Source organism: Candidatus Saganbacteria bacterium (genome assembly GCA_016223245.1).
Lineage (GTDB): Bacteria > Margulisbacteria > WOR-1 > XYC2-FULL-46-14 > XYC2-FULL-37-10 > JACRPL01.
In genome coordinates this window covers 115343-171973 of sequence record JACRPL010000006.1, presented here as the reverse complement: position 1 = coordinate 171973, position 56631 = coordinate 115343, and the positions used below count along the sequence as shown (strand labels likewise).

At 42.3% G+C, this 56631-nt stretch carries 65 protein-coding genes and 1 tRNA gene (2 of these 66 only partly in view); 51 read left to right on the top strand and 15 right to left on the bottom strand.

Translation table 11 applies throughout. The features are described from left to right. Nucleotides 1–100, top strand: the 3' portion of a protein-coding gene (locus HZC34_02675; protein MBI5700738.1) for a hypothetical protein. The gene continues 89 nt to the left of window position 1, outside the view; the window shows 100 of its 189 coding nt (coding positions 90–189); its start codon lies beyond the left edge, outside the window; its stop codon occupies nt 98–100. 137 nt (nt 101–237) lie between these two features. Here HZC34_02675 and HZC34_02670 read toward each other — a convergent pair whose 3' ends face one another. Further along, complete coding sequence (locus tag HZC34_02670; GenBank protein MBI5700737.1) at nt 238–2085, bottom strand: HEAT repeat domain-containing protein; 1848 nt, start codon at nt 2083–2085, stop codon at nt 238–240. 303 nt (nt 2086–2388) lie between these two features. Then, entirely contained in the window at nt 2389–2619 is a 231-nt protein-coding gene (locus HZC34_02665) for a hypothetical protein (protein ID MBI5700736.1), read from the bottom strand. 167 nt (nt 2620–2786) lie between these two features. Here HZC34_02665 and folE point away from each other — a divergent pair, with 167 nt between their 5' ends. From folE to HZC34_02640, 5 genes are all read left to right on the top strand, one after another. Further along, nucleotides 2787–3371: a GTP cyclohydrolase I FolE gene (folE, locus tag HZC34_02660; protein MBI5700735.1), complete on the top strand. Its 585-nt coding sequence runs from the start codon at nt 2787–2789 to the stop codon at nt 3369–3371. 79 nt (nt 3372–3450) lie between these two features. Beyond that, nucleotides 3451–3960 (top strand): four helix bundle protein, encoded by a 510-nt coding sequence (locus HZC34_02655; GenBank protein ID MBI5700734.1) that lies wholly within the window; start codon nt 3451–3453, stop codon nt 3958–3960. Then, nucleotides 3953–4837, top strand: a complete 885-nt coding sequence (dprA, locus tag HZC34_02650; GenBank protein ID MBI5700733.1) for a DNA-protecting protein DprA — start codon at nt 3953–3955, stop codon at nt 4835–4837. The genes HZC34_02655 and dprA overlap by 8 nt, the downstream gene beginning before the upstream one ends. A 27-nt stretch (nt 4838–4864) precedes the next feature. Next, complete coding sequence (locus HZC34_02645) at nt 4865–6127, top strand: magnesium transporter (protein ID MBI5700732.1); 1263 nt, start codon at nt 4865–4867, stop codon at nt 6125–6127. Between the two features lie 5 nt (nt 6128–6132). After that, the gene (locus tag HZC34_02640) at nt 6133–7386 is read left to right on the top strand and encodes an Nramp family divalent metal transporter (protein MBI5700731.1); all 1254 of its coding nucleotides are present in this window, start codon (nt 6133–6135) and stop codon (nt 7384–7386) included. A 79-nt stretch (nt 7387–7465) separates the two neighbouring features. On the opposite strand, the gene HZC34_02635 is transcribed toward HZC34_02640, so the two are convergent. After that, the gene (locus HZC34_02635; protein MBI5700730.1) at nt 7466–7618 is read right to left on the bottom strand and encodes a hypothetical protein; all 153 of its coding nucleotides are present in this window, start codon (nt 7616–7618) and stop codon (nt 7466–7468) included. A 127-nt stretch (nt 7619–7745) separates the two neighbouring features. Here HZC34_02635 and accC point away from each other — a divergent pair, with 127 nt between their 5' ends. The 11 genes from accC to amrS all read left to right on the top strand — a co-directional run bounded on the left by accC (nt 7746) and on the right by amrS (nt 19712). Next, nucleotides 7746–9092 (top strand): acetyl-CoA carboxylase biotin carboxylase subunit, encoded by a 1347-nt coding sequence (gene accC / locus HZC34_02630; GenBank protein ID MBI5700729.1) that lies wholly within the window; start codon nt 7746–7748, stop codon nt 9090–9092. 32 nt (nt 9093–9124) lie between these two features. Further along, the gene (gene nusB, locus HZC34_02625) at nt 9125–9502 is read left to right on the top strand and encodes a transcription antitermination factor NusB (GenBank protein ID MBI5700728.1); all 378 of its coding nucleotides are present in this window, start codon (nt 9125–9127) and stop codon (nt 9500–9502) included. After that, nucleotides 9483–9842 (top strand): hypothetical protein, encoded by a 360-nt coding sequence (locus tag HZC34_02620; GenBank protein MBI5700727.1) that lies wholly within the window; start codon nt 9483–9485, stop codon nt 9840–9842. The genes nusB and HZC34_02620 overlap by 20 nt, the downstream gene beginning before the upstream one ends. Nucleotides 9843–9874: 32 nt before the next feature. Then, nucleotides 9875–10531, top strand: a complete 657-nt coding sequence (locus HZC34_02615; GenBank protein MBI5700726.1) for a riboflavin synthase — start codon at nt 9875–9877, stop codon at nt 10529–10531. After that, complete coding sequence (locus HZC34_02610; protein ID MBI5700725.1) at nt 10531–11757, top strand: bifunctional 3,4-dihydroxy-2-butanone-4-phosphate synthase/GTP cyclohydrolase II; 1227 nt, start codon at nt 10531–10533, stop codon at nt 11755–11757. Before HZC34_02615 ends, HZC34_02610 begins: the two co-directional genes overlap by 1 nt. Beyond that, the gene (locus HZC34_02605; protein MBI5700724.1) at nt 11745–12209 is read left to right on the top strand and encodes a 6,7-dimethyl-8-ribityllumazine synthase; all 465 of its coding nucleotides are present in this window, start codon (nt 11745–11747) and stop codon (nt 12207–12209) included. The genes HZC34_02610 and HZC34_02605 overlap by 13 nt, the downstream gene beginning before the upstream one ends. A gap of 15 nt (nt 12210–12224) precedes the next feature. Further along, nucleotides 12225–13331, top strand: a complete 1107-nt coding sequence (locus tag HZC34_02600; GenBank protein MBI5700723.1) for an ABC transporter ATP-binding protein — start codon at nt 12225–12227, stop codon at nt 13329–13331. A gap of 135 nt (nt 13332–13466) precedes the next feature. Further along, a complete protein-coding gene (gcvPB, locus tag HZC34_02595; protein ID MBI5700722.1) occupies nt 13467–14918 on the top strand; it encodes an aminomethyl-transferring glycine dehydrogenase subunit GcvPB in 1452 nt (483 codons plus the stop codon). Between the two features lie 209 nt (nt 14919–15127). After that, nucleotides 15128–15886 carry a lipoate--protein ligase family protein gene (locus tag HZC34_02590; protein MBI5700721.1) on the top strand — a complete coding sequence of 253 codons (759 nt, stop codon included), beginning with the start codon at nt 15128–15130 and terminating at the stop codon, nt 15884–15886. Next, the gene (locus HZC34_02585) at nt 15879–18824 is read left to right on the top strand and encodes a PD40 domain-containing protein (GenBank protein ID MBI5700720.1); all 2946 of its coding nucleotides are present in this window, start codon (nt 15879–15881) and stop codon (nt 18822–18824) included. Before HZC34_02590 ends, HZC34_02585 begins: the two co-directional genes overlap by 8 nt. A gap of 9 nt (nt 18825–18833) precedes the next feature. After that, the gene (amrS, locus tag HZC34_02580; GenBank protein ID MBI5700719.1) at nt 18834–19712 is read left to right on the top strand and encodes an AmmeMemoRadiSam system radical SAM enzyme; all 879 of its coding nucleotides are present in this window, start codon (nt 18834–18836) and stop codon (nt 19710–19712) included. Here the strand turns inward: amrS and HZC34_02575 are convergent, their stop codons facing one another. Further along, nucleotides 19713–20336, bottom strand: a complete 624-nt coding sequence (locus HZC34_02575; protein MBI5700718.1) for a DUF502 domain-containing protein — start codon at nt 20334–20336, stop codon at nt 19713–19715. A gap of 24 nt (nt 20337–20360) precedes the next feature. Between HZC34_02575 and HZC34_02570 the strand changes: the two genes are divergently transcribed. After that, nucleotides 20361–20648: an Lrp/AsnC ligand binding domain-containing protein gene (locus tag HZC34_02570; protein ID MBI5700717.1), complete on the top strand. Its 288-nt coding sequence runs from the start codon at nt 20361–20363 to the stop codon at nt 20646–20648. On the opposite strand, the gene HZC34_02565 is transcribed toward HZC34_02570, so the two are convergent. From HZC34_02565 to HZC34_02535, 7 genes are all read right to left on the bottom strand, one after another. Then, complete coding sequence (locus HZC34_02565; GenBank protein MBI5700716.1) at nt 20649–22190, bottom strand: 2-isopropylmalate synthase; 1542 nt, start codon at nt 22188–22190, stop codon at nt 20649–20651. It lies immediately after the preceding gene. Nucleotides 22191–22209: 19 nt separating this feature from the next. After that, a complete protein-coding gene (locus HZC34_02560) occupies nt 22210–23529 on the bottom strand; it encodes a TldD/PmbA family protein (GenBank protein ID MBI5700715.1) in 1320 nt (439 codons plus the stop codon). Nucleotides 23530–23533: 4 nt separating this feature from the next. Beyond that, nucleotides 23534–24529 carry a phosphate acetyltransferase gene (gene pta, locus HZC34_02555; protein ID MBI5700714.1) on the bottom strand — a complete coding sequence of 332 codons (996 nt, stop codon included), beginning with the start codon at nt 24527–24529 and terminating at the stop codon, nt 23534–23536. A 113-nt stretch (nt 24530–24642) separates the two neighbouring features. Beyond that, a complete protein-coding gene (locus HZC34_02550; protein ID MBI5700713.1) occupies nt 24643–25275 on the bottom strand; it encodes a 3'-5' exonuclease in 633 nt (210 codons plus the stop codon). 224 nt (nt 25276–25499) lie between these two features. Next, a complete protein-coding gene (locus tag HZC34_02545) occupies nt 25500–26111 on the bottom strand; it encodes a uracil-DNA glycosylase (protein MBI5700712.1) in 612 nt (203 codons plus the stop codon). Between the two features lie 13 nt (nt 26112–26124). Next, the gene (locus tag HZC34_02540) at nt 26125–27015 is read right to left on the bottom strand and encodes a PorV/PorQ family protein (protein ID MBI5700711.1); all 891 of its coding nucleotides are present in this window, start codon (nt 27013–27015) and stop codon (nt 26125–26127) included. After that, a complete protein-coding gene (locus HZC34_02535; GenBank protein ID MBI5700710.1) occupies nt 27012–28772 on the bottom strand; it encodes a S8 family peptidase in 1761 nt (586 codons plus the stop codon). The genes HZC34_02540 and HZC34_02535 overlap by 4 nt, the downstream gene beginning before the upstream one ends. 167 nt (nt 28773–28939) lie before the next feature. On the opposite strand from HZC34_02535, the gene HZC34_02530 reads away from it, so the two are divergent. The 12 genes from HZC34_02530 to HZC34_02475 all read left to right on the top strand — a co-directional run bounded on the left by HZC34_02530 (nt 28940) and on the right by HZC34_02475 (nt 37715). Beyond that, entirely contained in the window at nt 28940–30505 is a 1566-nt protein-coding gene (locus HZC34_02530) for a citramalate synthase (protein ID MBI5700709.1), read from the top strand. Then, the gene (gene lysA / locus HZC34_02525; protein MBI5700708.1) at nt 30502–31800 is read left to right on the top strand and encodes a diaminopimelate decarboxylase; all 1299 of its coding nucleotides are present in this window, start codon (nt 30502–30504) and stop codon (nt 31798–31800) included. Before HZC34_02530 ends, lysA begins: the two co-directional genes overlap by 4 nt. A 17-nt stretch (nt 31801–31817) precedes the next feature. Beyond that, nucleotides 31818–32615, top strand: a complete 798-nt coding sequence (locus tag HZC34_02520) for a TIGR00159 family protein (GenBank protein MBI5700707.1) — start codon at nt 31818–31820, stop codon at nt 32613–32615. Beyond that, the gene (gene panB / locus HZC34_02515) at nt 32594–33358 is read left to right on the top strand and encodes a 3-methyl-2-oxobutanoate hydroxymethyltransferase (protein ID MBI5700706.1); all 765 of its coding nucleotides are present in this window, start codon (nt 32594–32596) and stop codon (nt 33356–33358) included. Before HZC34_02520 ends, panB begins: the two co-directional genes overlap by 22 nt. Before the next feature lie 8 nt (nt 33359–33366). Then, nucleotides 33367–33440 (top strand) — tRNA-Arg (locus tag HZC34_02510). Nucleotides 33441–33547: 107 nt separating this feature from the next. Further along, on the top strand, nt 33548–33724 hold the full coding sequence (locus HZC34_02505) for a hypothetical protein (GenBank protein ID MBI5700705.1): 177 nt from the start codon (nt 33548–33550) through the stop codon (nt 33722–33724). Then, the gene (locus HZC34_02500; GenBank protein ID MBI5700704.1) at nt 33711–34250 is read left to right on the top strand and encodes a GNAT family N-acetyltransferase; all 540 of its coding nucleotides are present in this window, start codon (nt 33711–33713) and stop codon (nt 34248–34250) included. The genes HZC34_02505 and HZC34_02500 overlap by 14 nt, the downstream gene beginning before the upstream one ends. Continuing rightward, entirely contained in the window at nt 34247–34756 is a 510-nt protein-coding gene (locus tag HZC34_02495; protein MBI5700703.1) for a shikimate kinase, read from the top strand. The genes HZC34_02500 and HZC34_02495 overlap by 4 nt, the downstream gene beginning before the upstream one ends. After that, entirely contained in the window at nt 34737–35804 is a 1068-nt protein-coding gene (aroB, locus tag HZC34_02490; GenBank protein MBI5700702.1) for a 3-dehydroquinate synthase, read from the top strand. Before HZC34_02495 ends, aroB begins: the two co-directional genes overlap by 20 nt. Then, complete coding sequence (locus tag HZC34_02485; protein MBI5700701.1) at nt 35804–36970, top strand: tyrosine--tRNA ligase; 1167 nt, start codon at nt 35804–35806, stop codon at nt 36968–36970. Before aroB ends, HZC34_02485 begins: the two co-directional genes overlap by 1 nt. Further along, nucleotides 36961–37437 (top strand): 2-C-methyl-D-erythritol 2,4-cyclodiphosphate synthase, encoded by a 477-nt coding sequence (locus HZC34_02480; GenBank protein ID MBI5700700.1) that lies wholly within the window; start codon nt 36961–36963, stop codon nt 37435–37437. Before HZC34_02485 ends, HZC34_02480 begins: the two co-directional genes overlap by 10 nt. Before the next feature lie 44 nt (nt 37438–37481). Then, on the top strand, nt 37482–37715 hold the full coding sequence (locus tag HZC34_02475) for a type II toxin-antitoxin system HicB family antitoxin (protein MBI5700699.1): 234 nt from the start codon (nt 37482–37484) through the stop codon (nt 37713–37715). Between the two features lie 32 nt (nt 37716–37747). Here the strand turns inward: HZC34_02475 and HZC34_02470 are convergent, their stop codons facing one another. Together HZC34_02470 and HZC34_02465 are read right to left on the bottom strand one after the other, a co-directional pair. Beyond that, nucleotides 37748–38158 carry a peptide chain release factor-like protein gene (locus tag HZC34_02470; GenBank protein ID MBI5700698.1) on the bottom strand — a complete coding sequence of 137 codons (411 nt, stop codon included), beginning with the start codon at nt 38156–38158 and terminating at the stop codon, nt 37748–37750. Then, the gene (locus HZC34_02465; GenBank protein ID MBI5700697.1) at nt 38142–38987 is read right to left on the bottom strand and encodes a serine hydrolase; all 846 of its coding nucleotides are present in this window, start codon (nt 38985–38987) and stop codon (nt 38142–38144) included. The genes HZC34_02470 and HZC34_02465 overlap by 17 nt, the downstream gene beginning before the upstream one ends. A 37-nt stretch (nt 38988–39024) precedes the next feature. Here HZC34_02465 and HZC34_02460 point away from each other — a divergent pair, with 37 nt between their 5' ends. The 8 genes from HZC34_02460 (at nt 39025) to HZC34_02425 (ending at nt 45696) form a co-directional block, all read left to right on the top strand. Further along, nucleotides 39025–39759 (top strand): pyridoxine 5'-phosphate synthase, encoded by a 735-nt coding sequence (locus HZC34_02460; GenBank protein MBI5700696.1) that lies wholly within the window; start codon nt 39025–39027, stop codon nt 39757–39759. After that, entirely contained in the window at nt 39756–40187 is a 432-nt protein-coding gene (rpiB, locus tag HZC34_02455) for a ribose 5-phosphate isomerase B (GenBank protein ID MBI5700695.1), read from the top strand. Before HZC34_02460 ends, rpiB begins: the two co-directional genes overlap by 4 nt. Continuing rightward, entirely contained in the window at nt 40187–41290 is a 1104-nt protein-coding gene (locus HZC34_02450) for an NDP-sugar synthase (GenBank protein MBI5700694.1), read from the top strand. Before rpiB ends, HZC34_02450 begins: the two co-directional genes overlap by 1 nt. Nucleotides 41291–41302: 12 nt before the next feature. Continuing rightward, nucleotides 41303–41653 (top strand): aspartate 1-decarboxylase, encoded by a 351-nt coding sequence (locus tag HZC34_02445; protein MBI5700693.1) that lies wholly within the window; start codon nt 41303–41305, stop codon nt 41651–41653. Beyond that, nucleotides 41653–42591: a M23 family metallopeptidase gene (locus tag HZC34_02440; GenBank protein MBI5700692.1), complete on the top strand. Its 939-nt coding sequence runs from the start codon at nt 41653–41655 to the stop codon at nt 42589–42591. Before HZC34_02445 ends, HZC34_02440 begins: the two co-directional genes overlap by 1 nt. A 19-nt stretch (nt 42592–42610) precedes the next feature. Further along, nucleotides 42611–43027, top strand: a complete 417-nt coding sequence (locus tag HZC34_02435) for a thiamine-phosphate pyrophosphorylase (GenBank protein MBI5700691.1) — start codon at nt 42611–42613, stop codon at nt 43025–43027. Nucleotides 43028–43303: 276 nt separating this feature from the next. Next, entirely contained in the window at nt 43304–44461 is a 1158-nt protein-coding gene (locus HZC34_02430) for a hypothetical protein (GenBank protein ID MBI5700690.1), read from the top strand. 134 nt (nt 44462–44595) lie between these two features. Then, a complete protein-coding gene (locus HZC34_02425; protein MBI5700689.1) occupies nt 44596–45696 on the top strand; it encodes a deoxyhypusine synthase family protein in 1101 nt (366 codons plus the stop codon). Nucleotides 45697–45743: 47 nt separating this feature from the next. Here HZC34_02425 and leuD read toward each other — a convergent pair whose 3' ends face one another. Together leuD and leuC are read right to left on the bottom strand one after the other, a co-directional pair. After that, on the bottom strand, nt 45744–46232 hold the full coding sequence (gene leuD, locus HZC34_02420) for a 3-isopropylmalate dehydratase small subunit (protein MBI5700688.1): 489 nt from the start codon (nt 46230–46232) through the stop codon (nt 45744–45746). Between the two features lies 1 nt (nt 46233). Next, nucleotides 46234–47517 carry a 3-isopropylmalate dehydratase large subunit gene (gene leuC / locus HZC34_02415; protein ID MBI5700687.1) on the bottom strand — a complete coding sequence of 428 codons (1284 nt, stop codon included), beginning with the start codon at nt 47515–47517 and terminating at the stop codon, nt 46234–46236. A gap of 43 nt (nt 47518–47560) precedes the next feature. On the opposite strand from leuC, the gene HZC34_02410 reads away from it, so the two are divergent. The 13 genes from HZC34_02410 to HZC34_02350 form a co-directional block, all read left to right on the top strand. Next, nucleotides 47561–47866, top strand: coding sequence for a nucleotidyltransferase domain-containing protein (locus HZC34_02410; protein MBI5700686.1), 306 nt, complete (start codon nt 47561–47563; stop codon nt 47864–47866). Beyond that, entirely contained in the window at nt 47856–48233 is a 378-nt protein-coding gene (locus HZC34_02405) for a nucleotidyltransferase substrate binding protein (GenBank protein MBI5700685.1), read from the top strand. Before HZC34_02410 ends, HZC34_02405 begins: the two co-directional genes overlap by 11 nt. 9 nt (nt 48234–48242) lie before the next feature. Beyond that, the gene (locus tag HZC34_02400; GenBank protein MBI5700684.1) at nt 48243–48764 is read left to right on the top strand and encodes a TIGR00725 family protein; all 522 of its coding nucleotides are present in this window, start codon (nt 48243–48245) and stop codon (nt 48762–48764) included. After that, on the top strand, nt 48765–50054 hold the full coding sequence (thiC, locus tag HZC34_02395; protein ID MBI5700683.1) for a phosphomethylpyrimidine synthase ThiC: 1290 nt from the start codon (nt 48765–48767) through the stop codon (nt 50052–50054). It begins immediately after the preceding gene. A gap of 212 nt (nt 50055–50266) precedes the next feature. Next, the gene (gene thiL / locus HZC34_02390; GenBank protein MBI5700682.1) at nt 50267–51295 is read left to right on the top strand and encodes a thiamine-phosphate kinase; all 1029 of its coding nucleotides are present in this window, start codon (nt 50267–50269) and stop codon (nt 51293–51295) included. Nucleotides 51296–51584: 289 nt separating this feature from the next. Beyond that, nucleotides 51585–52163: an NUDIX hydrolase gene (locus HZC34_02385; GenBank protein MBI5700681.1), complete on the top strand. Its 579-nt coding sequence runs from the start codon at nt 51585–51587 to the stop codon at nt 52161–52163. Nucleotides 52164–52167: 4 nt separating this feature from the next. Beyond that, on the top strand, nt 52168–53025 hold the full coding sequence (xerD, locus tag HZC34_02380; GenBank protein MBI5700680.1) for a site-specific tyrosine recombinase XerD: 858 nt from the start codon (nt 52168–52170) through the stop codon (nt 53023–53025). Between the two features lie 42 nt (nt 53026–53067). Beyond that, the gene (locus tag HZC34_02375) at nt 53068–53469 is read left to right on the top strand and encodes a nucleotidyltransferase domain-containing protein (protein ID MBI5700679.1); all 402 of its coding nucleotides are present in this window, start codon (nt 53068–53070) and stop codon (nt 53467–53469) included. Then, nucleotides 53470–53901 carry a DUF86 domain-containing protein gene (locus tag HZC34_02370; GenBank protein MBI5700678.1) on the top strand — a complete coding sequence of 144 codons (432 nt, stop codon included), beginning with the start codon at nt 53470–53472 and terminating at the stop codon, nt 53899–53901. 97 nt (nt 53902–53998) lie between these two features. Next, nucleotides 53999–54517, top strand: coding sequence for a hypothetical protein (locus tag HZC34_02365; protein MBI5700677.1), 519 nt, complete (start codon nt 53999–54001; stop codon nt 54515–54517). A 15-nt stretch (nt 54518–54532) separates the two neighbouring features. Further along, nucleotides 54533–55699, top strand: a complete 1167-nt coding sequence (locus HZC34_02360; protein MBI5700676.1) for a bifunctional folylpolyglutamate synthase/dihydrofolate synthase — start codon at nt 54533–54535, stop codon at nt 55697–55699. Nucleotides 55700–55716: 17 nt separating this feature from the next. Then, nucleotides 55717–56259: an SPOR domain-containing protein gene (locus tag HZC34_02355; GenBank protein MBI5700675.1), complete on the top strand. Its 543-nt coding sequence runs from the start codon at nt 55717–55719 to the stop codon at nt 56257–56259. 20 nt (nt 56260–56279) lie between these two features. Beyond that, nucleotides 56280–56631 carry the beginning of a rod shape-determining protein gene (locus HZC34_02350; GenBank protein ID MBI5700674.1) on the top strand. Its footprint extends 677 nt past the window's final position, so the window shows 352 of its 1029 coding nt (coding positions 1–352); the start codon lies at nt 56280–56282; its stop codon lies beyond the right edge, outside the window.

The window sequence follows — 56631 nt, the reverse complement described above, 5'->3', positions numbered from 1 at the left end:
CACTTTAAAATGGTTGGAAGAAGCCAGGCAGTTCTTTTCAAAAATTACACCTAAAAAGACAAAGAAACTTAGAGAAATATTGGCTGGAGAAGGTTGGTAGTTTCAAAATCGGGAAATATGGATATTACAGACGACGGTAAGATTACGGGGTTGTTTTAGCGCTTTTTATGTTGTCCTTCTCCAATACCTATTATAGTTTCTCTTGGAACGCCAAAGGATAATAAGCTGGCGCTGTATTTATTTCATGGCATCTGCAATTTTCGCGATACAGTTCTCTGCGAGATATGTAAACGGTTTATCATTTAAGCTGCTTTCAGATCGAATTATTGCGCAAAAAAATTCTAAACTCTCTTGGATAAAATATTTAGCTAATTTTTTAGTTGTTTTGGGGAATGTGGGGAAGGCCACGATTAAGTGCAAACAAATATCTCCAATGTTGCTAACGGTCAATTTCTTTTGAGTGGCGTCCATTGGAGGGATGGTATCCAGTTTTACTGGTTCTGATTCGCTTCCATTTGCAGTTAGAAGCCTTAGACTTATCCTCAATCCTTCCAGGAGGCGATGGATTGCTCCGGATTGGGAGTTAAACAACTGCTCTAGGCCTTCTAAAAATGAGTGTTCAAAAATAAAATAAATTGCCTCCGAACGCAATTCAGGTTCTTTCATTTCAATAGCCGAGACGAGTGCCAAAGCCGCTTCCGGGATGGAACTGGCCTCGGAAAAATAGCAAAGACAATCTTTGCGAAGCGCTAAAGGGATGGAAGAATCGTTCAGAATTTTTTGCAGGATGGGGACAAAAGCTTCGCGATGACTTAATTCCCTTCTTATCAGCCGATGGAACAAAATGGTATAATACTCTGCTTCTCTGTCAAATGTGTAGATAATTGATCTTAGCATAGAAGCCAAGACTTCGTGGTCTGCTCCCCGGCCCAAAATCTTTGCGATATCAATCCAAACCTCCTCGGAAAGACCATTTTTGGCTTGCTGGGCAAGAGCGGAAGAAATAAGCATCGGAACAACACTCGCGCTTTTTGCTCTGACTCTTCCAATAACTTCCTCTCGTCCAGTATTTTTCTCTAAAAAAATGTCAATTATTTGTTGTGTTGCTTCTTTGCCTGGCAGCCAGCTAAGCGCCTCTATGGCGTGGTCTTGCAAAATAGGATCAGGACCTCTCATTGCCGCGATAATGGCTGGAAGAGCTTTTGGGCTTCTTGTGCGTCCCAATGCCACACAAAAATAATCGCGGAATTCTTTGAGTCCCGGATCAAGAATTGCCGCTTTCAGCGGCTCCACTATCTCTTCTGTATATATATGTCTTGGTTTATTTAGCCAAAAACATTCCTGGGTAAGCGAGCAACGGGTGCCTACGGGAATTTCTGGGTCCGAAACGATTTTAAGGGCCATGGCAGGCCCGCCATATCTAATGAGAACTTCTTCTGCATAACACTTGAATTCGCAAGCAAGACTTATTACTATCATGCAATCGGAAGGATCATGCTGGTTTTTCATATCTTGAATGGAAGCTCTTTTATAAATCGCATAAACCAGATCGAGAATATCTGCTGGGGGTTGATGGTCTTCAAAAAATTTAAGCGCCCGCATTACAATTGGAAAAGAAAGACGCAATGCTGGGGCAACAAAGGAGCGTTCTTCATCCGGGCGAATTGCATCTATATTAAAATTTCTAATCTCTTGAGCTATCTTTTCACTTGCCTGGGGAAGACGCTCTAGGATTTCTTTGCCCCCCTTATACCACAGGGGGACAAGCAATTCCGGGATAAATTTTAATACTGGCTCGCCTCCTATCTTTGTTAGAGCGGCAATTAGTCTGTCCCTAACAGTCTCATCTACATCATCAACAAGATAAAGCTTATCTTTTAACATCGAAACTACCGCATCCCCCGCTTGAACGAAGAAATTCACAGCTATTCGCGCTTTTTTTTCATCAGTTGTTTCCATTAATAACTTGAGCATAATTTTGACTTGACTTTCATGAGGCAAAGAAAATGGCTTGCCTATTTGCATAGGTACTCGCAAGTCTCTTGATACGCTTAATCCTCTTCCGCTTATTCCACCTGGCTTCATTTTGTTTCCCTCCTGATCTTGCTTTACTTAGGGGATTAAAACCCCTACAATGAGACCCCTGAAAAATCAACCCATTTTCCCATAGATTATCTTTTTCTCTTTGGCCTCACATATATATCGACAGCCCCACCGAAGATTTCACTATGGAGTAAACTATTTTTTATGCCCGCAATCCTTTGATGCACAAGGAATACAGAGAGATCCGCTTTTGACATATTCTCTTGAAGTAGTAAACTATTGACACAGGAGGGATATAATGCTTAAAACGCCTGCTAAAGAAAAAACATTCTTTGACGATTTCATTCAGGCAAAAGCATTTTGAGGAGCTGATTGCGGCTGCAGGCATTGTGAATCATTGCATTGGAGTATTTTAGCCCAAAGCGAACTTTCCAGGTCATGCATTTTACCTAAATATCTTTTTAGTTCTGGAAGCGCTAAAACATCTTTTCTTTCTCCATCATTTAAACCAATATTATATCTAAATCTTGGCAGCGGCCTTGATGCATTTGGTAATAATCTTATAATGCCTGCCATGATTGATTATCTAAAAGAATTCCCAGTTAGCAACTCGGAAACCAGCGACTAAATCCCGATGTGGGAATCGGGACAAGCGTCGCGGTTTCCTCGTAGATTTTAGGAACCGCGAGCCGTGCCTGCCGGCAGGCAGGGTTCACTCGCAGGTTCCTAACTAGTCTCAATATATGAACGATAAACACAAAAATATTTTAATCAACAAGAAAAAGATCGAAAAAGCAGTAAAAGACATACTTTTAGCAATTGGCGAGGACGTAAACCGTTCAGGAATAAAAGATACCCCGAAACGGGTCGCTGAAATGTATGAAGAGGTTTTTTCAGGATTAAACGATGATCCATCCAAGAATTTGACCATTTTCAAACAAGAACAGCACGAAGAGATGATAATCGTTAAGGATATTCCGTTCTATTCGATCTGCGAGCATCATCTAATCCCATTCTTCGGAAAAGCACATGTTGTTTACATCCCAAAAAAGGGAAGGGTGACGGGACTTTCAAAGTTAGTTAAAGTTGTTGATGGGTTCGCCAAGCGTCCTCAAGTGCAAGAGAATTTGGTTTCTCAAATTGCAGATACTATGATGAAGAAGCTTGATCCTCATGGCGTATTAGTCGTTATCGAAGCCGAGCACTTATGCCTGTCAATGCGCGGAGTAAAAAAACCTGGATCAATGACCGTCACATCTGCCGTTCGCGGTGTTTTTAAGAGTAATGCAACTACAAGAGCGGAAGCTCTATCTTTGATTAAATCTTAGTCTTCTTCTGACGAATCTTCATCTAATTTAATGATATTTCTTGGTATGAGAATTGCTATATCTCTTTTGAGGTGATCCAATGGAAAAAGATGAAATCGGTTGCGGTTGCGCGACTGGAAACGTTGATAGGAATTCGTCGAAAAGATTTATCAGAGGGTATCAAGATTTAAATGTTTACAACGATTCATATAGGGCGATGCTCCAGATCTATAAAATTATTTTGCCAAAGCTTCCTCGTTCAGAATATGATCTAATCGACCAAATAAAACGTTCATGTAAAGCTGTCCCAAGATTAATTGCGGAAGGCCATTCAAAAAGGCATCAGCTCAAAGGTTTCCAGAAATATATTGATGATGCAATGGCCGAATCAAATGAAACAACAGTGTCATTGTGCCAAGTTAGAGACTTATGCGGACAATATGTTGATCTATTGATTTGCGAAGAGTTGATCGATCTGTACGACAAAATTAGCAGACAATTATATAAATTATCTATTTCATGGCAAAGGTTCACACTTAAAAAGATCTCCGCAACCGAACAACCCCAGACGATTCTAGCCGCGCAACCGAAAAACGAGAGTTATGAATGAATTTTCGTTAATAGGATTAGATGACGATAATTTTCCAAAACTCTTGAAAGAGATCCACGATCCTCCCAAGAAATTATATCTAAAAGGCAATCTATTACCGCAAGACGAAAGATCGATCGCGATCGTTGGTACAAGAAAGCCTAGCCATTACGGTTTATCAATTGCAAAAAGATTCGCGTATGAACTTTCAAATTTGGGAATCACGATCGTCTCGGGCCTGGCTGTTGGAATTGATACTACTGCGCACAATGGAGCTCTCGAGGCAAAAGGCCGCACAATAGCCGTTCTTGGTACCGGTATTAGTGTTATTTATCCATATGAAAACAAAGAACTCTATCAAAAGATTATCGAGTCGGGAGCAGTGGTTTCCGAACTTCAAGTCGATCAAAAACCTGCCAACTGGACATTCCCGAGAAGGAACAGAATTATTTCGGGACTTTCTCTTGGAACGATCGTCATCGAGGGCGGATATAAAAGTGGCGCAATGATAACCGCAAAATTAGCGCTCGACCAAGGCCGTGAAGTTTTTGCAGTACCAGGTAATATTGAATCGGAGTTGTCAAAAGGCCCTCATTGGCTAATAAAACAAGGTGCAAAACTTGTTGAGAATATTGATGATATATTAGATGAGCTTTCTCATATTATAGGAATTGAAAGGCAAAAAGAAAATGATGGACCGATCATACAAATCGACCATTCACAGCTTTCATTTGAAGAAAATCTGATATTAAAAGAAGTTTCCAAAATACCCGTACAAATAGATTCAATTGTTCATAATTCCAACCTAAATACTTCACAAGTATTAGTCCTGCTTTCACAATTGGAGATAAAGGGCATTATAAGGCAATTACCCGGCAAATTATTTGTTGTCATATAAATCATATCGGGTTAGAATAACATTATCATGATCTCATTCACCGAAATGTTCGCATCAGAACTATTTAATGGCCCTGTTGTGGACAGGAACCAGGAAAATATAGGTCGCGTTAAAGATATTATTGTCGACCTGAACCAGACTTTTCCTCAGGTCGTAGGATTACTGGTCAAGCGATCAGGAGATAAAAACCAAGTAAAAGTCCTTCTTATCGCCGAAATTGACCTTGTTGGCACCCAATTTATAGCAACAAAGACCGAAAAAGATAGGATAGCATGGGCGAACCTTCGTGAAGGCGACATTATGCTGATGCGAGACATTATAGACCAGCAGATAGTCGATCTTGACGGCGCGCGCGTAATAAGGGTGAACGATCTAAAGCTTGCAAAGGTTGAGCAAGACATACGATTGATCGCTGTCGATATCGGTTTTAAGGGAATGCTTCGCAGGTTGGGCATCGAAAGATCCGTATCCTGGTTCCTCTCTATTTTCAAGATCAAAATGCGCGATAATCTGATCGGCTGGGACCATGTGCAAAGCCTTTCTAAAGGTGAAGTAAAAGTGCCTACAAAAAATATCACCAATTTGCATCCATCCGATGTCGCACAAATAATATCGCAGATACGAACTGAAGACCGCGCGGCAGTATTTTCTACATTATCAGAAAAAGCGGCGTCTGAAGCTTTGCACGAACTGGAACCAATGCTTGCCGCGGTCCTTATAGCTAATCTGGATACAAAAAAAGCTCTTGGGATATTGGAAAAGATGCCGATAGACGAGACCGCTGATGTTTTGGGCGACCTTTCACTAGAAAAGTCGCAAGAGCTTCTCCGATTGATGCGCGTAAAAAAAGCGGAACAGATCAAAGCTCTCCTTAAGCATAAAGATGAAACGGCCGGCGGGCTCATGACGACCGAATTTTTATCCCTTTCCCAAAATTTGACTGTCGAAGAGGTCATAGAAAAATTGAGGGGAACAGCTCCAGGCGCCGAAACGATCTATTACTTGTATATAATAGATAATACTGATCGTCTCGCAGGTGTTTTGACGTTAAGGAACCTTCTTGTTTCCAGCCCGAAAACGGTAATATCCGAAATAATGATCAAAGATCCGATAACAGTTTCGCCTGAAATGAACCAGCGCGAAGTCGCGGGTTTGATATCTAAATATAATCTTCTTGCCGTTCCCGTAATTGACCACGATAAAAAGATGCTCGGGATCGTGACGGTTGACGACGTTATTGATTTTATCCTTCCTCCATTTTCCAGAAGAAAAAGGCAAATGCTGGGCTAAATAACATGATCAAATTCTTGACCGGAAAAAATTGGAATTATTGGAGATTGCGGCTGATGATCTTTTTATCGGTCGTAGGCCCGGGAATTATTACCGGGACAGCCGACAATGATGCGGGTGGTGTTGCAACTTATTCGATAGCCGGAGCGCATTACGGCTACAAAATGCTTTGGATCCTTATTTTGATCACATTTATGCTCTATGTTACCCAAGAAATGGGAATGAGGCTCGGTGTTGTGACAGGGAAGGGATTGGGAGACCTTATACGCGAAAAATTCGGGCTTAAATCCGCTTTGTTCATCATATCGCTTGTTTTCATCGCTAATTTTTCGAATATACTTGCCGATGTTGCAGGGATCGCGTCTGTAGCCGATATTTACCATATTCCCCGAGTCGTTTTCGTTACGGTCTTTGTCATCCTGATCTGGTATATAATCTTAAAAGGAAGTTTTAATTTTGTCCAAAATATCTTCCTGACGTCATGCATCTTGTTCTTCTGCTATATAGTTAACGGGTTTATCGCAAAGCCCGACCTTGTTGCTATGGCAAGAGGAAGTTTTGTCCCGTATTTGCCTTTGAACCGCGATTATATTTTTACTGCCACCGCTTTGATCGGTACTACTTTGACGGTATGGGGGCAATTTTTTATTCAGTCTTATTTTGTCGACAAAGGCGTAACAAAAAAGCAGATCAAAAGCGCTCGGCTTGATGTTTTTTTGGGGTCATTTTGGACGGACTTTGTAGCGTATTTCATAATTATTTCCGCTGCGGCGACATTATATATGAAGGGGATAAGGATCCAGAACGCTGTCGATGCGGCCATGGCTCTAGGCCCATTGCTCGGCGACCTGTCAAAACATCTTTTTGCATGGGGGCTATTGAACGCTTCTCTTCTTGGCACCTGCATAATATCTATGGGTACGGCTTATGCCTTAACCGAAGTTTTGGGCACAGAGAGGAAAGTCAACGCTATTTTTAGGGAAGCCCCCGTGTTCTATTCGATAATCGGGTTTTGTTTGTTTTTCAGCGCGATCCTTGTTCTGATCCCGAATTTGCCGATCATATTCATCTTGGTCGCTTCACAAGCGCTGAATACACTGATCTTGCCGTTCATTCTCTACATTATGTTAAGGCTTATAAACGATAAGAAATTGATGGGCAACCATACTAACGGAAAATTCTATAACCTGCTGGCGTGGATAACTATCGCGTGCTTTACGATCATTTCTTTTGTTATGCTTTACCTGATGTTCTTCTAGCGGGAAATAACTAAAACAAAAGTCCCGCGATGGTTCGATACGCTCACCATTCGAGGGACTTTTATAAGGGACAAAAAAATTATTTTTTCAACAATCTGTGCTTTTTGATCACATCCCATATCTTTTTTGTCATTTGGGTGACCGGGATTGGCTTTGCGCCGAAAACTTTTTCCAAAGTTTCTAAGCGGCCCTTGAAATTCACAGTCATGTTCTTTAATCCACCTTTTGCCATTGCTTATTTCACCTCGCTTTTTGTAAAAATTGTCTTTTGATTATTATTATAGTATACTTATTTCTTATTGCAAGGCCCCGATGTTTTTATTCTATATTAAATAGAGAATCGGGGCAAGGAGTATTTTATTTTTAAAAAAGTATTGATAGCCAACCGCGGGGAGATAGCAGTCAGGATCATCAGGACTCTCCGGGAGCTTGGCATCAGATCAGTCGCGGTCTATTCGGAAGCCGATCAAGATTCGCTTCACGTAAAATTGGCCGACGAGTCATTTTGCATAGGCCCTGCACAGCCGCAAAAGAGCTACTTGAATATTGCAAGTATCATTGCAGCTGCTGAAATATCCGGGGCAGAAGCTATCCATCCCGGGTACGGCTTTTTGGCAGAAAACGGAAAGTTTACTGAAATTTGTTCCGAGCATAAGATAAAATTCATCGGACCTACAAAAGAAGCCATGGAAAAAATGGGCGACAAGAGCACCGCCAAAAAGACCGTTCAAAGAGCGGGGGTTCCTGTTGTGCCGGGATCCGACGGCAACCTTAAGGATGAAAACGAGGCCATAAAAGTTGCTAACAGCATCGGATATCCGGTTCTTATCAAAGCTACAGCCGGCGGCGGCGGGAAGGGCATGAGGATCGTAAGGCAAGAGAGCGAATTGGCCCATGCTTTCAAAATGGCGAGCACCGAAGCTGAAGCCGCTTTTGGCAACAAAGAGGTATACCTTGAAAAGTATATCGACGAGCCGCGCCATATCGAAGTCCAGATATTAGGTGACGAGCACGGCAATATTATCCATTTGGGAGAGCGGGATTGTTCGATCCAGAGGCGCCACCAAAAATTGGTGGAAGAAGCATTGTCGCCCGTCGTCGATCAAAGGCTTAGGGAAAAGCTTGGCTCTGCTGCAGTCAAAGCCGCACGCGCGGTAAAATATTCGAGCGCAGGCACCATAGAATTCATTTTCGACGGGAAAGGCCGTTTTTATTTTATGGAAATGAATACCAGGGTGCAGGTTGAGCATCCGGTTACGGAGCTTGTATCAAATGTCGACATTATTAAAGAGCAGATCATGGCCGCGGCTGGCGAGAAGCTGACTATAAGCCAAAGGGACGTCCGCCTGAACGGCCATGCAATAGAATGCAGGATCAATGCGGAAAACCCCGACAAGAATTTTATGCCTAGCCCGGGAGAAATTAATATTTATTTGCCGCCGGGAGGCATTGGCGTCAGGGTGGACAGCCATGCATATTCGGGATATAAGATACTTCCCCACTATGACTCGCTTATCGCCAAACTTCTTGTTTGGGGGAAGACGAGAGCTGAAGCTATCGAGCGCATGAAAAGGGCGCTGGACGAATTTGTGATAGACGGGATACACACTACGATACCCTTTCACCAGAAAGTTATGGACAACGCGGCCTTCAGGTCGGGGAAATTCTCAACCCACTTCATCGAAAAAGAATTCCCGAAAGCGTAATGGGCAAGCGAACGACTGCCCGGCGGCTCTCGATGCAGGCATTATACGAAGCAGAACACGGGAATACCGCTATTTTAGATGCCATTGAACATGTGCTCGAAGAGAAGAACATAAGTACGGATTCCAGGGAATTTATAAAATATTTAGCCGAAGGCTCCTGGGACAACAAGGAAATAGCCGATTCGGTCATAAAAAAGTATTCAAAAGGCTGGAGAGTCGAAAGGATCGGCGGCGTCGACCGCAATATTTTAAGGCTTGCGATCTTTGAGATAAATGAAAAGGAAACTCCGTTCCAAATAGTCATAAATGAGGCGCTTGAACTTGCCAAGGAATTCTCAACTATCGAAGCTTCAAAATTTATTAACGGGATCTTGGGGGCGTATATTAAAGATGCTGAGCTTAAGAAATAAGCGCATTCTCATTCTTTTGTTGGTCGTTTTATTGCTGATATCTTTTTGCTCCCAATCTTTCGCTAAAAAGAAATATAAGAAGACTTACAGGAAAAAAGGCCTATATTACTACAAGCCAAAAACCTTAAAACTTTATCAGGAATTGGCGCTATCCCCAAAAATTTCCCAAGCTGATATGCCGAAAATCGAATCCATATTAAAAGAAAAGGGTGCAAATTCGATAAAATTCGACGTCATCCAAAATTCGATACAGGTCCAATACAGCTCAAAAGTTATGACGGCTGTAGACATCATGCAAATTCTTAAGGAACTTGGTTATTTTGTGGTAACTATTAATTGATTCTAATCTAAACCTATGCTAAAATAACACCAATGTTTACAGGCATTATCGAAGAGATCGGGACAGTTTACCTGTTCGTGCGCAAAGGGAATAATGCAAGCCTTTCGATTTCGCAGAAAAGGCCTTTTAGCGATATTGAGATCGGGAACAGTATTGCCGTAAATGGCGTTTGCCTCACTGTTGCTTCGATAAACCGTAATGCTTTGACTTTTGATGTTTCAGAGGAAAGCCTTCGAATATCGAACATATATTCTCTTAAAATCGGTTCAAAAGTTAATCTTGAGCGCGCATTGACTTTATCCACGCGTATTGGCGGCCACATAATGACAGGCCATATTGACGGTATCGTTGAAATGAAAGGCAAGATCGCAAAAGATGACGGATATGAAATATTGTTCAAGACTCCTGATAATTTAAGAAAATATATCATTGAAAAGGGATCTGTCGGCTTGGATGGGGTTAGCCTTACTGTCGCAAAACTAACCCAGGATGGGTTTATGGCAACGATCATCCCGCATACAACAAAGACAACGACGCTCGGACAAAAACAGATCGGCGATAAATTAAATTTTGAAGCCGATGTGCTTGCCAAATATTTGGAAGGCCTTCTTCATAATGATGCGCCAAACCAGACCGAGAAGGTTTTTTTAAATGCCGGCTTCCTGCCGATAGGGATTATCGATAACTGATGAAATTCAACTCAATTCAAGAAGCGCTAAAAGATATTGAAAATGGCCGCATGGTAATTGTTATCGATGACCATGACCGCGAGAACGAAGGCGACCTTGCCATGGCGGCGGAAAAGGTAACTCCTGACGCGATAAATTTTATGATAACTTTCGGGAGGGGTCTCGTTTGTGTTCCACTTGCAGAGGAGCGGATCGATGAATTAAAACTTTACCCTATGGCCGGCAATAATACCGACAAGCTTAAGACCGCATTTACCGTGTCTGTCGATGCTTCCTCAAAACACGGCGTAACAACCGGCATATCGCCGCGGGACAGGGCTAAAACAATCGAGGTCTTGATCAACCCGAAAACGAAATGTGAAGACATTTCATTCCCGGGCCATATATTCCCATTGCGCGCTGCCGCGGGCGGAGTCTTAAAACGGGCCGGCCATACCGAAGCCGCTGTCGACCTTTCCAAGCTTTCTTCCCTGTATCCCGCCGGGGTTATCTGCGAGATCATTAAAGATGACGGCGCAATGGCAAGGGTTGGCGACCTGTTCAAATTCGCCAAAAAGCACGGCCTTAAAATAATAACGATTGCCGACCTGATCAAATACAGGGTTAACCGTGAAAATTTTGTACAGAAGGTTTCAACCGCTAAACTCCCGACAAATTTCGGGATATTTAATGTTACAACATATGAGGACATGGTCTCCGGCGAACACCATTTGGCTATTATAAAAGGAAAAGTTTCCGGCGAAAAAGATGTTCTCGTAAGGGTCCATTCCGAATGTTTGACCGGCGATGTATTCGGGTCCAAGAGGTGCGATTGCGGCGAACAGCTCGAAGAAGCCCTGAAAAAAATTGAATTTTGCGGCCGCGGGGTTGTATTATATATGAGGCAGGAAGGCCGTGGGATCGGGCTTTTAAACAAGTTGAGGGCATACGAGCTCCAAGATAAGGGGTTTGATACTGTCGAAGCAAATAAAAAGCTTGGGTTTGCCCCTGACCTTAGGGATTACGGGGCAGGCGCCCAAATATTACGCGATCTTGGGCTGACATCTATCAGGCTGTTGACCAATAACCCTAGAAAGATCGTGGGCCTTGAAGGCTATGGCTTAAAAGTTGTTGAGCGCGTGCCGTTAGAGATATTGCCTAACGAGCATAATATTAGATATCTTAAGACCAAATCTAAGAAATTAGGTCATATTTTTACGGGAGGTAAGCAAAAATGGCGAAAATAATTGAGGGAAATTTGGACGCTTCAGGTTTGAAGGTTGCGATCATAGTTTCAAGATTCAATGATCTAGTGTCAAAAGGACTGCTTGACGGCGCAACGGACTGCTTAAAAAGGCACGGGGCAAAAGAAAATGCCGTTGATGTCGTATGGGTGCCTGGATCTTTTGAGGCTCCTCTGATCGCAAAAAAACTTGCGGCAGCAAAAAAATATGATGCTATAATTTGTTTGGGAGCCGTAATACGCGGTGCGACATCACATTTTGAATATGTGGCGGCGGAAGCATCAAAAGGGATCGCAAAAGTTTCGCTCGACAGCGGGGTTCCGGTAATATTCGGGATATTGACCTGCGATACGCTTGAGCAAGCATTGGAGAGGGCTGGAGCAAAACCTGGCAATAAGGGGTTTTCAGCCGCATTGTCCGCTATAGAACTTGCCAACATAGATAAGCAGATCTAGGGAAAGGGGTAAAACATGGCTCGTGTTTCCATCCAGAATGTTACCAAAAAGTTCAATGAAGTTGTTGCGGTAAAAAATATCAGCCTCGAGATCGCCGATAAGGAATTCATTGTTTTTGTCGGACCATCAGGATGCGGAAAGACTACAACCCTCCGGATGGTAGCAGGTCTCGAAGAAATAACCAATGGGAAGATATACATCGGCGACAAGCTTATAAACGATGTCCCTCCGAAAGACCGCAATATTGCCATGGTTTTCCAATCATATGCACTGTATCCTCACATGACAGTTTATGACAATATGGCTTTTGGATTGAAGCTTCGCGGCATCCCAAGGAAAGAAATAGATACAAGGGTCGCCGAAGCTGCTGAAGTTCTTGATATCACAAACCTATTGGACAGGCTTCCAAAACAGCTTTCGGGCGGACAAAGGCAAAGGGTAGCTCTTGGGCGGGCGATAGTAAGGAACCCTCAAGTGTTTTTGATGGATGAGCCGCTTTCAAACCTTGACGCGAAGCTCCGCGTTCAGATGCGGGCGGAATTGCAAAAGCTCCATAATAGGCTTCAAACTACGATGATATATGTTACCCATGACCAGGTTGAAGCGATGACTTTGGGCCAGAGGATCGCAGTAATATTAAATGGCGAGCTCCAACAAGTCGATTCTCCGCTTGTAGTTTACGGAAAGCCCGTTAATAGGTTTGTCGCGGGATTTATAGGATCTCCTCCTATGAACTTTGTTAAGGGAGAACTAAAGAAGCATGACGTGAATTTCAGTTTTGAAGCGCATAGCTTTAAGATAGATATTCCAAATGATCTGGGGCTTTCCGAATACCTCGAAGGGAATCAAGGCAGGAGCGTATTGTTCGGCATTCGTCCGGAAAATATTTGGGATGTGCCGTCGTCGGCCTGGATCGACAAAAAATACACGATAGATGCAAAAGTCGAGTTCCGTGAATTAATGGGCTCAGAAACTTATGTATACTTAAAGATCGGGGATACTCCGCTTGTCGCGAGGGTCGGAGCAATGAATGATGCGCAGTCGGGAAGCAAATTTACCGTGGTCATTAATTTAAGAAAGATGCATCTTTTTGATATGGAATCGCAGAAAGCGATCATCTAAAATGAGGAAACTCTTGAACCTGCGGCTAAATCCCGATGTGGGAATCGGGACAAGCGTCGCGGTTTCCTCGTAGATTTTAGGAACCGCGAGCCGTGCCTGCCGGCAGGCAGGGTTTACTAGCTGGTTAGTTTGTTTATGCAAGAAAAATTAATTTTTGAATATAATAGTTTAGTTAATAATGGCATAAATATCGGCGTACCGGATGTTCCGCAAGAACCGCTCGAGGCTCTTATACCAAAAGACTTATTAAGAAAAGATCTGCCCTTGCCGCAATTATCGGAACTTGAAGTTGTCAGGCATTTTACAAGGCTCTCGCAAAAAAATTTCTCTGTAGATACCCACTTCTATCCGCTGGGATCGTGCACTATGAAATTTAACCCCAAGGTTAACGAGGAGATATCTTCATTTCCTGGGTTTACTTCCCTTCATCCGTTAACTGACGAGATCAATGCGCAAGGAACTCTTGAGCTCTTATTCAACCTGGAACAATATTTGTGTTCTATATTCGGGTATAAAGCGTTCACGTTCCAGCCCGCTGCAGGCGCCCATGGCGAACTTACTGCGCTTCTTATGATCAAAGCTTATCATGAAGACAAAGGGCAAGGGACAAGGGGCAAGGTGATCATACCTGATTCTTCTCACGGTACAAATCCGGCATCTGTCACCATGGTTGGTTATGCGCCAATTGTTATCAAATCGGATAAACACGGGAATGTGGATCTTGATTCACTAAGGGCGGTAGTTTCTGATGATACCGCAGGGCTTATGCTTACAAATCCAAATACGCTTGGGCTCTTTGACGAGCATATTTTGGACGTTGCCCAAATCATACATAAAGCTGGAGGGCTTCTTTACTATGATGGTGCGAATGCAAATGCGATCTTAGGCGTTTGCAGGCCGGCGGATTTTGGGTTCGATGTCGCACATTTTAATTTACATAAAACATTTTCGACGCCTCATGGGGGAGGCGGACCTGGAGCCGGGCCAGTTGGCGTCAACGAGAAACTCGTTCCTTTTTTGCCTGCACCAAGGGTTATTAGGGCTGCAAACGGCTTTGAGCTAACAGCTGACGGCTATCCAAAATCGATCGGCCGCGTTCATTCATTCAACGGGAACGTTGCAATACTTCTTCGAGCATATTCTTATATTCTATCGTTAGGGCCTAAGGGATTAAAAGAAGCATCCGAGAAAGCGGTAAGCAATGCGAATTATATGGTGAATAAATTAAAAGAGTATTATTATCTGCCTTATGACAGAAAGTGCCAGCATGAGTTCGTATTATCGGCCAAATGGCAAAAAGAAAAATATGGCGTGAAAGCTTTGGATATCGCAAAACGATTGATCGATTATGGCTTCCATCCTCCTACGATATATTTTCCATTGATCGTTGAAGAGGCGATGATGATAGAGCCTACGGAATCGGAATCCATTGAAACACTTGATGCATTCTGTGATGCAATGATCAAGATCGCGAGGGAATGCGAAGAAAACCCTGATCTTGTAAAACATGCTCCGTATACGACCGAGATATCAAGGCCTGACGAAACATTAGCCGCAAGACATCCTGATCTTAGATATAAGATCTAACAGCCCTCACTCATTCCTTTCTTTTTGGTTTCATATCCTTATCACTCTCTCCCAGAGGGAGAGAGATTCTTGCTATTGAAAAATATTAGGTGACAATAACTATTCAAGTCCTTCTCCCTCTGGGAGAAGGTGGTGAGGTTAAGGGTATTGTTTAGAAGAATATGGATGAGGGCAATGATGCATTTATAGAAAAGATGTATAATTATCTTATGCAAAATTGGATGCTATTAAATGAAAAAGCCAATGGCCTAAAGAACATGAAAAGGGATATCGAGCTTTTTAATAATACTGAAGCCACATCGGGTTCCTCAATTCTTCGAATTTACTCCTGGTCTAAACCTTGTATATCTCTTGGTTATTCACAAAAAATAGATGAGGAGATCGACGAGAAGAAAGCAAAAGAAATAGAGTGGGATGTTGTTATGCGTCCAACAGGAGGAGGGATCGTATTCCATAATGAGGCAGAGGTCACTTATTCGATCGTTACCTCGATCGATAATCCAATACTTCCTAAAGGACTTGTGCCGTCGTATATGAAAATATCCGAGGCTGTTGTGATTGCTTTAGCGAAAATTGGCATTCAATCACAAATCCTAAGCGCTAAATCCGAAATCCTAAATAAGAAATCAACTACCCCCTCTCATTCTCCCCCTTATCAAGGGGGAGATGTCCCGAAGGGGCAGAGGGGGTCATTATGTTTCTCTTATCCAGCAGAATATGAGATAGTCGTCGATGGCAAAAAGATTGTTGGATCGGCGCAAAAGCGCGGGAAAAAGGCATTGCTGCAGCAAGGATCGATCTTTATGAGCCCGATCGATGAAAAGATATTTTCAGTATTAAAGAAGCCTTATCACGGGCATAATGCCGTGAGTGTTGAAGAAGTACTTGGAAGAAAAGTAGTGTTTGATGAGATGGCTGAACCGTTAGAGAGTGGATTTCAGAAGATTTTGGGGATTCAATATGGATAAGCTAACTGCCCTCACCCATATTTTCCATTTATGTAAACTTAAAGGTTTTTCCCCTCCCTGCCTGCCGGCAGGCAAGGTCCCACTGGGAGAGGGGTTAATTGAAAAAAGTACTCAAATAAGAAGCCGATGGGTGAGGGCAGTTATTTTCTTACTGGTTATTTGCTCTATATTTATCATTCCAGCTCACGCCGCCACTTATTTTGACCCCAGCCTCAAATGGAAGACGCTCGAGACCTTGCATTTCAAGATAAACTATTATCCGCAGATCGAGGATAAAGCTATAAAAATGGCATCTATTGCAGAAGAGGTGCATTCAAGGCTCTCTCCATTATTCAAACATATTCCCGATCTTAAAACTGATATTGTGCTTATGGATACGACAGATTATTCGAACGGCTTCACTAGCGTAATCCCGAACCCTGTTATCACATTGTATATGGCAGATATCGGCTCAAACCAAAGGCCGACTTCATATGATGATTGGTTAAGATATGTTTTTACGCATGAATATACCCATCTCCTCCATCTTGATACTGTTGAAGGAAGCTTTAAGCTTTTCAAGTTCCTATTTGGAAGGGATATATTCCCCAATGCTCTAAGCCCAAAATTCATCATCGAAGGGCTCGCAACATATATGGAAACTAATTATTCAAAAGGCGGGCGAGGGCAGGATATGCGATTCCTCTCAATGCTGCGCATGGACGCCCTTGACGACAATTTTAAAAGCATCGACCAGGCATCTGTTGATACCGCCAGGTGGCCTATGGGGAATATCTCTTATTTGTACGGAGTTTCTTTCTTGGAATATTTATCCCAAATATACGGCGAAGACAAACTGTTCAAGTTAAGCCAAGAATACGGGGATTATTTCTACGCTTATGGGATTGATGGCGCTTTCCAGCAAGTATACGGCAAAAGCCTTTGGGTCTTATGGCGAGATTGGCAGGAAGAGGTGGTTGATAAGTCAAAAGCCCAAAAAGAAAAGATCATCAAAAGTAAATTGACCAAACCTCAAATAATAACTTATAAAGGTTATTCTTTATTAAAGCCTAAATGGGGACAAGATCCCGAATCTATTTATTATATACAAAGCAATCAAGATGATGCGTCGCAAATAAGGAGGATCAATATTAAAACAAAAGACGATGTTAAAATATGCGATGGCATCATGATCGACGATAATTTGAATATTGTTAACGATACTTTATATTTTTCCAAGGGCGATATATATAATAATTTTTATTATTTTAAGGATATATATTCGCTTGAAACTAAGACAAAAAATATAAAAAGGCTGACAACGGGATTTAGGGCCTCTGACCCGGCAGTATCAAAAGACGGGTCGAAGATCGTTTATACAAGAAATAAGAACGGGAACCGAACGTTATGGTTTTCAAATATCGATGGGACAGGACTTTTGCGTCTTGGGGCAACGTTTGAGGGGGTCCAATATTTCTCTCCGCAATTTTCACCAGATTCTACAAAGCTTGCTGTTGCCAAATGGTCGCCTGGCGGACAAAAGATAAATATTATCGATATTAAAACAGGAGCAGAAAGTCCCATGACAACGCAAGACCTTTCGCTTGAAGCCAACCCCTGCTTTACGCCAAACGGTAAATATATATTATTTGATTCAGAACTCTCCGGCGTGCCTAATATCTATGCTTTTGAGTATGCTTCAAATAAGATATTCAAAGTTACAAATGTCTTGGGGATGGCTTTGATGCCCGATGTTTCAAAAGACGGTAAAAAGATTGCATATTCTAATTATACGTCCCGTGGTTTCGATATCGCCGTGATCGATCTTGATCCAAGATCTTGGACCGAGGTCAGCGCAAAAATTAAAAATAAACCTGTTAGCCTTGTTAGCTCTCAAGGATCCATGGATGCATCGGATGTGATCGTCAATAAATACGATTACAACCCGATACCAACCCTTATACCTAAGTTTTGGTACCCATATTCCTATTATAATGAGAACGGAAGCCATCTTCTTGGATCAACGGTCGGCCTTGATGCTCTAAGCCAGCAATATTTTACACTTCAAGGCGGATACGATTGGAGGGCCAAACGTTCTTTTTATTTCTTTAATTACTATAATGACCAATTCCTGCCACAAATCAGGCTTATTCTTGGAGATACGGCGTACGCATATTCTTGGGATTTTGCATCCAAGCTATATTGGGAAAGAGAAAAATATGGAGCGCTATCGATGACTTTTTACGACAATAGCGTATTTTCATACTATGACAGGCAGAATTTTACATTGGGATACCAAGCCATCAATCTTTCAAACATCACAAGCCTTGAAATACTGACGACTAAACCAAGCCTCGGGAACCTTTCAGGCTTATTTGTCGGATATTCATATTCCAATTTAAGGGCGTACGGATATTCGATTTCTCCCGAAGAAGGATTTTCTCTGGCGGTATTTTTTAAGAGTTTTTCAAGGACTACCGGATCTGATTTTAATTTGATAAATTACCTTGTTTCGGGAACACAGTATTTTAAAACCGCAATTCCGCATAATATATTGGGTGTTTCTGCAACCGGAAGCCTAAGCTATGGCGATAGCTTTGTCCAAAGCGGATTTAATTATAAATTCCTATCTCTAAGAGGGTATCCTTATAATTTGATATCTGGAACAAAATCAGCGCTTGGGTCCGTAAAATACTTATTTCCTGTATCTTATCCCGAAAGCGGTTTCGGGTACGGATACTTGTTCTTTGACAGGCTTTGGATGGAAATGTTTTTTGATTCCGGGGGCGCTTCATTAGGGGCTCTAAAAGATATATTATGGAAGCGAAGCTGCGGCGCCGAATTAAATCTTCAGACAATTAATGGGTGGGGAATGTTCCCGGTTGTTCTAAAGCTCGGATACGCCAAGGGGATCGATGCAGGCGGTGAAGAGCAGATATATTTCAATATTAGCCTTTAGGAGCAATCTATGAAAGAAGCATTGTTCTATAGGCAAATCGAAAATAATATGGTCCATTGTTCCTTGTGTCCATGGGAATGCAAGATAGCTCCGGACCAAGTCGGGTTTTGCGGTGTCAGGCAAAATTTGGGCGACAAGCTTTTTTCCCTGATCTACAATGTCGTTTCATCTATAGCGCTAGATCCGATAGAAAAAAAACCTCTTTATCACTTCCACCCCGGGACGAAGGTATTGTCTGTTGGTACTTTTGGCTGCAACATGCGGTGCGGGCATTGCCAAAACTGGCAGATATCGCATGTCAACTTAAAAAAAGACAAAGTTACAATTGAGGAAATAACACCCGAAAAACTAATAAGCTTGGCGAAAGAATATAATTCTCAGGGCATTGCTTGGACATATAATGAGCCGACGATTTGGTTTGAATATTGCCTTGAAGGGGCCAAATTGGCAAAGAAAAATAACCTTTATACCGTTTGGGTCACAAATGGATATATAAACATCGAGCCCTTGGATATGATAGGACCGTATTTGGACGCATACCGCGTAGATATAAAAGGTTTTAATAACAACTTCTACGGTAAACTTGCAAAAATCCGCGATTTTGAGCCTATCTTAAAGGCGACAATCCATGCCAAGAAAGTATTAAAAATGCACGTTGAGATCATTACGAATATTATTCCAACTATGAATGATGGCGACAAACAGCTAAACGGGATAGCTAATTGGATAAAAACCGAATTAGGAGAAGATATCCCGTGGCATGTGACGAGATTTTTCCCATACCTCGAATATGCACATCTTTATCCGACACCAATTGAAACCCTTGAGAGGGCTAAACAAATAGGGATAGATGCGGGACTAAAATTTGTCCATATAGGGAACGTTTAATTACGAAGGCTCGTCATCGTTTGCTGCGATCTCCGCGCGTTCCGGCTTCAAAACGCCGCCGGAAATCACATATTTGAATGCCGCGTCTATATGCATATCAAGTAATATCACTTCTTGAGCCGGGACCATGATCAAGAATCCTGTGGCGGGAGTAGGTGTATTGGCGATAAATACGTTAATAAGCTTACTCTTGACTTTAGCTTCAATTTCGGAAGCCGCATCCGATGTAATAAAACCAACTGAATAGATCCCCTTTCTTGGATATTCAACGATACATGCTCTCCTGAACTCATCGTTGCCTTTATGTATAAAAAGCACATCATTCATCTGTTTTGCCGAAGTATAAATGCTTTTTACTATCGGGACATGGTATAATAACTCTTCGCCGACCTGGAATATTTTCGCGCTAAAGACATGGGTTGCAAAATATCCGGTTACTAGGATCAAGCCGACAGTTATTATGAATCCAAGCCCGGGGAGCGGGTGGCCTGTAAATAAGGCGATGATATTCCCCAAGATACCGTCTAAAAACGAGAACATGAACCATAATAGCCATAATGTGACCAAAAGAGGCAATAGGGTGATGAGCCCTCTTAAAAAGTAATTACTCAATCTATTCCACATCTTGTTTTCATTATACTACTTGACATGGCTTACTTCAACCGATTAGACTATCTTGTAAGAGGTGGAATTATGGCGGCAACGACAGCATATATATTGATTGAGGCGCTTCCAGGAAAAGCGATAGACCTGATAAATATCATAAAAGACATCAAAGGCGTTAAAACTCTCCACCTTGTAACGGGACCGTACGATATAATCGTTTTTGTTGAGGCGTCAGATCTAAAATCTATGGGTGAATTAATAGTAAAAAAGATCCAATCTTCGGGTCTTGTAGCCCGGACTTTAACCTGCGTTACCGTTGAACAGGCCTAATTATTCAAGCCCGCGGCCCAAGTTCTCGCTTTTGGCAAAAATCAGCCTATTTATCGCGCTAAGATATGCTTTTGCTGACGCGATTATGATGTCAGTTGAAGCCCCATGGCCTACATATATAATATTATTATCTTTAATTCTTACCGTAACTTCACCTTGCGCGTCTGTTCCGCCTGTTATCGCCTGGATCGAATAATCGACAAGTTGTGATCTGATCTTTGTGATCTTATCTATGGCAAGATAAACCGCATCGACGGGGCCTGCGCCTTTTTCGGTTATGGCGTGGGTTTTGCCTTTGAAATTCAAAGAAACTGTTGCGGTTGGCTGCTTATGTGTTCCGGATGAAATATCTATCTTTTCTATACTATAGACTTCCGGCACGACATAAACTTCTTCCGCGACGATCGCTTCAAGATCCCTTTCCGAAACATCTTTTTTCTTATCTGCCAATTCTTTGAACTTGGCAAAAGCTTTTTCAAGATTTTCTTCGGATAGGGCGTATCCCATATCTTTAAGCTTGTCGGCAAAAGCATGGCGCCCAGAATGCTTTCCAAGCACAAGACGGGTTTCAGTAAGGCCAATATCTTCAGGCGCCATAATTTCGTAAGTTTCGCGGGCTTTAAGCATTCCCGCTTGATGGATGCCTGCTTCATGCGCGAAGGCATTGCCGCCCACAATTGCCTTATTTGGCTGGACCATGAGTCCTGTAAGATTTGATACCAATCTGCTGGATCGATATATTTCTTTCGTGTTGATGTTTGTTTCGCAATCAAAATAATCTTTTCTGGTCTTAATTGTCATAACGACTTCTTCAAGAGATGCGTTGCCGGCACGCTCGCCTATACCATTTATTGTGCATTCAACTTGGTTTGCGCCTGCGCGCACGGCCGCAAGCGAGTTTATTGTTGCGAGCCCAAGGTCATTGTGGCAATGGACGCTTATTGTGATATTTTTTTCTTTGATTTGCGGGACGTTCTTTATTATGCCCTCTATCAATGCGCCAAATTCCCATGGGGTCGTATATCCCACAGTATCGGGTACATTGATCGTTGCAGCTCCGGCTTCAATTACTCCTGCGATTATCCTGTACAGAAAGAGAGGGTCGGATCGTCCCGCGTCTTCAGGTGAAAATTCGATATCGGGGCAAAGTGTTCGCGCGAACTTTACCATTTCAACGGCGCGTTCATATACTTTATCCGGGGACATTTCCAGTTTCTTTTCCATATGGATTGGGGATGTTGCAATAAAAGTATGTATCCTTGGCTTATCGGAGAATTTTACCGCGTCAAAAGCCGCTTGGATATCTTTTTTTACAGCCCGCGCCAAACTGCAAATAATAGGCCCTTTTATCTGCTGGGCTATAGCTTTTACAGATTCAAAATCACCAGGAGATGCGATCGCGAAACCCGCTTCTATCACATCAACATTGAGGCGGGCAAGCTGGCGGGCGATCTCTAATTTTTCTTCGGGGTTAAGCGATGCGCCGGGGCATTGTTCGCCGTCGCGAAGGGTGGTATCGAATATTTTAATTTTTCTTGCCATGATATTAATTTTATCACTATTATCCGCTGACGGCAATATTTGATACAAGCAAAGTAGGGCTTCCCAGATTGGCAGACATCGGAAAAAATCTTAGGTCTGACCCGACTTCATCGATTGCTTGCAAAAAGTCGATCAAATTCCCGGAAATTGTTATTCCGCGAACAGGATATGCAATATTTCCGTTTTCGACCATGATCCCCGCGGCGCCAATTGAAAAATCGCCGGAAATTGGGTTTACTGTGTGCATTCCCATTACTCTTTTAACATATAATCCACTTTTAACTTTTGAGATCAGGTTATCTTTTGAATTGATCCCCGGTTCAAAAAAAAGATTGCTCGGAGACACTTCAGGGAGAGATTTATAAGAAGCCCTTCTTCCGCTGCCAGTTGATGGCTTTCCTTCTTTTTTTGCAGTGTATGTATTATAGAGATAATTCATGAGCTTTCCCTTTTCAATAAGCGTCGTTTTTTTTGTTGGAACGCCTTCATCGTCGACAGGCGAGCTCGATACCCCATTCTTTAGCCTGCCATCGTCAATAATATTAATACAGCTCGAAGCGACCGTTTGTCCTATTTTATGCGCAAAAAGGGATTTATTTTTTTGGACGGCATCCGAAGAAAAAAGATTTGATATCGCGCCTAGCAATTGGGCCCCAACGTATGGGTCCAAAATTAATGGCATGATTTTTGGCGATATTGGTTTTGATAGCAGCAATTCGCTCGCGCGCTGCGCGGATTCGATGCCGACATTATTGCTGTTGAAATCCCAAAGCCTCGTCACAAAGCTCATTCCAAATCCGCTTTCCTGCTCTGATCCGGCTTCGGCAATCACTTCGCATATCCCCCCGCAATGGTTTGCATGATATGTGATGTCGATACCATTGGAATTTAGGATAGTGATCTTTGTTTCTGAAGTTGAGAAAGATATCTTCTCTGTCTTTTTAACTCTATTATCCGCCGAGTATGCCGCCGATTCCATTTGTTTTGCATAATCTATTTTTTTCTCGATCGAAAGATCAAGAATTTCCCTGTCAAAAGTTGCGAGTGGTTCGTATTTTTCGGAGGTAGGAATAGAATAATTTGGGTCTTCTATTGTATATTTTGAACTATCCAGTGCTTTTTGAAAAGATAATTCCAATGCTTCATCTTCAAAATCGGTTGTATACGCAAAACCGAGCTTGTGGTCTTTGATGACCTTAATAGATAGGCCGCCTTCTTGGACTGCGTCGATCGATTCTACTTCTTTGTTTCTAACATCGACCGTTGTGGAATTAGAAATAATCTTGTAGATCTCTATTTCAGCGTTATTTTGTTTTGCAATATCTAGCAGTTTTTTCATGTCTCTACGATGCTTGTATCGCGGTTATGGCTGAAACGTTTACTATGTCATCGACCGAACATCCGCGAGAGAGGTCATTTATCGGTTTTTTCGCGCCTTGGAGGATCGGACCCAAGGCAAGTGCGCCACCTAATCTTTCGGTCAATTTATATCCGATATTTCCGGCATCAAGGGTAGGGAAGATCAATATATTTGCGTAGCCCGCGACCTCGCTCCCTGGCGCTTTCCTGTTCCCGATAATTGGGATAATAGCCGCGTCCAATTGCATTTCACCGTCCACGACAAGATTTGGCCTCATTTTTTTTGCGATCTCAACCGCATTCGTAACTTTTGCAACATCAGGGTGCGAAGCCGATCCTTTTGTAGAGAACGAAAGCATTGCGACCCTGGGCGACTTTGATGTTAGGCGAGAGAAAGAATCAGAAGTTTGAATAGCGATCTGTGCTAGCTGTTCCGATGTCGGATTCGGGTTTACCGCACAATCGGCGAAAAATATCAGCCCTTCTTCGCCAAATTCTTTTTTAGGGCTTATCATAGCAAAGAAGCTTGAAACAATAGATGCGCCGTCCGCGACTCCAACACACTGCAAAAGAGCTCTCATAGTGCCGGCTGTGGTATGTACAGCACCTGATACCATTCCGTCTGCATTTCCCGAGTCAACAAGCATAGCGCCGAAGAAAAGATAATTTGTGGTCAATATTTCGAGTGCTTTTTCGTAGACCATTCCTTTTTTTTCGCGTTTAACCTTAAAGCTTTGAGCGAATTCCGGCAACTGCGGCGATTTCTTTGGATCGATTATAGCTGAGCCGGTTAGATTAATGCTGTGCATTTGAGCAAGCCTTGCAATATCGTTTTCGTTCCCAATAAGGATAACTTGCGCTAGTTTGCTTTTTATTATGAACTCTGTGGCTTTTAGTACGCGGATATCGTTAGTTTCTGGCAGAACGATCCGTTTGTTCAGTTTTTTTGCTTTGTTCCAAATATCGGAGATAAAGTCCATATATATAAAATCCCAAATCCCAATGACCAAATCCCAACAATGTATTTATTATAATTATCGCGAAGCGATACAATGTTGGTCATTGGAAATTGGTCATTGGTCATTATCATATCTCAACCCGGTATTTTCTGCAAATCTTCTTTTTTGTAAATTCCCTTTGACTGAAGCAGAGGGATCATTTTTAAAAACATTCCAAGCGTTGTTTCAACATCGCCAAGAGCTCTATGCCTGTTTTGAGCATCGATATTGAAATATTTGGCGACTGTGTGGAGCTTATGATTTGCAAGATTCGGGAGCAAATATCTTGAAGCCTTTAAAGTGCATAATATTTGATTGGTAAATTTATTTTGAAGATGATGTTTCAAGAATGGGATGTCAAAATCGCTGTTATGGGCAACGAGGATCGTGTTCTCGATAAAAAACAAGAATTTTGGGGCGACATCAGAAATTACAGGGCTTCCTAATACTAGATCATTATTAATTCCGGTCAAGCGTTCAATATTGGGCGTGATTTCGGCAGCAGGTTTTATCAAGGTATTATAAATATCCTTTACATCGCCGTTCTGGACTTTTATCGCCGCAATTTCTATAATTTCGGATTTCGTATAATCGAGGCCTGTTGTTTCAATGTCTACGATTGAAAAAGTCTCTTTTTCCATACCGCAGACTTCTTCGCGCGCGCGGGAAAGAAAAGGGTATATCTTTTCGAGGCGCTGGAATTCTTTATCTTCCAAAAGATCGATCATGAAGAAATTATACAACGGCTGTCAAGGGCCAATGTAAAATTTAAAACACCGAAGCCAATCCTTCATGCGCAATTCTTCCATTTTCAATATTGATCCCCGATCTTATGGCTGAATTCTGTTCCGCAGCCTTCTTAATTCGAAGGCGATTCCGGGAGTCAATACAACGCGGCTCTCTACTTCTCTTTCTTTATCGTCTAATTTTGATTCTTTAAGGATGGAAACTTTCATTTTTTCCCTTCGAGCTCTTTAACTTTCTTTATAAAATCAAGTGCGTTCCTTACTTCCAGCATATCCTGCCAGGTAAGCCACTTAGGGGAGCCTTTTTCTTTGCTTGCATAGCGGAGAAGATAAGATGGGTGGAATATCGGCATTACGGATATTTCGGTATTTGGTAGGTTGAACCATTTTCCCCTGATCTTTGAAATTGGTTCATCGGTTTTTAATATATCTTTTACAGCAGGGGCCCCGACCAGCAATAATATCTTAGGTTTAACAAATTGGAATATTTGCGCATGAAGATACGGGTAGCAGGCTTCTTGTTCGGAGGCTAATGGCGCACGATTCTCGGGAGGCCTGCATTTAACTGTATTCGAGATATAAATATCATCAGGACGATTGATCCCGACCGAAGCCAATATTTGAGTTAGTAATTTTCCCGACTTTCCCACGAAAGGCAAGCCTTGCGCATCTTCATCAGCTCCTGGGGCTTCACCGATAAGCATAATATCGGATGGGACAGGGCCATTGCCGAAAACTACTTTTGTGCGGGTTTTTGCGAGCGGACATCTTGTGCAGGTTGACGCTGAAAACTCTAGTTCTTTTAAGGAAGGATCCATTGGAAATATTTTATCAAAGCGTGTAGTTTAAAGCAACACGATAAGTATTTCCCAGGTCTTCATAAGGCGCGTAGGCAAGATCAAATATGAAATTATTCAGCATCAGTCCCAATCCCAGCGTGTAATTCCTGGAATTTAATCCCGCCCTTAACGCGAGCGTCTTGTTGAAAATATATTCTGCTCCGGAATTTACCGCCAGATTGTTCCCGGAAGTCGAGTTGAGATCAAGGCTTAATGCGCTGCTGCTTATGGGATATTCCGGGTTATCAATTATTGTCCTATATGCAACTCCCGCCCTTAAGCTTGTTGGCAGCCTATCAGCCAAGCTATAATTCTTGAAAGCCAAGCCGAAAGATAAACCTTCGATATTATTATATTTGTACAGGAGCCCGGCATCTATGGAATTAAATGAAGCCGATGAATAACCCAGGTTTTGCGAGCCAAAATTAAGATTTATCCCTGCGAATGCCGTGTCATGGAAGCTTCTGGCATATGTAAAAGAAAGCAAATTCTCAAAAGGATTAACAGCTTTTCCCGTGCCTTGCGGCGAAGCGTAAGTTGTTTCATTTATTACGCCATAATCCAAATTATAGAATGAAACGCCGAAAGTATGGGGATATCGGATTAAGTTCGAAGCCCAGTATGAAATGCCCGTATTTTGCAGCCAACTTGAAAAAGACGAATATATCCTGCTTTCCGTTAACTGCGCGAGGCCTGCAGGATTCCAATATATTGCTGACGGGTCATCGGCTATAGCCGTAAACGATCCGCCCATTGAAACGGCTTTCACGCCTTGAGGTATTTTCGTAAACGCAAAACCCTCGCTTCCTGCCGCAAAACAAGGAATATGCAAAATCCAAAATCCAATTATTAGTAACGCGTAACGGGTAACGTGGTTTGTCATTTTAATATTATAAGCTTTCCTGTCTTTTTACTTGTGGATGAAGATATGACATAGAAATAGATGCCCGGCGAACAGTATGAGCCATCGCTGTTTTTTTGGTCCCAAACGATCTGCGGGTCGGAGGCATTATAAATTGTCCTTACAGTATCTCCGTTTGCATCGAAGATCCTTAAGGTGTCTCCGCCGGAGGCTCCGAGGAAATAGATGCTTTCATGATTTCTTGCGGGGATAGGGTATGGATATATTCCTGCTGCAAGATTAAGGATCGTAAAAGATTTAGATTCCGCGGTCGCGATATTGCCGCTAAGGTCGGCCACAGAAATTTTTATCTTTGCTTCAGCTGTAGGAGTTTGTGGAAGTGTAAAACTATAAGTTCCGCTGTTTGAACTTGCGGCCGCTATAGTTGAATATGATGCGCCGTTATCCAAAGAATAATATAATGCAATAGGCGTTGCCGATAATCCGATGCCCGTATCCGATGCGCTCCACCTAATATTCAATGCCCCACCCATTGTCATCCTTTCCCCGCCGGCTGGCGAAATAACTTCTACCGTGGGGGCAATAATATCTCCAAGTGTTTCTACAATATTTATTATCCCATAGCCGTAAAAATTGTCTTTTCCGGCAGTCCCAAGGTCTTCAGCTTCGGACGTTATCCTGTAATAAACCTGGTCGCGGGTGATGCTTGGGAATTTTGAAAATAAAAGCGCGGCCAATCCTGAAACAAGCGGTGCGGCCATTGAAGTGCCATATTTATATCCGTACGTACTGCTTGGTATCGTGCTGTAAATTGCACTATCGGATGTTCCCCCCGGCGCGCAAACCGAAATTTCCGGCCCGCTGTTTGAATATGGCGTGATATTTTTATTTTTATCGACTGCGCTTACTGCAATTACACCTGCTAATTTTGCGGGATAATCAACAGTTAAAGAAGATTCGTTGCCGCTCGATGAAAACATTGCGCAATTTTTGCCGTACGCATATGCTACCGCATCCGCCATACTTTGGGAAAAATTCAAAGTCCCCAAACTCATGTTGATGACTTTAGCCCCTTTGTCTGCCGCATAGACCACAGCATTATTAAAATCGAAAACTTCACCGGTCCCCGCGGCATCAAGCATTCTCAATACCATGATCTTGCAATTCCAAGCGACGCCAGCGACCCCAACACTATTATTTGTAACTGCGGCCAATATTCCCGCGGTATGGGTCCCATGGCTGTTAAGATCTGTTATCGAGCTTCCGGCTCCTTGAAAATTTTTGCTATTGCTTGTGATCTTGTCCGACAGGTCCGGATGGGTCGTATCGCACCCTGAATCGATATCTGCGATTACAACTGTCGCATCTCCGGTTGATATGTCCCAACCTTCCGGAGCTTTGATCAACGGGAGATTCCATTGTAAGTCGTAAGAAGTATCATTCGGCGTCGTTGCATGGGCGCGGATAATATAGTTTGGTTCAGCATAAATTATATTCTTATCGTTTGATAGCTCCGTCAAATATTCCGATATGGTTCTTCCCGGTGGGACCGCAAGTTTATAAACTTGAGTGCTTAGCGAAACTTCCAATACATTCAAGCTTAAAGCTGAAATTGATTTTGTGGAAATTGCAGGTTTGAATTTGACAAGGACTTCGCCTTGGACAGCATCGGCTGACCTTAAAGTTACAGGGTCTTGGACCTGTTCGATCTTTATAAGGCCAGAAGCAAATGCTGGAACTGACAGTATTATTAAATATATAATAACTTTTTTTATCATTGTGAATAGCCCTCACCCAGTTTCATTATAATTGAAAACGTATTTCTTGCAACCCCTCTCCCTGTGGGAGAGGGTGGATTTTCAATTTGTTTATATAAAACAAATAGTTGGGTGAGGGCTATTTTCTTCATTGAAGACGATTGCAATAGCTGATATAATTTCAAAATATGCCAAAAATATCAATATACGATACTACCCTCCGCGATGGCGCACAAACAGAGGGCATATCGTTTTCCGTGGAAGACAAGCTAAAAATCACCTATCTGCTTGATGGATTTGGGATCGACTATATCGAAGGCGGCTGGCCGGGGAGCAATCCCAAGGATATCGAATTTTTCAAGAAAGCAAAAGACCTAAAACTTAAGCACGCCAAACTATCCGCATTCTCCTCGACAAGGCGCGGAAATATCAAGGTCGAAGACGACAAAAACATTGCAACACTTATCGAAGCTGGGACTCCTGTTGTCGCGATCTTCGGTAAAACATGGGACTTTCACGTTGCCGAAGCTCTAAAAGTGTCGCTTGATGAAAATCTTTTGATGATAAAAGATACTATCGCTTATATAAAATCTAAAGGCAAAGAAGTTGTTTTTGATGCCGAACATTTCTTTGATGGCTATAAGAAGAATCCGTCATACGCCTTAAAGTGTTTAAAAACGGCAGAAGAGGCCGGAGCGGATGTTTTATGCCTTTGCGATACGAACGGCGGGACGCTTGCATTTGAGGCCCAAAAGATAATCAATGAAATAAAAACGAAATTAATAGCGCCTATTGGCATACATGCGCATAATGATTCGGAATGTGCTGTTTCTGTTTCGGGAATGGCGGTATATTGCGGAGCAAATCAGGTACAGGGAACTATTAATGGCTATGGGGAAAGGTGCGGGAATGCAAACCTTTGCTCGATAATCCCGATCATCAATCTCAAGATGAAGTTCGACTGTTCCGCAGGGAAAAACTTAAACAGTTTGACCGAACTCTCAAGACATGTTTCAGAAATAGCAAACCTTCCCCAATCGGCACATCAGCCATTTGTCGGCAGGTCCGCGTTCGCCCACAAAGGCGGGATACATGTTTCTGCGGTGCTAAAAAATCCCGGGACATACGAACATATTGCTCCGGAATCGGTTGGAAATGAGCGCAGAGCAACAGTGTCCGAGCTTTCCGGCATTTCAAATCTTCTTTTTAAAGCAAAAGAATACGGAGTCGATATTGATAGAGATTCCGCAAGCGCTAAAGATATCATTAAGAAATTAAAACAATTGGAGCATGAAGGTTATCAATTTGAAGAGGGTGAAGCAAGTTTCGAATTGCTTCTCAAGCGATCTTTCGGCTTGCATAGGCCTTCTTTTGAACTGCAAAAGTATTCGATTGAAATTGTCCAGAATACGGAAGAAAATTTTATCGTGAATGCTAATATTAAGATTATTGTTAAAGGCAAAACTTACGAATCAAAAGCGATAGGCGACGGCCCGATCAACGCTTTGGATGGCGCATTGAGAAAGGTTCTTGAAGATATTTATCCGGCTATTAAAACAATCAAACTGGCCGATTATAAAGTCCGCGTGCTTGATTCAAAGGCGGGGACTGCCGCCAGAGTTAGGGTTATAATCGAATCATGCGATGACAGCAAATGCTGGGGAACGGTCGGCGTTTCGACCAATGTCGTTGAGGCTTCATATTTGGCTTTGGTTGATTCGCTCGAGTATAAATTATTGAGAGAAAAAAAATGAACCAGCCGATAACATCTAAAATAAATGCAAAGGGCCATTTCGAGGTCGGAGGGTGCGATTGCGTCGATCTGGCATCGGAATTCGGCACCCCATTGTATGTGATCGATGAAGTGACTTTAAGAGGAAAATGCAGAGAGTACCGGACTGCATTTAAAGACAGATATCAAAATACTTTGATCATTTATGCCAGCAAAGCTCTTTGCACGACAGCTTTGTTGAGGATAATAAATGATGAAGGTTTAGGCGTTGATGTTTCATCGGGAGGGGAATTCTTTACGGCGCGGAATGCCGGCTGCAATTTATCGAATATTTACTTCCATGGCAACAATAAGCCCGAAAAAGAACTTGAAGAAGCGATCGAAGCCGGTATTGGAAGGATCGTTGTTGATAACCTGCAAGAACTGGTAAACCTAGATAAAATAACTGAAAAATTAAAAAAGAAGACCAAGATATTGTTCAGGGTGAATCCCGGAATTGACGCCCACACCCATGAATTTATTCAAACGGGACAGATCGATTCGAAGTTCGGCATGGCAAAAGAAAATATCGTCGATGCGGTTAAACTGACCCAAAAAATGAATTTTGTCGATTTTGTCGGGCTTCACGCGCATATTGGATCGCAAATATTCGATGTTAAGCCTTTCCTTGCAGAGATCGATGTTTTGACTGATATTGCTTCGCAGATATTTAAGGCTGTGCAGATAAGGGTTGAAGAAATAAATATCGGCGGCGGCCTCGGCATCGATTATTCGGGAGCCGATGATGTAACTTCTGTTGATTCTTTCGCAAAAGAGATCGTTGATAGATTAAAAACAAATCTGGCTAAAGAAGATCTTTTAGAGCCAAAACTTGTTCTAGAACCTGGAAGATCTATTGTCGGTAATGCGGGAGTTACACTTTATAAGATCGGTTCTGTTAAAGAAATTACAGGTATAAGGAAATATGTTGCTGTTGATGGCGGAATGTCCGATAATCCGAGGCCGATCCTTTATCAGGCAAAATACGAAGCAACGATCGCCAATAAAGCAAACGATAAAAAAACAGAGAAAGTGACCGTAGCCGGAAGATTTTGCGAATCTGGAGACAAACTCATTATCGATTATGATCTCCAAAGATCGGAAGCAAACGATATTTTGGCGGTCTTTTGTACCGGAGCGTACTGCTATTCCATGGCAAGCAATTATAATCGCGTCCCGCGGCCGGCCATGGTTTTGGTTAATAATGGTTCCGGGACTTTGATTGTTAAAAGGGAATCATATGATGAATTGGTCCAAAATGATATTCTGCCGGCTTAGGCGGGAGAAGGATTACAATGGCGTACATTAGGTTTGCTCTCGATGTTTTTGATATCATTGCTGTCGCGGTATTTTTGTATTATATCTTGATTTGGCTTCGCGGGACCAAGGCCGTCAACCTCCTGCGCGGGATAATCGTCCTCTTGATGGTTTATATCAGCGCAAAACTACTGGGACTTTATACGATAAATTGGCTGTTTGAAAAATTCGCCGCGGCGATCCTTGTTGTACTGATCATTGTTTTCCAGCCGGAACTGCGCAGAGCCCTAGAACAGCTTGGCCGCGGACGCATTTTTTCCAGATTTGGTTTTGTCCAGAAGCCATCTTCATGGTTCATCCGCACATTGGTGCGCGGAATAGAGCAGCTTGCGGACGAAAAAACCGGCGCCTTGATCGTCCTTGAAAGGAACACCGGCCTCAATGAATATTTGGAATCAGGCACAAAGCTTGATGCGGTTCTTTCTTCAGAATTGTTGGTTTCTGTTTTCAACCACGCTTCGCCATTGCACGATGGCGCCGTGATCATTATGGGCGACAGGATACTTTCGGCGGGTTGCCTGCTGCCTCTGTCGGAATCAAAACTCCTCGATAAAAGGCTTGGGACCAGGCACAGGGCGGCCGTAGGTTTGACCGAGCTTACCGATGCGATAGTTATCGTCATATCCGAAAGCACGGGAACTTTGTCGATCGCGGAAGAAGGATATTTGACGCGCTTCTTGACCCGCGAAATGCTTGAAGAAAAACTTTTCTCTTTATATCGCGAACAATTCTCAAAGATCGAAATAGGACTCCCATGGCCCAAAAAGAAAAAATAACCAGTAATTCACTTATCTCCTCAAAAAAACTTGGCAAAAAAATAGCAATGCTAACGGCTTATGATTCGGCGATAGCTAAGATCTTGGACGGATCAAATATCGATATTATTCTGGTCGGGGATTCGCTTGGCAATGTCATGCTCGGCTATAAAAACACTCTTCCTGTGACCTTGATCGAAATGATAATCCACACACAGGCGGTTTCCCGCGCGGTTAATCGGGCAATGGTTGTATCCGATATGCCGTTCGGGACTTTTCAAAAAAATGATGAAGAAGCAGTTTCAAATGCGGTAGATCTTATTAAATCCGGAGCGAACGCGGTAAAGGTTGAAGGGGTCAATTATAAAAGCGCGATCAAGAAGATCATTAAAGCGGGCATCCCTGTTATGGGACATTTAGGTTTTACTCCGCAATCTGTCAATATTTTGGGATACAAGGTCCAGGGTAAAGATCATAAATCAAAACTAAAAATCATTAAAGATGCAAAGGCATTGGAGAAAACCGGATGTTTTGCGCTCATCCTTGAGATGGTGCCGGAAGATCTCGCTGCAAAGATCGCAAAGTCGCTTAAGATACCGGTCATTGGTATCGGTGCCGGCAGTAAATGCGACGGTCAAGTATTGGTTTCGTACGACATGCTTGGGATATACAAGAACGCTCCATCTTTTGTGAAAAAATACGCAGACATTGGAAAAACGATTACCCAAGCGGTCGAAAAATATATAAACGATGTCAAAAAGTAAAATTGCGTGCCCCCGTAGCTCAGTTGGATAGAGCGAGCGTTTCCTAAACGCTAGGTCGTCCGTTCGATCCGGATCGGGGGCACTTTCTTTGCTTGGATTGTTGACAATATGGCGTGCCAATGCCATACTAAGATGCGTCAACTGAAATCATCTCATCATTTATTCAATATATTGTGCGGAGGGATAAAGATGGCGAAACCGATTGCACCAACTCCTGATTTAAAGGGGAAAGAAGCGGAAAAATTTCTCAAAGAAGTTAGTTATCCAAAAATGGAAAACGTAACTAAAGAGGATGTTTTGCGCGGCAAGAAGATTTTTGAAATAATTGAAAGGAATACCGCTGATCTTAAAAATGCATATCGATGAACTATTTCGCGAGAGAATCTCCTCATATTTAAACGATAACGAATTTGACTGTGGCGACCCGGATTTGAATGAATTTTTGCTAAAAGATTCTTTGCCATACCAGCACGAGCTCCTAGGCGTTACTTATCTTTTTCGCTCCAAAAATTCCAGAGAAATAGCCGCTTATTTTACGGTATTAAATGATGGGATCAAGGCTTCAAACAAGCTTAACAGGAAAATCCCAAATCAAAAGCGGCATGAAAAGATCCCTGCTGTGAAAATTGGCCGTTTGGCGGTTTGCGCGAAATATCAGGGAGGAAAACTTGGCAGCCAGATCATTGATTTTATAAAGTATTGGTTTATATATAACAATAAGACGGGTTGCCGATTTCTGCTGGCGGATGCCTATAACAATTCTCTGACATTGAAGTTTTATAAGAATAATGGGTTTAGTTTTTTGACAAATGACATTAATAATGAAACAAGAGCAATGAAGTTTGACCTCAAGCCGTATGAATTAAGATTGGCAAAAACAATAAAGTCATGAATATCATTCTAATCGGTTTCATGGGAGTTGGCAAGTCGGAGGTTGGGAAAAGGGCGGCGTCACGGCTTGGGTACAATTTTCTTGATACCGACGAGCTCATCGAAAAAATCGAAGGAAGAAAAATATCCGAAATGTTTGAAAAAGAAGGCGAAAAATATTTCAGGGACCTCGAAACCGAATCATTGAAGACCCTGGTTGATTTTGACGATTTTGTGCTTGCGACCGGAGGCGGGATAATTTTAAGGGAAGAAAATGTGAAACTGCTGCATGAGATCGGGAAAGTGATCCTCTTAACTGCCGCAACTGATACGATCTTAAGCCGCATAGGTTCCATGAAGAACAGGCCGCTTCTAGAAGATGGGGAGAAAGCCCAAAAAATAAAAGAGATTTTACAAAAAAGGGATCCAATATATAATAGTTCAGCCGATCATAAGATCGATACCACAAAAAAAGATGTTGATTCCGTAGCCGAGGAGATAATCAAATATGCAAAAGGTCAAAGTTAGCCTGAAAGAAAGAAGCTACGATGTTTTAGTTGGGAGCGGGGCGCTTTATAAGCTCGCTGGCCTTATAAAGAACATCAAATCCTCGAGCATTCTCCTCATCACGGATACCAATGTGGATTCTCTTTACGGTTCGATAATAAGGGAGATACTGAAACAGTACCAGACAACAATAATCAAAGTTCCCGCCGGCGAAAAACATAAAACGCTTTATACTGCTGCGGCTGTTTACGACCAGATGGTTGTTTCAAATATTCACAGGGATTCCCTCCTTATAGCTTTTGGAGGAGGCGTTGTCTGCGATCTGGCCGGGTTTGTTGCCGCGACCTATATGAGGGGCTTGCCTCTTGTCAATGTGCCAACGACGCTTCTTGCGCAGGTTGACGCTTCGATCGGCGGAAAAACCGGCGTCGACCATGAAAAAGGCAAAAATTTAATAGGCGCTTTCTACCAGCCGAAGCTTGTGGTTATAGATCCCGAACTTATAAAAACGCTTCCGCCGCGCGAAATTAAAACCGGTCTTGCCGAGGTTGTTAAATACGGCATCATAAAAGATGCTTCGATATTCAGATTATTGGAAAGAAACCCTGTAGTTGACCCGAAATTTTGGGAAACGATCATCGCTAAATGCGCAAAGATTAAAGCAGATGTTGTATCGCGCGACGAATATGAAAGAACAGGCCTCCGTATGATTTTGAACCTTGGCCATACATTCGGCCATGCTATTGAATCCTTAACTTCTTATTCAAAATATACGCATGGCGAAGCCGTTTCGGCAGGGATCGCGGCTTCGGCGCATTTAGCGCGCAGGTTGAAGCTTTTGAGCAAGATCGACCTTAATAGGATAACAAGCCTCCTTTCAAAATTCAAACTTCCTGTCGTTTGCAAATTAAGGGCGGATCTAATAATCGGCAAATTAGCGCTTGATAAAAAAGTGATGGACGGCAAAGTTGTATTGGTATTGCCGAACGGCATCGGGAAAACCGCTGTTCGAAACAATATACCGGCGGGTAAAATAAAACTAGCGTTAAAAGAGATCGGATGCAGATGATGGAAGCAGAAGAACAATTTAAGATATTCAAACGCGGCACAGCCGAGATCATACCAGAAGATGAGCTATTGGAAAAATTAAGGTCGGGCAGGAAGCTCCTCATAAAGTTCGGCGCCGACCCATCCGCGCCAGATATACATTTGGGGCACACTGTTGTGCTTAACAAATTAAGGCAGCTTCAGGACTTGGGGCATGAAGTTGTTTTTATAATCGGGGATTTTACGGCGCAAATAGGGGATCCCACAGGGAAATCGGAAACAAGAAAACCTCTTTCTTTTGAGGATATTGAGAATAATTCAAGGACCTATCTTGTACAGATTTTCAAAATATTGGATAAAAACAAGACAAAAGTGGTTTTCAACAGTTCATGGCTTTCGAAGTTGAAATTGCAGGACACAATCAATTTAGCCGCAAAGTACAATGTTGCAAGAATGCTTGAAAGGGATGATTTTTCTAAGAGATTCAAGAAAGGAGATTCAATATCAGTTCATGAATTTCTCTATCCTCTAATGCAAGGTTATGATTCGGTAGAGCTTGAAAATGATGTCGAGATCGGCGGTACCGACCAAAAATTTAATATGCTTGTCGGACGAGAGCTGCAAAGAGGCTACAATGTCCCAGCGCAAGTAATCATCACCTTGCCGATACTCGAAGGCCTGGACGGCGTGCAAAAAATGAGTAAATCTCTTAGCAATTATATCGGCATTAACGAGCCGCCGTCCGAAATATTCGGAAAAATAATGTCGGTATCCGATGTTCTGATGCTTCGATATTATGAATTATTAACTGATGTGCCAATGGATGAAGTAAAAGCTATGCATCCTATGGAGGCTAAAAAACGATTAGCGAAGATTATCGTTGCAAGATTCTATTCAAAAAAAGAAGCCGATGCCGCGCAAGTAAGATTTGAATCCGTGTTTTCAAAAGGGAAACTGCCGGAAGATATAGAACTCCTTAAACTAAAAGAAAAAAAGTCGACCCTGTTATCGATATTGATTGAAGCAAAAATGGCGCAATCAAATTCGGATGCAAAACGATTGATAGAGCAAGGCGGAGTTAGAGTTGATTCCGAAGTAGTTAAAGATGCAAAAGCGATAATTGACCTTTCAACTGAAAAAATCATTCAAGCCGGGAAAAGAAAATTTGTGAAGGTTATATGCGAATAGGATTTGGATATGATGCGCATAAATTAGCCGCAGGACGTAAGCTTATCTTAGGTGGAGTTGAGATCCCAAATGAAAAGGGCCTACTAGGCCACTCTGATGCCGATGTCCTTTTGCATGCAATTATTGACGCATTGATCGGTGCGATGGGTGAGGGAGCTATTGGTGATTTCTTTCCTGATACCGATCCAAAATATAAAGGGATTTCTAGCCTTGTCTTGCTGTCAAAAGTTGGAGAAGCCTTGGCAAAATCAGAGATGCTCATTAATAATATTGATACGACTCTTGTTTGCGAAGAACCAAAGATCAAGCCTTATGTTAACCAGATAAAAGAGAACATAGCGAGGATCCTAAATATTGAGGAAGGCAAGATAAATATCAAGGGTAAAACCGAAGAAAAAATGGGCTTTACAGGACGCAAAGAAGGCATTTCCGCATACGCTATTGCTTTGATCCATAAGAAGGTTTAGTTGAATATCGCATTTCGAGTGTTATAATTATATTGAGGTGTTGAATGACTTATAATTTTACCGTAATTATGGAGCCTGAAATCGAAGGCGGATATCACGTTTATTGCCCAAGTTTGGCAGGGGGCCATTCTTTTGGCGACACGGTTGAAGAGGCAAAGAATAATATTAAGGAAGCTATCGAAGCGTTTATTGAAAGCTTGAAAAAAAGCGGAGAACCGATCCCTCTGGAAAACGACCTGCTTATTGGCGAGATCAAACTAGAACTTTCAATGTCATGAACCATTTCCCCGCAATTACCGCAAAAGAATTATTAAGAGTTGTTAATAAGTTTTGGTGCTTTTCTTGACTGCTTCTTCTCCGAAACCATTTTCTTGTTTTTTAGCATCTTCTCTTTCGATCGCCTGCTTCTCTTTCTCTTCTGTCTTCTTATTTTTTCGACCTCCTGCCTATGCTTGCTTTTTAACCCCAATATCTTTTCTTCTATCTTGTCGGCTAATAGTCTCCATGCAAGGAATCGGTTCAGCGCTTGTGAGCGTTCTTGCGACATCTTGACTTCAATACCGGATGGGATATGTTTTAGGTAAACTGCGGTTGATACTTTATTGACGTTTTGGCCGCCTTTACCGCTTGAGCGAATAAATTTTTGGGCGACATCATTTTTGCCGATGCCAAGGCTCTTCAAGCGCAATTCCAGCTGTTTTTCTTTAGTTTGAAAATCCATATGTTATCTCCGAGATCTTATTTATTATCTTTCTCGCGTCCCTTTTCTTTTTAAAGCCGTTCGTGAATATAGAGATCACATATGAACCTTTTTTCTTGTAGACGATCCCAACATCATTTAACACGCCTTCAACATTCCCTGTTTTATCAGCAACAACTATCCCGCGCGGCACGCCTTTCCAAATCCCCCATCTATATCTTTGCTTTTTCATGAAATCAAGCATTTCATTGCGCGATTGTTTTGTAAACTTATTTGATTGCAGGATGACCATCATTATCGCCATATCTTCGGGTGTTGTCATGTTCATATCGGGGTTTGGCTTTTCATTCAGGCAGGTTGCATCAACAATATTTGTATTATTAAGGCCGGCATTTTTTATGTAACTGTTGACTTCATTTGTGCCTAAGCGGTCGATAACCATTTTTGTCGCGGTATTGTCCGATAGGACTATCATTAAGCGGATAAGGTTCTTCAATGTGTATTCGCGGTTCCCTTTCATCCATTGGAGGACGCCGGACCCGCCGAGCTTGTCTTTTTCAGTGAATAATAATTTTTCGGAAAGCTCGATTGATCCTGCCTCTGAAATGTGGTATGCCGCAGCCATAACAGGGACTTTGGCGACGGAAGCCGCCGGGAACAGCATCTTGCCGTTAATAGTAAGCTTTAAGCCGGTTTTCAGGTCGATTATGCATACGCCGACTTTGTTTTGGTATGGGGCGGCAAGCTTTGTTAATCTGATGCCAAGCTGATTGATTTTTGCTTTTGTGATCGCGTTACATGGAGATGCAAGCAGAGCAATTATAAGTATTGCAGAGATTTTCTTAATCATGGTCGATTATTATAACATGATTTGTTATAATGAAAGTATGAAACTGGGAGTAAATGTCGACCATATCGCAACATTGAGGCAAGCTCGCCTTGATAAATTTCCCGATCCAGTTGTTGCCGCAATTCAAGCCATCGAGGGCGGAGCTGACGGCATTGTTTGCCATCTTCGCGAAGACAGACGGCATATCCAGGACGATGATGTTAAAAGGCTTCGAGCATTAAATACGCGCCTTGATCTCGAAATGGCCGCAACCCCCGAAATGGTCGATTTTGCATTAAATATCAAACCTGATTATGTAACGCTGGTTCCGGAAAAGAGAAAAGAATTGACGACCGAAGGCGGTTTGGATGTCGTACGCAACAGAAAGAAACTAAAGCCCGTTGTCGATAAATTGCAGGGAAAGGGGATCAAAGTTAGCCTTTTCATCGATCCGATCAAAGAGCAGATCGAGGAAGCCGCCGTCCTTGGCGCTTATTTTATTGAGATCCACACAGGGGCTTTTGCTAACGCCAAAACTGAAACTAAACGCGCCCAAGAACTTGGAAAAATATCGAGTATGATCGAGAAAGCCCAATGGATCGGCCTTAAAATAAATGCAGGCCATGGCCTTGATTACAATAATACTCCAAAGATCGTGGTTCTTTCTGGGATCGAAGAATTAAATATCGGATTCAGCGTAGTTGCACGGTCGGTTATTGTCGGCATGAAGCAAGCGGTTTCCGAAATGAAGGCTTTAATGCCTTGCCTGCCGGCAGGCAGGGTGTCAAAATGAAAATAGCAATTGGGTCCGATCACGGCGGCTTTGAACTAAAAGAAAAGATCAAGAGCTTTTTGTTGGAACAAAAGCACGAAGTAAAAGATTTCGGGACAAATTCCATGGAATCTTGTGATTATCCAGATTTTGCGTATCCCGCCGCGAAAGCCGTAGCCGCGAAAGAATTTGATTTTGGCGTTCTTTTTTGCGGATCCGGTGTCGGGGTCACAATTGTCGCGAACAAAGTCCCAGGAATAAGGGCCGTAAACGCACAAAGCGTTGAAATAGCTCGTCAAAGCCGTGAGCACGGCAACTGCAATGTTTTGGCTTTGGGCGGAAGATATGTCGATCTTGAAAACGCGAAAAAGATAGTGGCCGCATTTCTTGCAACACCATTCACCGATGATCCCCGCCACAAAAGAAGAATCGGAAAGATCGAAAAATAATGGTTAAAACAGCTCTCATTATGGCTGCAGGTTACGGAACAAGACTTGAGCCTTTAACTTTGGCGATACCAAAACCAATGGTCCCGATAGTCAATAAGCCCACAATGCGACATAACATCGAGCTTCTCCGCAGGCATGGCATAAGGCAGATCGTTGCTAACATACATTATCATCCAGAACAGATAATGAATTATTTCTCCGACGGCAATAATTACGGGATTGATCTTAATTATTCTTACGAAGAAACGCTGATGGGAACGGCGGGCGGAGTAAAACGAATGGCTTGCGACATAGCACAGATCGACGGCACTTTTGTCGTACTTTCGTCCGACGCTTTAACCGATATAAACCTAAGGAAATTGATCGAATTCCATAAAAAGAAAAAGTCCAAAGCGACATTGGCTCTATGTCCGGTCGATGATATAGAAGGCTTTGGTGTTGTTGAAGTAGGAGGGAACGGAGAAATCTTGCAGTTCAAGGAGAAACCAAAGGCTCATGAAGTTTCGGGCAATTTGGTAAATACAGGCATTTATGTTTTTGAGCCCGAGATACTGGACCTGATCCCAAAAGATAAATTCTATGATTTCGGGAAAGAACTTTTCCCTATTTTGATCGAACAAGGGATCCCGATCTTTGGATATAGGATGGTCGAATATTGGTCCGATGTCGGCACAATTTCCGCATACATGAGGGCAAATCATGATGCGATGCAGGGAAGGGTTCGCACCCTGATACCGGGAAAAAAAGTGTCGTCTTGCGTTTGGGTCGGCAAGCATTGCAGGATCGATCCATCCGTTAAATTCGAGGGATGTGTAATTATCGGTGATCGCTGTGAGATAAGAAAGGATGTCATACTCAAAGATGCGATCGTTGGCGATATGTGCGTGATAGGTGTGGGAGTGAATATTTCTGAAAGCTCTATTTGGTCCGATTCTTATATTTCAAAGGGAACAAGCGTCAAAAAGAGCATAATCGGAAATTGGTGCCGCATCGAAGAAGATGTTACTATCGAAGAAAATTGCGTAATAAGCAATAGGTCTCTTGTAAGGCGCGGAAACTTGCTCCCAAAGGGTACTACTCTTAATCCTCGCGAAGCCCTATGATATAATCTTATTATGCTTATCTCAATGTTAAAGTCAAAACTCCATATGGCGACCGTTACCTCGAGTGAAATAAACTATGAAGGAAGTATTGCAGTCGATCCAAAATTATTGGACGCAGCCGGATTATTTATTGGCGAAAAGGTCGCGGTCCTTAATTTTACTAATGGCCACAGGCTGGAAACCTATACTATCAAAGGGGAAAAAGAGGAGATCGGTTTGCGAGGCCCTGCCGCAAAGCTTGGCGCAGTAGGGGATAAAGTAATTATTTTAGCTTATGCTCTTCTGACACCCGATGAAATAAAAACTCACAAGCCAAAGATCGTAAAAGTTGGTGAAGGGAATTCCGTTAAGGAGATAAAATAGTGGAACCTGCGAGTAAACCCTGCCTGCCGGCAGGCACGGCTCGCGGTTCCAAAAGTTTAATAACCGCGACGCTTGTCCCGATTCCCACATCGGGATTTAGCCGCTGGTCTATAATCTTTTTTCTTTCACTTTGTGCATTTCCTTCATCTGCCACCCTAAACGTCGTCGCGCATTCTGAAGTATTCCAAGGCAGATGTTTTATAGTCTTTGTTTCAGGCAGCCCTGAAGTTGAAAGCGGGATAGTAAAATTCAACGGCCGCGCTTACAAATTGTACCAATACGAAGACGGATTAAGAGCGATAGTAGGGACCATGCCGGAAGAAAAGATCGGCGTATATCCTGTCAATGTAGAGGCGTATTTAAAGAACGGGGAAACGGAAACTTTTGATTCATCGATCTATGTCAGCCAGTTCAAATACCCCATAGAGAAATTTTTCCTGAAGCCAAGCAAAAGCAAACTGCGAGCTCCCTCGATCGTGAACAATGAATGGGCGTCGATCGAAGCTTTATTGACAAAAGAAAGCCCAAAAAAATTGTGGGATGGCCTGTTTGCAAAACCTGTTCCCGGGATAACAACTATGCCGTTCGGTACCAGAGAATTTGTAAACAACAAGCCCCGAAGCCGGCATCGGGGCTGGGATATGAGAGCGGCGGCAGGGACCAGAATATTGGCGCCAAACAGTGGAATAGTTGTTTTTGCGGACTTCTTGAAAGCATTTGGAGGGACAGTTGTAATAGATCATGGCCAAGGCGTTAATACTCTTTATTTCCATTTTTCAAAAGTGCTTGCAAAAGTGGGACAGGAAGTATCAACCGGCGATCTTTTGGGATTATCCGGAAATACGGGGATATCATCTGGTCCCCATCTTCATTGGGGAATGTCGGTTCACAATATCAGGGTCGAACCCAAGCAGTGGGTCACAACCGTCATGCCATGACGGTAATAACAAATTTCAAATGACAAATGACAAATTAAAAATATACAGAATTCTAGATGCGAACGTAAATAGGGCGATGGAGGGATTACGCGTTACTGAAGAATTCGCTCGATTTATTTTGGATGACAAAAAAGCAACTCTGACCATTAAATCGTTAAGAAATCAACTTAAAAAGGCCACTGGCAAACTTCCGCGCAAAGAATTGCTAAGAGCTAGAAATTCATTAACTGATGTCGGCGGAAAGCTTTATACAAAAGAAGAAGGGAAAAGAAGCACTTTAAAAAGCGTTTTTAAATCAAATATAAAACGGGCCGAAGAGGCGATAAGGGTGCTTGAAGAATTCGGTAAATTGGTCGATCCAAGTATCGGGAAAACTTTTAAATCCATCCGCTTTAATATTTATGAGCTAGAAAAAAGGCTTATCTTAAGGGTTTAGGATTTATTTGTTCAAATCATGCAATTGATAATGATGAGACCAGTTAGCAACTCGGAAACCAGCGACTAAATCCCGATGTGGGAATCGGGACAAGCATCGCGGTTTCCTCGTAGATTTTAGGAACCGCGAGCCGTGCCTGCCGGCAGGCAGGGTTTACTCGCAGGTTCCTAACTAGTCTCAATGATAATCATTATCAAAATCGCGATTTAAATATCTTTGATTTGGGGCGTAAATTTCATTTAATAATTCTGTATTTTAGTTGTATAATTACAGCATATGGGAACAGTTAAAATCGCGCTTGTAATGGGGGATGGTTCTGGGCCAGAAATGATGGCCCAAGCCGTAAAAATTGCTATTGCTGCTGCAAAGCTTGATAATATCAATATTGAATTTGTCGAAACCCCAATGGGCTGGAATGCTTACCAAAAACACAAAGACACTTTACCCGAAGATTCATTAATAAAAGCGATTGAACTTGGTTTGATCTTTTTTGGCGGGGTGGGCGACTTCGCGAACGATTCGACGATCGGCGCAAAATATCCTGAAATGAAGCCCGAATCAAAGGTTCTTCTTGCATTACGAAAGAAGATGGGGCTTCTTCTTAATTTCAGGCCGATCATCTATTATAAAGCTTTGGCTAATCTTTCAAACATCAAACCGGATAGGATCCCCGACGAGGGCATTAAGCAGATATGGATCCGGTTCTTGCTGGAAGACAGTTATTTTGGAAATGTCGATCTAATGAATGACATACCCGAAAATGTTCGAAATAAGATAGGCGTAAAACTCAAGAAAGATGTAAATGGGTCAGAAGAAATTGTTACGGACCTGGCGTATTATAAAAAGAACACGATCGAGAAATATATGCGCGCCGCTTTTACGTATGCCTTAATGCTAAAACTTCCATTGATCTCAATTGATAAGGCAAACGTCATGCCTAGATATGATTATTGGAGAAAGATCGCAACAGAGATCGGACAAAAGGAATTTCCTGATGTTCCATTGACTCATCAGTTGGTTGATTCAGCCAACGCGCTTCTTTTTACACCAGCCAAACTCAATGGTGTTATTGCCTGCGGCAACGAGCATGGCGACATTCTATCGGATGGTGCCGCTTCAGCCATGGGAAGCATGGGACTAATGGCTAGTTCATCGATAAACCCTGATACAGGCGCCGCGATGTTCGAAAGCGGGGCAGGAACTGCCCCAACTCTGGCAGGTCAGGACAAGGCCAACCCTCTTGGCAGGATATTGACTGCCGCATTAATGCTTCGTCATATTGGAGCCATTAAAGGCGCTGATGCAATTGAACATGCTGTTAATAAGGTTTTATCCGATGGCTACAGGACGGGAGATCTTTTTTCTGATTCGGACGATCCAAAAAAACGATTGGGAACAAAAGATATGGGAGAAAAAGTTCTATTATTTCTTTAGTATCCTACGACTGAACGTCGCGGATAAAATAAAGTTGGAAACCGCGAAGCTCGTTCTCCGTAGCAGTGCTACTGCGAAGGGTGAATTTATTCGCAGGTTTCCCAAATATCAAAGGTTATAAAATGCAAAATGAAATGGGCTACTATAAGTTAAAACTCAAAGATCAAAGGTCAAAGTCCAAAAAGAAAAAAATATTAAAGACCCCAGTTTTGCAGATCGATCTACTTAAGTCGAATTCGGTGTCGGATCTATTAAGCCAGTTCAAAAATGCTTCCATACAAGCGCGAAATCTTGGCGAATGCGCATCGGTGTTCGAGGCAATGCTAAAAGATAAAGAAAGGCCTACGATCATATTAGGCTTGGCCGGACCTTTAATTGCCGCAGGGCTTAGAAAAGTAATTAGAGATATGATCGAGTACAACCTCGTCGATGCGATAGTTTCAACCGGTGCCATTATGTACCAGGATTATTATCAAGCTTTGGGCCATAATCATTATAAAGGAACTCCCGATGCGGACGATTCGGCCTTGCGCGACTTATATATCGACAGGATATACGATACTTATGTTGATGAAGAAAAATTCGCGGAAGTGGATTCTCATATTGCGAAATTCGCGTGCAATCTGCCTCCAAAAAGGTATTCAAGCCGTGAATTCCTTTCTCTATTGAGCGAAACTGTAAAAGACGACCAATCAATTCTTGTAACCGCCAGAAAAAGAGGGATCCCGATATTTTGCCCCGCATTGAACGATAGCTCAATAGGAATTGGCTTGACGGAACATTATTATTGGCAGAAAAAAACAGGAAATGCTGGTATAATATTAGATGCAATCCGCGATAATTATGAATTAACTCAAATAGTCGTCAAAAGCAAGAAAACCGCGGCATTCTATGTTGCCGGCGGCGTTCCCAAGAACTTTATCAATGATTCGGTCGTTATGAGCTATATTTTTGGCAATTATTCGCAGGGGCATAAATATGCGCTTCAAGTAACTGCCGATTCGCCTCATTGGGGCGGGCTTTCGGGTTCAACACTTAAGGAAGCCACTTCTTGGGGCAAGATAAACAAAACCGCTACTCGCGCAATGGCTTTTATTGAACCATCTGTTTCTTTTCCCCTGATCGTAAAATACGCGCTTGAGAAGAAGTTGGGAAATAAAAGAAAGCGTTTGGTTTACAAATGGGACGGCGATGAACTCATTCACCTGCGGCTTAACGCCGCGGTTATGAAATAATTCTAACCGCGAGCCGTGCCTGCCGGCAGGCAGGGTTTACTCGCAGGTTAGTTCTTCGCCTTTGATCTCAAGTAGTTGATGAGGCCGCCTTTGTCGATAATCTTCTGCATAAATTCCGGAAAAGGCTGCGCTTTGTAATACTTTCCCGATGACAGGTTTTTGATAGTACCCGTGGATAATTCAACTTCGATTTCGTCGCCTTCTTTGATTTGTTCCGCAGCTTCAACCGATTCCAAGATCGGAAGCCCGATATTTATGGCGTTTCTGTAAAATATCCTGGCAAATGATTTCGCGATAACCGCGGAAACTCCAACGGCTTTGATTGCGATCGGTGCGTGTTCTCTTGATGATCCGCATCCGAAGTTCTCTCCGCCAACAATGAAATCACCGAGCTTTACTTTATTGACAAAAGTTGGATCGGCATCTTCCATGCAGTGTTTTGCAAGCTCGGCTGGATCCGATGTATTTAAATAACGAGCGGGAATGATCATATCTGTATCGATATTATTCCCGAATTTCCAAGCACTGCCTTTCATTTTATAAAACCTCCGGACTAATAATTCTTCCGGCAACAGCCGATGCCGCGGCGACCGCAACGTTTGACAGATAAACTTCCGATTTTGGATGTCCCATTCTGCCAACAAAATTCCTGTTAGTCGTGGCAATTGATCTTTCGCCTTCGGCTAAAATTCCCATATGTCCGCCAAGGCAAGGGCCGCAAGTAGGGGTAGAGACTGCCGCTCCTGCTTTTATAAATATCTCCATCAAACCTTCTTTTATCATCTGAAGTTCAATATTCTGGGTTGCTGGAAGAATAATTAATCTAAGGTCTGGATGGACTTTCTTGCCTTTAAGGATCTTTGCCGCGATACGCATATCTTCGATGCGGCCATTTGTACATGAACCGATCACCGATTGGTTGAGTTTGATATGTTTGCATTTGCTTACCGGATGAGTATTGCTTGGAAGATGGGGGAATGCGACCTGCGGCTCGATCTTTGCAACATCCCAATCAAAAATGTTTGCATATTTTGCATCGGCGTCCGATCGTAGTAATGACAAATGTCTAATGATAAATGACAAATTAATGTTCGATATTTTATTTTTTAAATATTCGACAACTTTCTTGTCGGGAGCGAAGATCCCGTTCTTGGCGCCGGCTTCGATCGCCATATTAGCCATCGTCAATCTGCCTTCAACAGACATTTTATCGATCACAGGGCCTGTAAATTCCATGGACATGTATCGGGCGCCATCGACGCCGATCTGTCCAATCGTATAGAGTATAAGGTCTTTGGGCTCAACCCATTTTTGAAGTTTTCCGCGGAAGATGAATTTTAGTTGTTCCGGGACTTTGAACCAGACTTCACCTGTTGCCATTGCGGATGCCATATCGGTTGATCCGACGCCTGTTGAAAATGCTCCCAGCGCGCCGTAAGTGCATGTGTGCGAATCGGCGCCGATGACAAGATCGCCTGCTTTAATTGCGCCCATTTCAGGAAGGAGCGCGTGTTCAATTCCCATACAGCCGATATCGAAGAAATTTACGATGCCGTATTTATGGGCAAATTCGCGCATCATTTTTATCTGTTGCGCGGATTTGATATCTTTTGCGGGAGCGAAATGGTCGGGTACAAGATATATCTTCTTTTTATCGAAAACTTTTGTGACCCCGATCTTTTCAAATTCATTTATAGCCGGAGGGGCGGTGATATCATTTCCAAGTACTAGATCGACTTTGCAGTTGATCAGTTGCCCTGGTCCAACGGTCTTTAACCCTGCGTGTTTGGCTAATATTTTTTGTGTTATCGTTTGCGCCATGTTTTAAAGATTCTATCAAAAATATGATATAATTGCAAAAAGTATGGACCAAGAACATCAAAGGATCAAAGAAAAAATTATTGAAATCATTAAGAAGAACATAAAAGCTGATCACTATAAGATTTTCTTTTTTGGTTCACGGGCAAGCGGCAATGCAACTGCAAAATCGGATATTGATATCGGGATAGAGGCAAAAAAAAAGCTTTCAGCCGCGGAAAAACTTGATGTCCAGGCTGATCTTGAAAGCATTAGGACCCTGAATAAATTTGATTTCGTTGATTTTAAAACGGTTTCGGATGATTTTAAAGATGTAGCACTCCAACATTTCGAGGTGATCTATGAACAGTAAAAGGGATGAACTTGTTAAACAACTTAAAAAAGCGGCAGAAAGGTTCAAGGAAATAATGCGCGAAAAAAAAGATCCTGTCGTCCGCGATTCGGCTATAAAGCGTTTTGAATTTACTTTTGAACTGGCTTGGAAAACAATGAAAGCGATACTTGAAGAAAAAGGAGTAAAAGAGCTTTATTCGCCAAAAGATGTGATTAAAGCTGCATTTCAAAACGGAATTATCGGAAGGGATATGGTTTGGCTAGATATGCTTGATACAAGAAATAAGACAACTCACATGTACAATGAAGCGATGGCCGATGAGATTTATTCTAATTTTCCTAAATATCTTCCTTTAGTGAAAGATTTTATTAAAGAAATAAGCTAGGAGTGAAATATGCCAGATAAAAAAATATTCATTTCGGTCATCGGCGAAAGCCATGCGTCGCCGAATATCGCAAAACTTGCCGAAGAAGTTGGATTTGCAATAGGAAAAGCAGGAGCAGTCCTTGTCTGCGGCGCATTAAAAGGCGTTATGGAATCTGCATGTAAAGGTGCAAAATCTGCAGGGGGAACAACGATCGGAATTTTGCCGGGCAGCAGGCGTGAGGACGCAAATCCTTATATCGATTACCCGATCGTTACAGGAATTGGATATGCTAGAAATAAATTAGTCGTAAAGTCAGGGCATGCGGTAATTGCCGTTGGCGGCAGCCATGGAACACTTTCTGAAATAGCTTTTGCTTTGGGTTACAAAATTCCTGTCGTCGGGCTTAAAACTTGGCAATTTATCCACCATAGCGGCCAAATGGACAAAGAAGTCCATTACGTTAATTCTCCAAAAGAAGCCGTTGAAACGGCGTTAAAACTCGCAAAAGAAGCAAAAGCGCCCGAAGAGCAGAAAGAATACCAATCATAAATGACGCAAAGACAATCCGCAATAAAAGGGAATATTACCCCTCAAATAAGATCAGTTGCTCGTTCTGAAAATGTTCCTATCGATGCGATATTAAAAGGCTTAACAAATGGGACAATCGCAATTCCTTTCAATCCTCTCCATAAAAAAGGCATAGGTCCCTCGACTGCGCTCGGGGTAAACTCCGGCGTAGGCATAGGAAAAGGGTTGAGGACAAAAATAAATGCAAATATTGGGACTTCCGCTGATTTTCCAAATATAGATGAGGAATTAAAAAAACTCAAAGTTTGCATTGATGCAAAAGCCGATACAGTTATGGACCTGTCTACGGGCGGAGATCTAACAAATATCCGAAAAACTATCCTTGCCGCTTGCTCCTTGCCCCTTGGTACTGTTCCGATATACCAAGCCGTTGTTCAGAAAAAGATGACCGTTGATGGCATGTTTGCGGTTGTTGAAGAACAGGCAAAACAAGGCGTCGATTTTATGACGATCCATTGCGGCGTGAATAGAGAATCTATCAAAGCATTAATAAAAAAACCAAGATTGATGGGGGTAGTGAGCCGCGGAGGATCGATGCTAGTTAAGTGGATAATCGATAACGACCAAGAGAATCCATTTTATGAACATTATGATCGATTGCTAGAAATTGCCGCAAAATACGATATTACTATGTCTTTGGGTGATGGCATGAGACCAGGATCAATTATTGACGCAGGGGATCCAGCTCAAATAAAAGAACTTAAAATATTGGGACAATTGACAAAGAGGGCGTGGAAAGCTGGTGTTCAGGTAATAATAGAAGGGCCGGGACATGTTCCATATAATGAAATAGTAGACCAAATGAAAATGCAAAAAAAATATTGCTATAACGCGCCATTTTATGTCCTAGGGCCTCTTCCAACAGATATCGCACCAGGATATGATCATATTACAGCCGCGATCGGTGGAACTCTTGCCGCAGTTTCCGGCGCCGATTTTCTCTGTTATGTAACACCAACGGAGCATTTGGGACTGCCGCAGCCTAATGATGTAAGAGAAGGGATAATGGCTTCACGCATTGCCGCACATTGTGCCGATGTAGCTAAAGGTGTGCAGGGCGCTAGGGACTGGGACAAGAAAATGTCTAAAGCCCGCAAATCCCTTGATTGGAAAAAACAAATAGAACTGGCGATCGATCCAATTAAAGCCAAGAAGATCCACGATCTACGCAAATCAAAGTGCGAGGATAATGTCTGCTCCATGTGCGGAGACTTCTGCGCGTATAAGGTTTCAACTGAAGCTTTAAAATAATATTTCTTTTTTATTGAAATTTTTCATTATATTGATATTCATGGTGATAAAAGATAAAAGCGCAATTCCCGCCCTAAAAATTGTCATGGAAAAAGACGCAAACCCAGATGTGCGGGAAGCCGCAAGGCTCGTTATAGAGAAGCTTGAAAAGGCAGGAAATTGATCCGAGCTTGATCAGGATTCTCTCTAGCAACTCATGATATAATTCTCCCATGAAACTATCCCAGCTTGGCGAATTTGGACTTATCGAACTTCTCAAAAAAGCCGAAAAAAAGAACAAACGGTCGGATACCGTTATAGGAATTGGGGATGACTGCGCCGTAATACAACATCCAACTTCCAAATTCAAACATCCAACTTCCAAATCCAAATATCCAAACAAATCCAAAGTTCAAAATTCAAATATTCAAAAATATCAATTAATTACTACTGATACTATGGTTGAAGGAGTGCATTTCAAATTAGAAAAAAGTGGGAGGAACCGCCCCGATGTTCATCGGGACAGGAGTGGCCCCTTTTTCCATCTGGGCTGCAAAGCTCTTTTTTCCAACATATCTGATATTTCAGCTATGGGTGGACTTCCAACCCATGCAGTTGTAACTGTCGGATTTCCTGAAAACTTAGAGGCTAAAGATGCTCTGGAAATCTATAATGGTATGAACTCCTCTGCCAAGAAGCATAAGATCGACATTGTCGGTGGCGATACGGTCGCGTCGCCAAGATCAATGTTCATATCGATCACTCTATTAGGTGAAGTCGAAAAAGAATATCTTTTGACTCGTTCAGGAGCGAAGCCTGGCGACTTAATATGTGTGACTGGGAAATTTGGAGGAGAAGCCGCCGCAAGATACAAGATACAAAATACAAGATACAAATCGAGAAACACTGAAGCGAGAATTTTAGCTAAATCCGGGATTGTTTCCTCAATGATAGACTCAAGCGACGGACTTGTACGATCCGTCTTGGAAGTTTGCAAGGCAAGTTCAGTCGGCGCTTTGATCAATTCCGACCATGTCCCAAAAGCAAAAGGCGCAACGCTTGAAAATGCTCTTTACGGCGGAGAAGAATATGAATTGGTTTTTACAGTCCCAATAAACAAGATAGATAAGTTGCCGAAAGAATTAATAGGTAAGGTGACGATTGTTGGAGAGATCTTTCCAAAGTCGTTTGGTGTAAAGCTTATTGACTCAAAAGGGGATATTTCTATTTCTAAAGGCGGCTATGAGCATTTTAAAAAATAAAACCAAAATCAGAAATTCAAAATCCGAACAAAGAATTGTTGATCGATTTATTAAATATGTGAAGATATCCAGCCCATCGGGTAAGGAACAGGCTTTTGCAGAGGAATATTAATAGAAAATGGATCTGCGCTAAAAAAAGTTAAAGATCTGAAAAATGGGGTTAAATATCTGTTAGAGATAGTAGCTCATAGTACCTGCGGCTGAACGCCGCGGTTATGAGAAATTGCTAACCGCGAGCCGTGCCTGCCGGCAGGCAGGGTTTACTCGCAGGTTAGCCGAGGTTGACAACATGTTTGAAAAGACGATCAAAAGCAAGAGGATATATAAAGGCCGTATGATCGGTATGCGAGATGATACGGTTCAAATGGCGACAGGCAGGATCTCCCATAGGGAAATATGCGAACACCCGGGCGCCGTCGCTGTTGTTGCTATAACCGATAAAAAAGAAGTTGTTTTGATCAGGCAATTTAGAAAGCCTGCTGAAAAAGTATTGTATGAAATACCTGCCGGATTATTTGAAAAGGGAGAAGCTTACAAAGCCGCCGCGAAAAGAGAGCTTAGAGAAGAAACGGGCTTTGTCTCAAAGAAAATAAAACATCTTACGTCGATCTATACAACGCCTGGTTATTCAACCGAATTATTGCATATCTTTCTTGCGACAGGGCTTGAATTGACCGAACAAAGCTATGAAGAAGACGAGCATATCGAGGTTGAGGTCGTTCCGATCAAAAAAGCGGCCAAAATGATTATTGATAAAAAGATCGTTGACGGGAAAACTATTGTTGGGATATTGATGGCCAATAAAATTCTGACCCCCACTTACATCTCCCCCTTGTTAAGGGGGAGAAAGAGAGGGGGGGGTAAATAGCTGCATGATCCAATATCTGCAGGAATTTTTAGATTATCTAAACTTCGAAAAAGGCTTCTCCAAACATACGCTTTCTAATTATAAAAGGGACATCCAACAATTCTTCAAGTTCATAAAAGGAGACGAACTGAACAGGGAGACTTTTAAAAAATATTTGGATCATCTCGAAAACATCGGATTTTCTCCTGCGACCAGGATGCGCAAACAAGCCGCAATGAAAGCTTACTTCCATTATCTCTTGGCGGAAGGCAAAACAAAAGTTGATCCGACCGCTGACTTTAAGCTGCCGAAGCTTCCGATCAGGCTTCCAAAAGCTTTATCTTTGAACGATATATATTCGCTGCTCAAGTCCGCTTCAAAAAATATGAGAGATACTGCAATACTTGAAATGCTTTATGCGGCGGGGCTTCGGGCATCCGAGCTTATTTCGCTTGAATTGAACGACGTGAATTTGGATGCCGGGTTTGTAAAATGCATGGGGAAGGGCGAAAAGGAAAGGATCGTACCAATAGGCGAAATGGCGAAAAATGCTCTAGAGCACTATATAAAGGAAGAAAGGCCGAAAATGCTTCGAAACGAATCGCAAACAGCGTTATTTCTTGATCGGAATGGGACAAAGATGTCCAGGCAAGCGCTATGGGATATCGTTAAAAAATACGTTATCAAGTCGGGAGTTCGTTCCAAAACATCGACCCATACCCTTCGCCACTCATTTGCAACCCATTTGCTTGAGCATGGAGCGGATCTTAGAACTGTCCAAGAGATGCTGGGGCATTCCAATATTTCGACCACTGAAATATATACGTCCGTTTCCCGCGAAAGGCTAAAGAAAATCTATCTAAAATTCCACCCCCGCGCCTGATTTTACGATTGCATGGAATTTGCTTCTATGGGATAATTCAGAATGATGGATTACAGGAATATTTTTAAAAAGCATAAGCATATAGTGTCCGCCTATCTCTTTGGTTCAAGGGCAAGAGGGGATTTTTCTCCTGTTTCCGATTACGATTTTGCCGTCCAGGCGGACGATAATTTGCCTAAAGCCGGATATACAGACTTAAAACTGGCGTTAGTCGGCGACTTATGCGACGCTTTAAGGACCGACAGTGTAGACGTTGTAATAATCAATGAAGCTCCGCTCCTGTTGAAACACCGGATCATCCGTGACAGAAAAATATTATTTTGCAGGGCACAATTGAAAAGGATCCGATTTGAAACATCTATTTTGATCAATTATCTTGATGAAAAAGAATACGAAATGTCTTTTGCTAAAGGTGTCTTCAAAGGCATTTTGGAGGCTGCATAAATGGTTGATACCGAATCGATCGCGACCAGGTTTAAGCATCTTAAAGAATATTTAAAAGTATTAAATGAGCTTAAGAGAATAAAGAAAAATATTTTTATTGATGATTACCATTATTTTGGCCTCGCGGAAAGATATCTTCAGCTGTCCATCGAATGCATGCTTGATGTCGGGAATATGCTAATAGTAAGCTTGGACCTTAGAAAACCATCGGACAAACAGGAAGTAATAGATATTTTAGAAGAAGTTAAAATTGTCCCTTCAATCTTGGCCACAAGGCTTTCGGGTATTGCAAGATTTCGGAACCTTTTAGTCCATGAATATGTCAAGATAGACAGGTCGAAAGTTTACAATATTTTGAACTCAAAAATACCTGAACTTGAAGCTTTTATGCTGAATATCACCAAATATTTGAAGAAGAAGCGATATATCTAAAATCCCACCTTCTAAAAAAGGAATCCCAAAACTGAAATCCCATCTTTTTATTATGGATATAGTAAAAGCAGAGTCTTAAATTAAGGGGGCGATTGAAATGGTTTATGTTAATGCTTTTAGAAATCTTGTTAGTGTTGCCGGGCGGGTTCCCCATGTTTATAGAGGGAAACAGGTAATGTGGGGATTGGGGCATCTTGTTTCAAAAGTCAGGGATAAAATATATGTAGATAATCCTTCACAAAGTCCGGTTGCCATACTGGACTTTTTATCTATTCGGCCTAAAGATGAAATAATAATTCCTAAGACGATTAGTGGCGTAATGTATGAAGCAAATGTAGATTCCTTAAGCATTAAAGTGAACGATGCTCCGATATTGCATTATGGTTATATTGAAAGGCCAAGCCATGCTTTTACAACTGCATTGAAGATCGCCTTTAGGGAGCTGGCTTCAAATGGCATTCCAAGCAAACCCATTAAGATGGATTTTTCTTATTATTTCGAAACGGATCTGCATGGTTCAGGCCCTTGCGGAAGAGTTATTGCAAAAGCCGAACTAAGATCAGACGGGAACAAACATGCAGTTCTCGAATTCTATTATGAAATTCAATATGCGTGATGTTATAATTTCCACATGCTCGATTTCGATACGCTAAATATTAACCTTGGGCTTGAACGAGTATCTGCCGTCTTAAAAGAACTTGGGGATCCGCACGTAAAATTCAAATCGATCCATGTAGCTGGCACTAACGGCAAAGGTTCTGTCTGTGCAATGCTTGCTTCAATCCTCAAAGAATCCGGCCAAAAAGTAGGGCTTTTTACTTCTCCACATCTATATAAATGGAATGAGCGAATTAAGGTTGATGGTGACGAAATATTAGATGATAACCTCCAACATCAAACCTCAAACATCCAAAGAATTTCAAAAAGTCTAGATCTGGAACTAACTCAGTTTGAGATCATCGTATGCATTGCGTTCAAATATTTTGCCGAACAGAAAATTGATATCGCAATCGTTGAAGTTGGGCTGGGCGGAAGGCTTGATGCGACAAATGTCATTATCCCTCAAATTTCCGTCATTACTAATGTTGACTTCGATCATACAGAGTATCTTGGGAAGACCTTGAAAGATATTGCTTTTGAGAAAGCTGGGATCATTAAAGAGGGAGTTCCTTTGGTGACAGCTGAGAACAAACCTGAAGCTTTGGATGTAATAAAATCGAGATGCGAGATGCGAGATGCGAAATGCGAAATGGTCACCCCCTCTGTCCCTCGACCCTTCGACTTCGCTCAGGACTCGGGACATCTCCCCCTTACCAAGGGGGAGAATGAGAGGGGGTTAAAAGGCTCCTTTCAAAGAATAAACGAAGCTGTTGCAGTAAAAGTAGCCCAGCTGTTAGCCGTAAGCCGTGAGCATATCGAAGCCGGATTGAGAAAGGTAAAATGGCCGGGCCGGTTCCAAATTGTTTCTAACGATCCTTTCATTATAGTGGACGGGGCGCATAATCCAGCCGGCGCGAAAGCCCTTATCGAGTCTCTTAAAGAATTAAATATCAATAAGCCTTTTACTTTTATACTGGGATTCCAAGAGGATAAGGACATTGGATCAATGCTTGGAATTTATGGATCATTTTCAAAGAATATTATTCTTGCAAAATCTTCCCATCCTCAAGCGGCTGATCTGCCGAATTATTTGCCTGTAGCCGAAGCGGTTAAAAAAGCTAGAAAAATTGGCAATCCGATAGTTGTCGCTGGATCGTTATTTCTTGCCGCCGAAGCCTTGACTACGCTCGCCATATAATGTAAAATTTTGTATCCATGAAAATCATTAAAAACCTATTCTTATTGACGCTTCTTCTCGCGGTAATAATATTGAGTTTTTGGGTCAGTTTTAAATTAAGCAAAAATCTTCTTGTTTCAGCAAAAAAAACGACTACAGCCGATCTGTTGACAATAAAGCCCGCGGATATGGATAAATTAGCCGCCAATCCCGCAACACAGGCTGCTTCATCGGAAAAACAAGTTAAGATCTCGTTTGAAGTCGAGACGGTTCCTGCTGAACCGGATGTTAAAACAAATGCCGACCTTTTAGCTCCTAAAATAATAATCGGCGGCAAGCAAAAACAAGCCGTTTACAGGGTGCAATCTGGCTTGTTTTCTCTAAAAGCAAACGCCAACACAATGGTGCAAAAAATCAAGAATTTGGGATATGATGCGCAGTTCGACAGTGCTGGGAAATATTTCAGGGTATTTGTTCCTGCCGAGAGCTTGAATGAGGCAAGGCTAATATCAAGGACCATCAGAGCTAAAGGATACGAAGCGATCATAAGCCATGCCAATAGGCAGGCAGGGAGGAAATAAGTTAAATGAGTTTATACGATATGGTTTTCGGGAAGTTTTCTAGAGACTTGGGCATAGATCTTGGGACGGCAACAACTCTTGTTTTTGCAAGAGGCGAAGGGATAATCCTTTGCGAGCCATCGGTTGTCGCGATAGACAAGAACACGAACAAGGCATTAGCGATCGGGAACGAAGCAAAGGGAATGCTTGGCCGCACACCTGCAAATATTGTAGCTGTTAGGCCCATGAGGGACGGCGTCATTGCCGATTTCGAAATAACCGAAATGATGCTTAGGCATTTCATTAACAAAAGCCACCAAAGGTCCGCGTTTGTTAGGCCTCGAATAGTTGTCGGTGTTCCATCGGGAATTACAGGCGTTGAAAAGAGAGCGG

Bases quoted from the DNA above. Each gene is read 5' to 3' on its own strand.
- HZC34_02640 (MBI5700731.1), top strand. From the start codon at position 6,133: ATGATCAAATTCTTGACCGGAAAAAATTGGAATTATTGGAGATTGCGG.
- rpiB (MBI5700695.1), top strand. From the start codon at position 39,756: ATGAAAATAGCAATTGGGTCCGATCACGGCGGCTTTGAACTAAAAGAA.
- HZC34_02575 (MBI5700718.1), bottom strand. From the start codon at position 20,336: ATGTGGAATAGATTGAGTAATTACTTTTTAAGAGGGCTCATCACCCTA.
- HZC34_02670 (MBI5700737.1), bottom strand. From the start codon at position 2,085: ATGAAGCCAGGTGGAATAAGCGGAAGAGGATTAAGCGTATCAAGAGAC.
- HZC34_02355 (MBI5700675.1), top strand. From the start codon at position 55,717: ATGAAAATCATTAAAAACCTATTCTTATTGACGCTTCTTCTCGCGGTA.
- HZC34_02535 (MBI5700710.1), bottom strand. From the start codon at position 28,772: ATGATAAAAAAAGTTATTATATATTTAATAATACTGTCAGTTCCAGCA.
- HZC34_02480 (MBI5700700.1), top strand. From the start codon at position 36,961: ATGCGAATAGGATTTGGATATGATGCGCATAAATTAGCCGCAGGACGT.
- HZC34_02410 (MBI5700686.1), top strand. From the start codon at position 47,561: ATGGACCAAGAACATCAAAGGATCAAAGAAAAAATTATTGAAATCATT.
- HZC34_02600 (MBI5700723.1), top strand. From the start codon at position 12,225: ATGGCTCGTGTTTCCATCCAGAATGTTACCAAAAAGTTCAATGAAGTT.
- gcvPB (MBI5700722.1), top strand. From the start codon at position 13,467: ATGCAAGAAAAATTAATTTTTGAATATAATAGTTTAGTTAATAATGGC.
- HZC34_02475 (MBI5700699.1), top strand. From the start codon at position 37,482: ATGACTTATAATTTTACCGTAATTATGGAGCCTGAAATCGAAGGCGGA.
- pta (MBI5700714.1), bottom strand. From the start codon at position 24,529: ATGGACTTTATCTCCGATATTTGGAACAAAGCAAAAAAACTGAACAAA.
- leuC (MBI5700687.1), bottom strand. From the start codon at position 47,517: ATGGCGCAAACGATAACACAAAAAATATTAGCCAAACACGCAGGGTTA.
- HZC34_02545 (MBI5700712.1), bottom strand. From the start codon at position 26,111: ATGGATCCTTCCTTAAAAGAACTAGAGTTTTCAGCGTCAACCTGCACA.
- nusB (MBI5700728.1), top strand. From the start codon at position 9,125: ATGCAGGCATTATACGAAGCAGAACACGGGAATACCGCTATTTTAGAT.
- HZC34_02405 (MBI5700685.1), top strand. From the start codon at position 47,856: ATGAACAGTAAAAGGGATGAACTTGTTAAACAACTTAAAAAAGCGGCA.
- HZC34_02565 (MBI5700716.1), bottom strand. From the start codon at position 22,190: ATGGCAAGAAAAATTAAAATATTCGATACCACCCTTCGCGACGGCGAA.
- HZC34_02365 (MBI5700677.1), top strand. From the start codon at position 53,999: ATGGTTTATGTTAATGCTTTTAGAAATCTTGTTAGTGTTGCCGGGCGG.
- HZC34_02375 (MBI5700679.1), top strand. From the start codon at position 53,068: ATGATGGATTACAGGAATATTTTTAAAAAGCATAAGCATATAGTGTCC.
- HZC34_02370 (MBI5700678.1), top strand. From the start codon at position 53,470: ATGGTTGATACCGAATCGATCGCGACCAGGTTTAAGCATCTTAAAGAA.
- aroB (MBI5700702.1), top strand. From the start codon at position 34,737: ATGCAAAAGGTCAAAGTTAGCCTGAAAGAAAGAAGCTACGATGTTTTA.
- HZC34_02645 (MBI5700732.1), top strand. From the start codon at position 4,865: ATGATCTCATTCACCGAAATGTTCGCATCAGAACTATTTAATGGCCCT.
- folE (MBI5700735.1), top strand. From the start codon at position 2,787: ATGAACGATAAACACAAAAATATTTTAATCAACAAGAAAAAGATCGAA.
- HZC34_02605 (MBI5700724.1), top strand. From the start codon at position 11,745: ATGGCGAAAATAATTGAGGGAAATTTGGACGCTTCAGGTTTGAAGGTT.
- HZC34_02485 (MBI5700701.1), top strand. From the start codon at position 35,804: ATGGAAGCAGAAGAACAATTTAAGATATTCAAACGCGGCACAGCCGAG.
- HZC34_02400 (MBI5700684.1), top strand. From the start codon at position 48,243: ATGCCAGATAAAAAAATATTCATTTCGGTCATCGGCGAAAGCCATGCG.
- HZC34_02385 (MBI5700681.1), top strand. From the start codon at position 51,585: ATGTTTGAAAAGACGATCAAAAGCAAGAGGATATATAAAGGCCGTATG.
- HZC34_02665 (MBI5700736.1), bottom strand. From the start codon at position 2,619: ATGGCAGGCATTATAAGATTATTACCAAATGCATCAAGGCCGCTGCCA.
- HZC34_02430 (MBI5700690.1), top strand. From the start codon at position 43,304: ATGGGAACAGTTAAAATCGCGCTTGTAATGGGGGATGGTTCTGGGCCA.
- HZC34_02570 (MBI5700717.1), top strand. From the start codon at position 20,361: ATGGCTTACTTCAACCGATTAGACTATCTTGTAAGAGGTGGAATTATG.
- dprA (MBI5700733.1), top strand. From the start codon at position 3,953: ATGAATGAATTTTCGTTAATAGGATTAGATGACGATAATTTTCCAAAA.
- HZC34_02560 (MBI5700715.1), bottom strand. From the start codon at position 23,529: ATGAAAAAACTGCTAGATATTGCAAAACAAAATAACGCTGAAATAGAG.
- HZC34_02615 (MBI5700726.1), top strand. From the start codon at position 9,875: ATGTTTACAGGCATTATCGAAGAGATCGGGACAGTTTACCTGTTCGTG.
- HZC34_02540 (MBI5700711.1), bottom strand. From the start codon at position 27,015: ATGACAAACCACGTTACCCGTTACGCGTTACTAATAATTGGATTTTGG.
- HZC34_02530 (MBI5700709.1), top strand. From the start codon at position 28,940: ATGCCAAAAATATCAATATACGATACTACCCTCCGCGATGGCGCACAA.
- thiC (MBI5700683.1), top strand. From the start codon at position 48,765: ATGACGCAAAGACAATCCGCAATAAAAGGGAATATTACCCCTCAAATA.
- HZC34_02360 (MBI5700676.1), top strand. From the start codon at position 54,533: ATGCTCGATTTCGATACGCTAAATATTAACCTTGGGCTTGAACGAGTA.
- HZC34_02550 (MBI5700713.1), bottom strand. From the start codon at position 25,275: ATGATCGATCTTTTGGAAGATAAAGAATTCCAGCGCCTCGAAAAGATA.
- HZC34_02460 (MBI5700696.1), top strand. From the start codon at position 39,025: ATGAAACTGGGAGTAAATGTCGACCATATCGCAACATTGAGGCAAGCT.
- panB (MBI5700706.1), top strand. From the start codon at position 32,594: ATGGCCCAAAAAGAAAAAATAACCAGTAATTCACTTATCTCCTCAAAA.
- HZC34_02585 (MBI5700720.1), top strand. From the start codon at position 15,879: ATGGATAAGCTAACTGCCCTCACCCATATTTTCCATTTATGTAAACTT.
- HZC34_02520 (MBI5700707.1), top strand. From the start codon at position 31,818: ATGGCGTACATTAGGTTTGCTCTCGATGTTTTTGATATCATTGCTGTC.
- HZC34_02425 (MBI5700689.1), top strand. From the start codon at position 44,596: ATGGGCTACTATAAGTTAAAACTCAAAGATCAAAGGTCAAAGTCCAAA.
- HZC34_02470 (MBI5700698.1), bottom strand. From the start codon at position 38,158: ATGGATTTTCAAACTAAAGAAAAACAGCTGGAATTGCGCTTGAAGAGC.
- HZC34_02655 (MBI5700734.1), top strand. From the start codon at position 3,451: ATGGAAAAAGATGAAATCGGTTGCGGTTGCGCGACTGGAAACGTTGAT.
- HZC34_02500 (MBI5700704.1), top strand. From the start codon at position 33,711: ATGCATATCGATGAACTATTTCGCGAGAGAATCTCCTCATATTTAAAC.
- HZC34_02465 (MBI5700697.1), bottom strand. From the start codon at position 38,987: ATGATTAAGAAAATCTCTGCAATACTTATAATTGCTCTGCTTGCATCT.
- lysA (MBI5700708.1), top strand. From the start codon at position 30,502: ATGAACCAGCCGATAACATCTAAAATAAATGCAAAGGGCCATTTCGAG.
- HZC34_02590 (MBI5700721.1), top strand. From the start codon at position 15,128: ATGCAAAATTGGATGCTATTAAATGAAAAAGCCAATGGCCTAAAGAAC.
- HZC34_02445 (MBI5700693.1), top strand. From the start codon at position 41,303: ATGCTTATCTCAATGTTAAAGTCAAAACTCCATATGGCGACCGTTACC.
- HZC34_02505 (MBI5700705.1), top strand. From the start codon at position 33,548: ATGGCGAAACCGATTGCACCAACTCCTGATTTAAAGGGGAAAGAAGCG.
- HZC34_02620 (MBI5700727.1), top strand. From the start codon at position 9,483: ATGCTGAGCTTAAGAAATAAGCGCATTCTCATTCTTTTGTTGGTCGTT.
- HZC34_02635 (MBI5700730.1), bottom strand. From the start codon at position 7,618: ATGGCAAAAGGTGGATTAAAGAACATGACTGTGAATTTCAAGGGCCGC.
- amrS (MBI5700719.1), top strand. From the start codon at position 18,834: ATGAAAGAAGCATTGTTCTATAGGCAAATCGAAAATAATATGGTCCAT.
- leuD (MBI5700688.1), bottom strand. From the start codon at position 46,232: ATGAAAGGCAGTGCTTGGAAATTCGGGAATAATATCGATACAGATATG.
- HZC34_02610 (MBI5700725.1), top strand. From the start codon at position 10,531: ATGAAATTCAACTCAATTCAAGAAGCGCTAAAAGATATTGAAAATGGC.
- HZC34_02495 (MBI5700703.1), top strand. From the start codon at position 34,247: ATGAATATCATTCTAATCGGTTTCATGGGAGTTGGCAAGTCGGAGGTT.
- thiL (MBI5700682.1), top strand. From the start codon at position 50,267: ATGAAACTATCCCAGCTTGGCGAATTTGGACTTATCGAACTTCTCAAA.
- HZC34_02435 (MBI5700691.1), top strand. From the start codon at position 42,611: ATGACAAATGACAAATTAAAAATATACAGAATTCTAGATGCGAACGTA.
- xerD (MBI5700680.1), top strand. From the start codon at position 52,168: ATGATCCAATATCTGCAGGAATTTTTAGATTATCTAAACTTCGAAAAA.
- HZC34_02450 (MBI5700694.1), top strand. From the start codon at position 40,187: ATGGTTAAAACAGCTCTCATTATGGCTGCAGGTTACGGAACAAGACTT.